The organism is Microbacterium sp. C5A9 (assembly GCF_022627955.1).
Classification (GTDB): domain Bacteria; phylum Actinomycetota; class Actinomycetes; order Actinomycetales; family Microbacteriaceae; genus Microbacterium.
The window spans coordinates 336297-392867 of sequence record NZ_JABXGD010000002.1 but is presented as its reverse complement, the minus strand read 5'-3'; the positions used below and the strand labels follow the sequence as shown (position 1 = coordinate 392867).

Sequence of the window (56571 nt, the reverse complement as noted above, 5' to 3'; positions counted from 1 at the left end):
GTCTTGCCGACCGTGATGAAGTCGAGGCCATCGGAGACGACCTCCCACAGCGTCTTGTCGGGGTCGATGTTCGAGCGCGACTGGTCGACGTAGCTGATCTTGACCGTCTCACCGATCTTGAGATCGCCGCCGTCGAGCGGCTCGAGACCCACGATGGTCTTGAACAGCGTCGTCTTACCCACACCGTTCGGACCGATCACGCCGACGATGCCGTTGGGCGGCAGGCTGAAGCTGAGTCCGTCGATGAGCGAACGCCCGTCGAAGCCCTTCTGCAGCTTCTTCGCCTCGATCACGACGCTGCCGAGTCGGGGGCCTGCCGGGATCTGGATCTCCTCGAAGTCGAGCTTCCTCGTCCGCTCGGCCTCCGTCGCCATCTCCTCGTAGCGAGCGAGACGCGCCTTCGACTTGGTCTGACGTCCCTTCGCGCTCGAGCGCACCCACTCCAGCTCCTCCTTGAGGCGCTTGGCGAGCTTGGCGTCCTTCTTGCCCTGGATCTCGAGGCGTTCGCCCTTCTTCTCCAGGTAGGTCGAGTAGTTGCCCTCGTAGCCGATCAGACGGCCGCGATCGACCTCGGCGATCCACTCGGCGACATGGTCGAGGAAGTACCGGTCGTGGGTGATCGCGATGACGGCACCCTTGTACGCCTGCAGATGCTGCTCGAGCCAGAGCACGCTCTCGGCATCGAGGTGGTTGGTGGGCTCGTCGAGAAGCAGCAGGTCGGGCTTCTGGAGCAACAGCTTGGCGAGAGCCACACGGCGCTTCTCACCACCGGACAGCGGAGCGATCGCTGCATCCCCCGGCGGGGTCCGCAGTGCGTCCATCGCCTGCTCGAGCTGCGAGTCGAGGTCCCATCCGTCGGCGGCGTCGATCTCCTCCTGCAGGGTGCCCATCTCGGCGAGCAGCGAGTCGAAGTCCGCGTCGGGATCGGCCATCAACATGGAGATCTCGTTGAACCGGTCGACCTTCGCCTTGATCGCGATGCCGTCCTGCACGTTCTCGAGCACCGTCTTCGTCTCGTCGAGCTCCGGCTCCTGCATCAGGATGCCGACGGTGAAGCCGGGCGTGAGCTTCGCCTCGCCGTTGGAGGGGGTGTCGAGTCCTGCCATGATCTTCAGGATCGTCGACTTACCGGCGCCGTTCGGACCGACCATGCCGATCTTCGCACCAGGGAGGAACGACATCGTCACGTCATCGAGGATGAGCTTCTCACCCACCGCCTTACGCGCACGGACCATCGAGTAGATGTACTCAGCCACCGAAAAAGCTCCTTCTGTTGGCGTCGAGGATCGACACTCCAGCCTACCGGCCTCTCACGCGGGCGCCGCTGTGCACCCATGCAGGCTCGACCTCGGCGGCGGCGCGTCTCACCAGTCGATCGCGCGCGTCGCTCCGACGAGGCATCGCCCTTCCGCGAGCTGCGGAAGCACCGTCGTCACGGGCTCTCCGGTCGACGGACCCACCTGACCGACGAGACACTCGGTCTCGCCCCATCGCACGGAGAACTGCAGGCTCTCGGCGGGGTTGCCCACCGTCGTCGTGTCTTGGGTGACCTGCATCGCGGCGCGGTCGAAGCCCGCGCTGGTGAGCGCGTCGATGTACGCGCGCCCCGAGCTTCGAGACTCCGACGACCACACCTGCGCCGTCACGGTGCTGAAGAGTGGCAGGTTGTCGGCCGCACTGCCGTCGGCGACGTACGCGGGCCCCGTCTGCGAGGGTGCCGACGGAGTGGCAGACGGATCCGCTGCCGTCGGTGCCGGTTCGGTCGGCTCCGTCGGAGAGCATGCCGAGAGCCCCACGGCGATCGTCGCCGCGGCGACGGCCGCGATCATCAGGCGAGAGACGGAGGAGTCCGATCGTCGAAACACGGCTCGAGTCTACGGGCCGGGCTCCCCCACCCGAGCTCTCGCGCGGGACAGGCGCGTCCTGTGATGCCTCTCAGCGCGACGCGGTCGCCGCGGCGAACTGGTCGTCGAAATCCGGCGCCCCGCGGTCGGTGGCGGCCCACGCGGTGTCGACCTCACCGTCGGGCCCGGTGCGGGTGCCGTCGTCGACCGCACCCATCGCGCGCCCTTCCGGCCCTTCGCGCCCCGACACGGTCTGATCGCGCACCTGATCGCCGCTCGCGCTGCGCGGGTTCCGTCGATAGGCGGCAGTGCCCCACCGAAGATCGTGACCGATCGCATCGGCGTCGATGTCGACGCTGGTTCCCTGCTTGCCGTTGTTCTCCCAGGAGCGGATCTTCATCCTCCCCGTCACGATGACACTGTCACCGGACCGCAACGATGCCTTCGCGTTCTCTGCGAGCTGCCGGAACGCCGCGACCGAGTACCAGTTCGTGGAGACATCGACCCAGGTCTGGGTCGCATCGTCGAACCGTCGGTGCGTGCTCGCGAGCCGGAAGTTCGTGACGGGTGTGCCGTTCGCCGTGCGCCCCTGCGTCGGGTCTGTGGCGACGTTGCCGACGATCGTGATCGTGTCCTGCATGGTTCTCTCCTCTGTGGGCCGGCGCCATCGTCCGGGTTCATCCACAGTGGTCCGTTCCGGGCCGGCGCGGGCGTCGTCGCACCGCCGATTGTGAGCGAATGCAGAGAGCGGCGAACGGTGCAGGCCGAGTCATGGAACGCCTGATGCGAGCGGCGAGTCGAATGTCGGTGGTCGGCCGTACGTTCGAGTCAGAGAGGAGATACCGATGTCCGACACCCTGATCAGATCCCACCCTGAGGTCCCCTACGCCACGCCGACGCTCAGCTCGTCACGAGAGCACCTGGTTCGTGCCGCCGCTCACCTCTGGCGGGTCCAGGATGCTTCCGGACGAGTGCTGGGGCACCTGCGCATCCTCAGCGATCCGCTCGGGATCCGCTATCGCGCCGAGCGCCTGCATCTCGGCACGGGCGGTTTCCGGCTCGTCGGCGACTTCTGGCGAGCGGACGACGCCGTCGCGGCTCTGCGGAACGGCTGAGCCGCTCGGTACGGAATCACGGTGCCCCCGGCAGGATTCGAACCTGCGACCAAGAGATTAGAAGGCTCCTGCTCTATCCCCTGAGCTACGGAGGCGGCCCTACTACCGTACCGCTCCGGCGACCGATGTCAGTGCCGTCGATAGTATGGCCGCATGGTATCTGCGTCAGAGAACGATCGCCTCGTCTGGATCGATTGCGAGATGACGGGACTCGATCTCTCTGTGGACGAGCTCGTCGAGATCGCCGTCGTCATCACCGATTTCGAGTTGCGCCCGATCGACCCCGGGTTCCAGATCGTGATCCGCCCGAGCGACGCCGCCCTTGAGAACATGAACGACTTCGTGACCGCGATGCACGAGACGTCGGGACTCATCACCGAGATCCCCGACGGCGTCTCGCTCGACGATGCCCAGGCGCAGACTCTCGCATACATCAAGCGCTTCGTGCCACTCGAGCGCAAAGCACCGCTTGCCGGCAACACCATCGGCACGGACCGGATGTTCCTCGCGAAGTACATGCCCGATGTCGATCACTGGCTGCACTACCGCAATGTCGACGTCTCGAGCATCAAGGAGCTCTCTCGCCGCTGGTACCCGCGCGTGTTCTTCCAGGCTCCTGCGAAAGACGGCGGCCACCGCGCTCTGGCAGACATCCTCGAATCGATCAGAGAGCTTCGTTACTACCGTCAGGCGGTCTTCGTCGATGAGCCCGGCCCGTCGAGCGACGACGCTCGCGACATCGCGTCGCGCACCGTGTCAGAGTTCACTCCAAACATGTAATAGACTCATCTGGTCGCCAACTCCGGTTGGCACATGGTGGGTATAGCTCAGCTGGTAGAGCGCTGGCTTGTGGTGCCGGATGTCGCGGGTTCGAGTCCCGTTACTCACCCCATCACGAAGAGGCCCGAGTCCTAGGACTCGGGCCTCTTCTGCATTTCCGGACCCCTGGTTGGAATACCCCCCTGGGGTATTCGGTTGTCCTCGGTAACTGACCGAAGGGACCGATCATGACTCACCCACACGGCTCGACATCGACCGACCACGCATCGCACAGCCACACGGCCGCCGACGTTGCTCACGCAGAGCATGCCGCTCATGCCGCTCATGCCGAGCACGCGAGCCATAGCGGACATACTGCGCGGTTCCGTCGGCTGTTCTGGATCATGCTCGCGGTGGCTCTCCCGGTGGTCGCGGCATCGCCGATGTTCGGGATGATCTTCGGCTATGACGTACCGGGGTGGGCCCGCTGGATCGCACCGGTCCTCGGCACAGCGATGTATGTGTGGGGTGGCGCCCCGTTCCTCTCCGGCGCGGTGAGCGAGCTTCGTGGGCGCAGACCCGGGATGATGCTCCTGATCGGGCTCGCCATCACGGTCGCCTTCGTCGCCTCGTGGGGCGCGAGTCTCGGCATCCTGCACCACGAGCTCGAGTTCTGGTGGGAGCTGGCGCTGCTGATCGTGATCATGCTCCTGGGCCATTGGCTCGAGATGCGCTCGCTCGCCCAGACGAACTCGGCGCTCGACTCTCTCGCCGCGCTGCTGCCGGATGAGGCCGAACGCGTGGAGGAGGGTGAGACGGTGCGGGTCGCGCCGGCAGACCTCCGGGTCGGTGATGTCGTCGTCATCCGGCCGGGGGGACGCCTTCCCGCCGACGGGCGGATCATTCAGGGCGGTGCGAACGTCGACGAGTCGATGATCACCGGCGAATCCCGGGCAGTGACCAGATCCGTCGGCGACCCCGTGGTCGCAGGAACCGTGGCCACCGACTCCGGTCTCCGCGTCGAGATCACAGCGGTCGGCACAGAGACGGCGCTCGCCGGCATCCAGAGGCTCGTCGCCGATGCCCAGGCGTCGTCGTCTCGCGCGCAGCGGCTCGCGGATCGCGCGGCCGGGTGGCTCTTCTGGTTCGCGCTCGGGGCCGCAGCAGTGACCGCCGTCGCGTGGACGGTGGTGGGGCTCCCGGACGAAGCCGTCATCCGCACGATCACCGTCCTCGTCATCGCCTGCCCGCACGCGCTCGGACTGGCGATCCCTCTGGTGGTCTCGATCACGACCGAGCGCGCGGCCCGCGCCGGCATCCTCGTGAAGGACCGGCTCGCTCTCGAGACCATGCGCTCGATCGACACGGTCCTCTTCGACAAGACGGGGACGCTCACGAAGGGCGCCCCGGCGATCACGGCTGCCGAGACGGTCGATCCTCTCACTCCCGACGAGCTCATCGCCCTTGCCGCAGCAGCCGAGCAGGACTCCGAACACCCGCTCGCGACAGCGATCGTGGGCGCCGCTCGCGAACGAGGACTCGAGATGCGGAACTCCGGCGACTTCCGGTCGTCTCCGGCCGTCGGGGTGAGCGCCCGGGTCGACGGCCGCCTGGTACAGGTCGGCGGACCCCACCTGCTCGCCGAGGCAGAGGCCGACGAGCTTCCTATCGCTGCGACCTGGCGTGCGGAGGGCGCGATCATCCTCCATGTGCTCGTCGACGGCCGTGTCGTCGGCGCCCTGCGGCTCGCCGACGACATTCGCCAGGAATCGATCTCGGCCGTCGCGACGCTGCAGGCGCGCGGGATCGACGTCGTGATGATCACGGGCGACGCGCAGGCCGTCGCGCAGAACGTCGCCGCGCAGATCGGCATCGATCGGGTGTTCGCGGGCGTCCGCCCCGAGGACAAGGCTGCGCGGGTGAGAACCCTGCAGGCGGAGGGACGGAGAGTCGCGATGGTGGGCGACGGAGTCAACGACGCACCGGCCCTCGCGCAGGCCGATGTCGGCCTCGCGATCGGGGCCGGGACAGACGTCGCGATCGCCTCGGCGGGTGTCATCCTCGCCGGGGACGATCCGCGGGCGGTCCTCTCGGTCATCGATCTGTCGGCCGCCGGGTACCGCAAGATGACTCAGAACCTCTGGTGGGCTGCCGGGTACAACCTCCTGTCCGTGCCGCTGGCCGCCGGCGTCCTCGCGCCGATCGGGTTCGTGCTCCCCATGTCCGTCGGCGCCATCCTGATGTCGCTGTCGACGATCGTCGTGGCTCTGAACGCGCAGCTGCTGCGACGGCTGGACCTGCGCCTGCCGGACGTCCCCGCGCCCAGGTGAACGCCAGGTCGGAGCGAGAGCCCTAGGATTGCGTGGTGTCACTCGCCGTCTGGTTCTCGCTCCTGACCGCCTGCGTGGTTATCAGCTTCACCCCGGGCGCCGGCGCCATCAACACGATGTCGAACGCACTCAGCCAGGGCTGGCGCCGCTCGATCTGGGGCATCATCGGTCAGCAGCTCGCGCTGATCGTCCACGTGGCGATCGTGGCGGCAGGGCTCGGTCTGATCGTGTCGCGGTCGGAGGTGCTGTTCAACGGCATCAGGTACGCCGGGGCGGCGTACCTCGTGTTCCTCGGCATCAGGCTGATTCTTGCGAAGCCCAGCCCCGGTGTCGAGGAGGCTGATCTCGTGGACACCCATGAGGGCCACTGGTCGATGATCCGACGCGGGTTCTGGGTGAACCTGCTGAATCCGAAGGCGATCGTCTTCTTCCTCGCCTTCCTCCCGCAATTCATCCGTCTGGACCAGCCCCCGCTCCCCCAGTACCTCACTCTCATCGTCACGGTCATGGTGGTCGACGTGGTCGTCATGTGGGGATTCTTCGCAGCAGCAGCACGGCCGTTCCGCCGTTTCACCCGATCTGCCCGGGGCCAGCGCATCCTGAACACCGTCTTCGGCGCACTGTTCATCGCTGTGGCGGGGCTGCTCGTGTTCTTGCACTGACGCCGCGCTCCTTCGCACCGCAATAGGCTGGAGACGATGGAGATGGATTCTGCCCCCTTCGAGGAACTCGTCATCGACGAGCTCGATCGCCTGCCCGACGAGATGGTCGACGGTCTCGAGAACGTCGTCTTCGTGGTCGAAGACCGCCCGGAGGACGGGAGCCTCGATCTCCTCGGCCTGTACGACGGGTTGGCGCTGACCGAACGCATGCAGTACGGATCGGGCGAGCTGCCGGACAGGATCGTCGTCTACCGAGAGCCGCACCTCGCGGCATGCGACAGCGAGAGCGAGCTCCGCGACGAGGTCCACACGACGCTGGTTCACGAGATCGCGCATTTCTACGGCATCGACGATGAGCAGCTGCACGAGCTGGGGTGGGCATGACGCCGCTCGCCAGTCCCGACATCGAGGAGATCGTCGACCTCGCCGCGGCTCCGATGGTCCCCTGGGAGGTCGTCGTGTGGAACGACCCCGTGAATCTGATGAGCTACGTGGTGCGCGTGTTCCGCACCTACTTCGGCTACTCCATCGAGCGCGCGACGCAGCTCATGCGTGCCGTGCACCACGAAGGGCAGGCGGTCGTCGCGACCGGGCCACGCGAGACCATGGAAGTGCACGCACAGGCCATGCATGACTACGGACTCTGGGCGACGGTGCGAAAGGCCGAGCAATGAGCGACGCGGTCGTCCGAGTGCGCATGGCCAGAGTCGAGGGCGCCCAGCTCGCTCAGCTGGTCGACGACTTCCGCGAACTCGTCGGCACAGACCGCGACGTGAGCGACCCCGCCATCGCCCGCCTGTCGCCCGATCCCTATCCTGATGACGAGGACGCATCGCGCTCGTTCCAGAGCGCCACCCGCGATGATCTGCTCGATCGCCGTGCTCTCGACGCGGAGATCGTCCGTACGGCTCTCGCGGACCTCCGCGGAGACATGGACACGATGTCGCAGACCGAGGCCTTCACCGAACACGACCTCACGATCTCCCCGGCGGACGTGGACGCCTGGCTGCGCACGCTCACGGCGCTCCGCCTGGTGATCGCGGAGCGACTCGGCATCGAGAGCGATGACGACCACGACCCGGATGACGCGAGGTTCGGCGTCTACGACTGGCTCGGCTACCGCCTCGAACTGACGATCGAGGCCGCGGACGAGCTCCTCTGAGCCGTCACGGGATGTCGATGATCCTGGTCGCGAGCGACCGCGGATCATCACGGGCGATGTGCGCGCGCTCCTGTTCCGCCCAACGATCCCAGTGCGGCCTGTAGGTCTCGCCGTCCCGTGTCAACGCGCGCGCCTTTCTCCCGCTTTCGCCGGATTCCAGCCAGATGCGGATGTCAGCGATCGCTGCCGTCGCCGGAGTCAGTATCCCACTGCCCTCGAGAAGAACTCCGAGCGCTGGATCGACCGCATGACTCTCGGCTTCACTGCCACGATCCCAATCCCAACGGCGCCACTCCCCCAGGTACCCGCGCCCGTGCGGGCGGAGGATCCCGGTGAGCGCACGGTCGACCCCGTCGTCGAGTCCGTCCCAGCCCGGGTAGATCGAGTCGAGAGCGACGAGCTGCACCCGACCGACGATCGGCCATCGTTCGATGAGCATGCGCGCGAGAGTCGTCTTGCCTGCTCCGCTTCGTCCATCGATGAGGACGACGGGGTTCGCCGCCGCCAGCGCCTGGATGTCGGCGACGATCAGCGTCGCGGCACGCTCGAGCGCTGCCGCGACGGGATCGTCACTTCTTGAGGGCACGGATGATGCGGGAGAATGCTCGCCCGGTGACCCAGACGAACGGCACAGCGACGACCAGCAGCGTGATGATGTTCGGTTCGAATCGGAGCCCCTCCTCGCGCCGCACGTAGACGCCGACGGGAATCGAGACGCCGCCTCCGCCGCCGCCTTCCGCGCCGTCGCCGCTTCCGCCGCCGAAGCCCGAGTAGGTCAACGCGACAGGAGTGATGCTCACGCCATCGACATCCTGCGGCTCGCCGTACGCGCTCTTCACGCCGAAGGTGGATGCCTGCTTACCGAGTTCCAGTGCAATGTTGGGCATGGCTCCCACGCTAGCCCAGGAAACGGGATCGGGAGGGGCTAATCCAGGCCGTGCGCCTTCGGATGCTGAGCTGCTCCTCGCCCATCGCCGCGGCCGATGTGCCTGGCGCGACTGATCGTGGCCGATCCGAAACGGGCGAGGGCATCGTCCACGGCACCCTCGACTCGTCGCCAGTCCTCGTCGTCGTCCCACAGGCCGATGCCTCCGCCTCCTGCCGGGCGCAGCTTCTCGGCGCGCACACCGACGAGTCGAACGGGGTCGCGACGATCGATCTGCTCGAACAGCGCCTGAGCGGCTTCGCCGATCCGCTGGCCCACGGCGGTGGGCTCGGCGAGCGTCTGCGATCGACTCAGGGTCCGGAAATCGTCGAACCTGATCTTGATCGCGACGGTCGACGTCTCCCACTGGGCTCTGCGCAGGCGCGCGGCGACGCGATCGGCGAGCCTGAGCAGTTCGGCCCGCAGGTACGTGCGGTCGGTGACATCGGTGTCGAAGGTCTCCTCATGGCCGATGCTCTTCTCGACACGCTCCGTCTCGACCGCACGCGCGTCTTCTCCGCGTGACAGCTGCACGAGCCGGGCGCTCAGCGCAGGGCCGACGGCGCGGTCGAGCATGTCTGTCGACGACATCCGGATGTCACGGATGGTGCGGATCCCCCGGCCCTCCAGCGCCTCGGCAGCCTTCGGACCCACGCCCCACATCGCGCGAACCGGACGGGAGTCGAGGAACGCCTGCGTCTCGGATGCGGCGATGACGAGCATGCCGTCGGGCTTGGATATCGTCGACGCCATCTTGGCGACGTGCTTGGTCGCCGCCACTCCGACGCTGCAGGTGATGCCGACCTCGTCGCTGACGCGTTCGCGCACGAGCTGGGCGATGCGGGCGGGACTCCCCCACAGCCGCCGGACGCCGCGGACGTCGAGGAACGCCTCATCGACCGAGAGCGGCTCGACCAGCGGAGTGATGGACTCGAAGATCGCCATCACCTGCCGCGACACCGCCTGATAACGATGGAAATGCGGCGGCACGATGGTTGCCGAAGGGCACAGACGGATCGCCTGCGACACGGGCATCGCGGCGCGGACCCCGTACCGACGCGCCTCGTAGGACGCGCTGGAGACCACGGAACGACCGTCGGGCGCACCGATGATCAGCGGGAGACCACGCAGGCTCGGATCGTCCAGCACCTCGACGGCCGCGTAGAACGCATCCATATCGACGTGGAGGATGCTCGTGCCGGCGTCATCGGAATCGGCGGACGACACGATGCGCCCTCTGCCGTCACCGTGTCCCATGCGACCATTCTCCCCCGGACCTCCGACATGAGGCCCGGGGGACGCGGTTACTGCGCAGCGCGCTCGAGGACGAGTTCGCGGACCCTGGCGGCATCCGCCTGGCCCTTCATCGCCTTCATCACGGCGCCGATGACGGCTCCGGCCGCCTGGACCTTGCCGTCCTTGATCTTCGCGAGCACGTCCGGCTGCGCGGCGAGAGCCTCATCGATCGCGGCGATCAGCGCGCCGTCGTCCGACACGACGGCGAGCCCGCGGCTGTCGACGACCTCCTGCGGCGTCCCCTCACCGGCGATGACACCCTCGAGCACCTGGCGTGCCAGCTTGTCGGTGAGCGTCCCCGCGTCGACGAGCTTCTGCAGTGCGGCGACGTTCTCGGGCGACACGAGCTCGGTGGCGTCCTTCTCCTGCGCGTTGGCGAGGCGGGTGATCTCGCCCGTCCACCACTTACGCGCGGTCGCCGGGGTCGCGCCCGCTTCGATGGTCGCCACGACGACGTCGAGCAGCCCGCCGTTGCGCACGTCCTGGAACTCGAGGTCGGTGAAGCCCCACTCGGCCATGAGCCGACGTCGACGGGCGACAGGCTGCTCGGGGAGTTCGGCCCGCAGCGCCTCGATCAGGTCAGCGGCCGGCTCCACCGGCAGCAGATCGGGCTCGGGGAAATACCGGTAGTCGTCGGCATCCGACTTCGGACGGCCGGGCGACGTGGTGCCGGTGTCCTCGTGCCAGTGCCGCGTCTCCTGCGTGATCGTCCCACCGTCGGCGAGGATCTGCGCCTGACGCTGGATCTCGTAGCGCACGGCGCGCTCGACCGACCGCATCGAGTTGACGTTCTTCGTCTCGGTGCGCGTGCCGAGCTTCTCCTGACCGCGGGGGCGCAGTGAGACGTTGGCGTCGCAGCGCAGGTTCCCGCGCTCGAGTCGAGCCTCGGAGATACCGAGACTGCGCACGATGTCACGGATCGTCGCGACGTAGGCCTTGGCGACCTCGGGGGCACGGTGTTCGGTGCCGAAGATCGTCTTGGTGACGATCTCGACGAGGGGGACTCCCGCGCGGTTGTAGTCCACGAGCGAGTACTCGGCGCCCTGGATCCGACCGGTCGCGCCCCCCATGTGGGTGAGCTTGCCCGCGTCCTCCTCCATGTGAGCCCGCTCGATCGGGATCTGCACGATCGTGCCGTCCTCGAGTTCGACCTCGACGGATCCTTCGAACGCGATCGGCTCGTCGTACTGAGAGATCTGGTAGTTCTTGCCGAGGTCCGGGTAGAAGTAGTTCTTCCGGGCGAAGCGGCTGGACTCCGCGATCGAGCAGCCGAGCGCGAGGCCGAGGCTGATGGACGAGCGGATCGCCGTCTCGTTCACGACCGGGAGCGAACCCGGTAGCCCGAGATCGACCGGCGCGATCAGCGTGTTCGGCTCGGCCGCGTGATACAGCTCGTTCGCGGGGTTCGGCGCGTCCGAGAACATCTTCGTGTTCGTGTTCAGCTCGACGTGAACCTCGAACCCGAGAACGGGCTCGAAGAGTTCGAGAGCCTTGTCGAAGTCCATGAGCTTGGCGGCGGCCATCAGCGGGTCCCTCCTGCGAGCTGGGGTGCACGCGTGAGGAGCGGTGCTCCCCACGAGTCGACGAGCAGAGTCTCGACCGCCGCGCCGACCCTGTACAGACGCGCGTCCTCTCGTGCCGGCGCGATGAACTGGATGCCGACGGGCAGGCCGTCTTCCGCGGCCAGCCCGCTCGGGATCGAGATGCCGGGAACACCGGCGAGGTTCACCGGGATCGTCGTGATGTCGTTGAGGTACATCTGCAGCGGGTCGTCGATCTTCTCGCCGATCTTGAACGCGGTCGTCGGAGCGGACGGCGTCGCGATGACATCCACGTCGGCGAAGGCGTTCGCGAAGTCCTGCTGGATGAGCGTGCGGACCTTCTGCGCGCTGCCGTAATAGGCGTCGTAGTACCCGGCGGACAGCGCGTAGGTGCCGAGGATGATGCGGCGCTTGACCTCGTCGCCGAAGCCGGCGTCGCGCGTCGCGGACATCACGTCCTCGACGGTCGGGTTGCCGTCGGGCGTGACGCGGAGGCCGAAGCGCACCGAGTCGAACTTCGCCAGGTTGCTGGAAGCCTCTGCGGGAAGGATCAGGTAGTACGCGGCGACACCGTACTCGAAGTGCGGCGCACCGATCTCGACGATCTCCGCTCCCTGCGCCTCCATCAGGGCGAGAGCGCTGCGGAAGGACTCCGCCACACCCGGCTGGAAGCCGCTGTCCGGGAGCTCGCGGATCACTCCGACCTTGAGCCCCTTCAGCACGTCTCCGCGGGCGCCCTCACGGGCGGCGTCAGCGAACGAGGGCCACTCATCCCGCAGCGACGTGGAGTCCTTGGGGTCGTGACCGCCGATGGCGTCGTGCAGCAGACCGGCGTCGAGCACCGTGCGCGTGACGGGACCGACCTGGTCGAGGCTGGAGGCGAGGGCGATCGCGCCGTAGCGGCTGACGCCGCCGTAGGTGGGCTTCACACCGACGGTGCCGGTCACGTGCGCCGGCTGGCGGATGGACCCGCCGGTGTCGGAGCCGAGCGCGAGCGGCGCCTCGAACGCGGCGACGGCTGCGGCCGATCCGCCGCCGGAGCCGCCGGGGATCCGATCGAGGTCCCAGGGGTTGCGCGTCGGACCGTAGGCCGAGTGCTCGGTCGACGACCCCATGGCGAACTCATCCATGTTGGTCTTGCCCAGCGGGATGAGCCCGGCGGCACGGGAGCGGGCGACGACCGTGGCGTCGTACGGCGAGCGGTACCCCTGGAGGATGCGCGAACCGCTCGTGGTCGGCTGATCGGTCGTGACGAGCACATCCTTGATCGCCAGCGGGACGCCGGCGATCGGTCCGAGCCGCTCCCCCGCCGCGCGCTGTGCGTCGACGGCGGCTGCGGCGTCGAGCGCCCCCTCGTTGACGTGCAGGAAGGCATGGACGTCGCCGTCGACGGCGGCGATGCGATCGAGATGCGCACGCGTCGCCTCGACGCTGGAGATCTCGCGGCTGGCGAGCTTGTCTGCAAGCTCCGCCGCGGTCATGCGGATGATGTCGCTCACTGCTCTTCTCCCAGGATCGCGGTGACGCGGAACCGGCCGTCGGCCTGGTCCGGCGCATTCTGGAGCACCTGCTCGTGAGTGAGCGTCTCGCCCACGACGTCGGGACGGTAGACGTTGCTCAACGGGATCGGGTGACTCGTCGCTGCGACGTCGGGGCTTGCCACCTCCGACACCTTCGCGATGTTGTCGACGATGGCGTCGAGCTGGCCCGTGAGCCGCGTCACCTCGTCGTCGTTCAGCTGGATGCGCGCGAGCACGCCGAGATGGCGCACAAGATCAGGGGTGATTTCAGACACACTCCGAGTCTAGTTGCCGTGTCCGCCGAGTCCCTGCAGCTCGGCCAAGCCCGCCCTATGCTGAGCGGGTGAGCTCGTACCAGCCTCCTCGCCCATGGATCGCCAGCTACGCCGACGGCGTTCCTGATGACCTCTCCCCCGTCTCCGGATCTCTGATCGACATCGTCGCGGCATCTGCGCGCGACTATCCGGACGCCCCCGCTCTCCAGTTCTTCGGGCGCGAGACGACCTACGCGCAGCTGCAGGACGCCATCGATCGGGCAGCGGCCGGCCTCCGGGATCTCGGGGTTCGGGCCGGCGATCCCGTCGCGATCGTGCTGCCGAACTGCCCACAGCACATCGTGGCGTTCTACGCCGTGCTGCGACTCGGAGCCGTCGTCGTCGAACACAACCCGCTCTACACGCCGCGCGAGCTCCGCAAGCAGTTCGAGGATCACGGCGCGAAGCACGCCATCGTCTGGAACAAGGTCGTCTCCACGGTGCAGGAGTTCCCCGCGGACCTCGCGATCACCACGCTGATCTCCGTCGACGTGACGCGGGCGATGCCCCTGCTCACGCGGGTCGCACTCCGCCTGCCGGTGGCGAAGGCCCGCGAGTCGCGCGCGGCGCTGACCGACAGGGTGCGAGGCACCGTCACATGGGATTCCCTCGTGCAGTCCGCTCCGATTCCCGCCTCACACCCGAAGCCCACCACGGACGACCTCGCGATCATCCAGTACACCTCCGGAACCACGGGCACACCCAAGGGCGCGGCCCTGACGCACGGCAACCTTCTCGCGAACGCCGCGCAATCCCGGGCATGGGTGCCGTCCATCCAGCGCGGAAAGGGCTGCGTCGTCTACGCGGTGCTGCCGATGTTCCACGCATACGGTCTGACGCTCTGCCTGACGTTCGCGATGTCCATGGGCGCTCGGCTCGTGCTCTTCCCGAAGTTCGACCCCGACCTCGTGCTCGATGTGATGAAGAAGCATCCGGCGACATTCCTGCCGCTCGTGCCCCCCATCGCCGATCGCCTGCTGTCAGCGGCGAACGCGAAGGGGGTCTCCCTCGACGGCATCGAGGTCGCGATCTCCGGGGCCATGGCGCTTCCGCACGACCTGGTCGTTCCCTTCGAGGCCGCCACCCACGGCTTCCTGGTCGAGGGATACGGCCTCAGCGAATGCTCTCCCGTGCTCATGGCTAATCCCGTGGCCGACAACCGCGTTCCCGGCACCGTCGGGCTGCCGCTCCCCGGCACCGAATGCCGTGTGGTCGACCCGGAGAACCCGACCGTCGACGTCCCCGACGGCTCCGCCGGCGAGCTCCTCGTGCGCGGACCGCAGGTGTTCTCCGGCTACTACGGCAAGCCCGAGGAGACCGAGGCGGTGTTCGTCGACGGATGGTTCCGCACCGGCGACATCGTGACGGTCGACGAGTCGGGGTTCATCCGCATCGTCGACCGCATCAAGGAACTCATCATCACGGGCGGCTTCAACGTCGCGCCGACCGAGGTCGAGAACGCCCTGCGTCAGCACCCGCTGGTCTCGGACGCCGCCGTCGTCGGTCTTCCGAGCGATCACTCCGGTGAAGAGGTCGTCGCGGCGATCGTGGTCGACGGCGCCTCGGATGTCGATGTCGAGGCCATCCGCGAGTACGCGCGCAGCATCCTCACCCCCTACAAGGTGCCGCGCCGCCTCTTCGTCGTCGATGAGCTGCCCAAATCACTCATCGGCAAGGTGCTACGTCGACAGGTCAAGGAGAAGCTGCTCGCGCTGACCGGCGACTCCTGAGGGCGCCCTCACAGGCGCGGAATCCCGCGAAGCGCTACCCTTGGTCAGTGACTCATGAAGACGCTGTGCCCACCGACGCCCCCGAGACCCCTGGATTCGAGGAGCTCGGCATCACCGGCCCCGTCCTCAAGGCCATCAAGGACCTCGGCTACGAGACCCCCTCCCCCATCCAGGCTGCGACGATCCCGACCCTCCTCTCGGGTCGCGACGTCGTCGGTATGGCGCAGACCGGAACGGGAAAGACCGCGGCCTTCGCGCTCCCCGTCCTCGAGCGCCTCGACGTGTCGCAGAAGACCCCCCAGGCTCTGGTGCTCGCACCGACCCGCGAGCTCGCGCTGCAGGTCTGCGAGGCGTTCGAGTCGTACGCCTCGAAGATGAAGGGCGTCCATGTTCTCCCCGTCTACGGCGGGCAGGGCTACGGAGTGCAGCTGTCGGCTCTCCGCCGCGGGGTGCACGTGATCGTGGGAACCCCCGGTCGCATCATGGACCACCTCGCCAAGGGCACCCTCGACCTGTCGCAGCTGCAGTACCTGGTGCTCGACGAGGCCGACGAGATGCTGAAGATGGGCTTCGCGGAAGACGTCGAGCAGATCCTCGCGCAGACACCGGAAGAGAAGCAGGTCGCCCTGTTCTCGGCCACGATGCCTCCGCAGATCCGCCGACTCGCGCAGAAGTACCTGCGCGAGCCCGAAGAGATCAGCATCAAGTCGAAGACCGCGACTGGTACGAACATCACGCAGCGCTACCTCGTGGTCTCGTACGCACAGAAGGTCGACGCACTGACCCGCATCCTCGAGGTCGAGAACTTCGACGGCATGATCGTGTTCGTCCGCACCAAGAACGAGACCGAGACTCTCGCGGAGAAGCTGCGCGCCCGCGGATACTCCGCCGCCGCGATCAACGGAGACGTCCCGCAGGTGCAGCGCGAGCGGAGCGTCAATCAGCTCAAGGCGAGCAAGCTCGACATCCTCGTCGCGACCGACGTCGCCGCACGTGGCCTCGATGTCGAACGCATCAGCCACGTCGTCAACTTCGACATCCCCACCGACACCGAGTCGTACGTGCACCGCATCGGCCGCACGGGTCGCGCGGGTCGCACAGGCGACGCGATCAGCTTCATCACCCCGCGCGAGCGCTACCTGCTGAAGTCCATCGAGAAGGCCACGCGACAGCAGCCCACGCAGATGCAGCTGCCGAGCCTCGACGACGTCAACACCACGCGCCTGGCTCGTTTCGACGACGCGATCACGAGCGCACTGAGCGACGCGACGCGCATCGAGAAGTTCCGCGACATCATCGACCACTACGTGCGCAACCACGACGTGCCGGAGGCCGACGTCGCCGCTGCGCTCGCGGTCGTCGCTCAGGGCGACACCCCTCTTCTGCTCGACCCTGCCGATGACCCCCTGTCCAAGGCCGTCGAGTACGACAACCGTCCGCCGCGGGAGAACAGCAACCGCGACAGGCGCGAGACCCGCGAGCCCCGCGAACGGCGCGGGCGCGGCGACTACAAGCCGTATCGCATCGAGGTCGGTCGCCGTCATCGGGTCGAGCCCCGTCAGATCGTCGGCGCACTCGCGAACGAGGGCGGCCTCGGCCGAGACGACTTCGGCGCGATCAACATCCGCCCGGACTTCACGGTGGTCGAGCTGCCGGCGAACCTCGACTCGTCCGTGCTCGACAAGCTGAAGGACACTCGCATCTCGGGACGTCTGATCGAGATCAAGCCCGACCGCGGTCCCGGAGCCCGTCGCAACGACGGCCCACGGGACGGCGGCGGTCGTGGCGACCGGTTCGAGCGTCGTGACCGCGACGACCGTCCGCGTTACGACCGCGACGACCGTCCGGCTCGCAGCGACGAGCGCGGCGAGAAGCCGTTCCGCAAGCCGCGCCACAAGGACTGATCCGTCGTGAGGATCGAGCGCGCCGGCCTCCAGGACATCAGGGGGCTGGCGCGCGTCAAGTGGATCGACCGTTCCGGTGATCGACCGGACACAGAGGCGTTCGAATCGTTCGTCGATGAGTTCGCCGCGTGGTGGGAGTCCCATCAGTCCACGCACTCGGCCTTCGTGGCCCGCACCGATGACGGCACCATCGTCGGCGCGGCCTGGGCGGCGCTGCTCCCCCGGGTTCCGAGCCCCGGGGACTCCTCTCGCCTGTCGGCGGATATCCAGAGCGTCTTCGTGATGCCGGAGCACCGCGGCGAGGGCCTCGGAACGGCCCTCGTCGATGCGGCGAGCAGGCACGCCGAGAACGCCGGTGCACCGAGGATCACCGTGCACTCCAGCCCGCGGGCGATCCCGCTGTACCGGGGGCTGGGGTATGCCGCATCACCGAAGCTGCTTCAGCGCGTCAGTGAGTAATGAACGCTCGTCTGCTCCACAGATCGGTGTGATCGCCGCCGTGGCGGCGTCGAGCAGCGACCCCTGAGGCGGACTCCGGCGAGCTCTTCCCGAGTGTTCCGCCCCGGCGGACGCAGACGGCGCCGAGTCCGCAGAAGCCTCAGTTCAACGCATCCGGCCCTTCGGTGACGAGGATGTGGAACTGTGCGGCGTCGAGAACCCGGATCCCGAGTTCCTCGGCCTTGCCGAGCTTCGATCCTGCGCCCGGCCCCGCGGCGACGAAGTCGGTCTTCTTGGAGACGCTCGAGGCCGCCTTGCCGCCGGCCTTGATGATGGCCTCCTGCGCACCGTCACGGGTGTACCCGTCGAGAGATCCGGTCGCGACGATCGTGAGTCCGTCGAGCACACCCCCCTCGACGACGGCGGCGCCCGGTCCGGGGTGCCCCGGTGTCGCCCACTGCACTCCGGCGTCTGCCCACTGCCGCACGATCTCCTGGTGCCAGTCGACATCGAACCACGCGAGCAGGGAGTCCGCGATGATGCCGCCGACTCCTTCGACGGCCGCGAGTTCTTCGCGCGACGCCGCGCGGATCGCATCGAGCGACCCGAACCACTGCGCGAGCGCTCGGGCCGCGACCGGCCCGACGTGACGGATGTTCAGCGACACGAGAAGCCGCCAGAGATCCTTGGTCTTCGCCTTCTCGAGTTCCGCGAGAAGGGTGAGCGCCTGAGAGGAGGGCTGCGGCCCGTCGAGGCCGGACTTCTTCTCTGCGGCGGTGGGGTTGCGGCGGAACGGAGCGCGGGTCTTGACGAGACCGTCTTCGTCTTCCTTGGGCAGACCCGTCTCGGCGTCGCGCACGAAGAGCTCGATGGGCACGATCTGCTCGAGGGTCAGAGCGAACAGTCCTGCCTCGGTCTCGAGGGGCGGGACAACCGGAGACGTCGGCTGCGTCAGTGCCGCCGCCGTGACCTCGCCCAGCGCCTCGACGTCGAGCGCGCCGCGCGAACCGATGTGCTCGACGCGCCCACGCACCTGTGCGGGACACGACCTCGCGTTCGGGCAGCGGAGGTCGATGTCGCCCTCCTTCATCGGACGGAGGGCTGTGCCGCACTCGGGACATTCGGCCGGCATCACGAACTCGCGTTCGGAGCCGTCGCGCTTCTCGACCACCGGGCCGAGAACCTCGGGGATCACGTCGCCCGCCTTGCGCAGGACGACGGTGTCACCGATCAGCACGCCCTTCGCCTTCACGACGTCCTTGTTGTGCAGGGTCGCCTGCCTGACGACAGATCCGGCGACCTGCGCAGGGGCCATCACCGCGAACGGCGTCGCCCTGCCCGTGCGTCCGACGGAGACCACGATGTCGAGCAGCTTCGTCTGCACTTCTTCGGGCGGATACTTGTAGGCGATCGCCCAGCGCGGCGCACGACTCGTGGCGCCGAGCTCATCGTGCAGAGACAGCTCGTCGACCTTGACGACGATTCCGTCGAGCTCGTGCTCGATGTCGTGTCGATGCTCGCCGAAGTACTCGACGAACGCCACGACCTCGTCGACACTGGCGCAGACCTTCGTGTGCGGACTCGTGGGCAGACCCCACTCCGCCAGCAGGTCGTAGACCTGGCTCTGCGCCGCGACCGGCGGGTTCTCCCAGGCGCCGACGCCGTGTACGTAGAGGGCGAGCGACTCGATGCGGAGCATTCCCGCTTCGAGCTCGAGCCCGTCCTTCTTGTCGATCTGCTGACGCAGGCCCCCGCTCGCCGCATTGCGCGGATTGGCGAAGGAGGGGAACCGCCGTGCTGCGGCCGTCCGCGCCTTCTCCTCGTCGAAGGGCTTCTTCGCGCCGCCGCGAGCCTCCCAGCGTGCCAGCGCGTCGGCGTACGCGCGGTCTCGGAACGAGGCCTGCGCGGCATTGAGCCGCTCGAAGGCGGCCACCGGGATGAACACCTCGCCGCGCACCTCGACGATCGGCGGATGCCCCTCGCCGCTGAGTTCCAGGGGTATCTCGGGAAGACGCAGCGCGTTCTCCGTCACGATCTCGCCGACGCGCCCGTCGCCTCGCGTCGCCGCTGACGTCAGACGGCCGTTCTCGTAGCGGAGGTTGATCGCCAGGCCGTCGATCTTGAGCTCGGTGAGCCAGTCGACCTCTCTGCCCGCCGATGCGCGCGTCTTGGCCGCCCACTCACGAAGCTCGTCGATCGAGAAGACGTTGTCGAGGCTCAGCATCCGTTCGGCGTGCTCGATGGTGGCCAGCCCTGTCGCCTCTGCCGCTCCCACCATCTGCGTGGGCGAATCCTGACCCTGCAGCTCAGGGTGCAGACGCTCGAGCTCTTCGAGCCGGTGCATCCACCCGTCGTAGGTGGAGTCGTCGACGACGGACGTGTCGCGCCCGTAGTATGCGTCCTTCGCCTCGAGGATGCGAGTGGTCAGCTCGTCGGCTTCGATACGGGCGTCTTCCAGCGAGATGTTCTCCGGCACCCCGTCAGTCTACGAGCGGGCACCGACATCGCGACGCAGGCGCTACGCGTCGACGGGAACGGCCGAGACCGTGCGATCGATCGTGAACTGACCGAGCACGCGGGTACCCACATAGAGCACGGCGGTCTGCCCGGGGGCGACGCCGTTCAGAGGCTGTTCCGGCACGACTCGCACACCGTCAGACGAGACGAACGCCCGGGCGGCCTCAGGCTCGGCATGCGCGCGGATCTGCACCTCGCAGTCGAACTCGGACTCCACGGGGGCGGCCCCGGCCCAGCTGAACCGCTCGCCGGAGATCTCGCGGATCGCGAGCGCCTCCTTCGGACCGACGATGACCGTGTTGGAGACCGGGCGCACCTCCAGCACGAAGCGGGGCTTGCCGTCCGCCGCAGGGACGCCCAGCTTGAGTCCGCGACGCTGACCCACCGTGAACGCGTGCGCACCCTCGTGCGAGCCGACGACCTCCCCCGTGCGATCGAGGATCTCGCCGGTGGCCGTGCCGACCTTCTCCGCCAGCCAGCCGCGGGTGTCGCCGTCGGGGATGAAGCAGATGTCGTGGCTGTCGGGCTTCTGGGCGACGGTCAGCCCTCGCTCTGCCGCCTCGGCCCTGACGACCGCCTTCGACGGGGTCGTGCCGAGCGGGAAGTACGTGTGCGCCAGCTGCTCGGCCGTCAGCACGCCGAGGACGTAGGACTGATCCTTCGCGTTGTCAGCGGCCCGGTGCAGCTCGAGTCCCGCATCCGTGGGGATCAGCGTCGCGTAGTGCCCTGTGCACACGGCGTCGAAGCCGAGTTCGATGGCACGCTCGAGCAGCGCCGCGAACTTGATCTTCTCGTTGCACCGCATGCAGGGGTTCGGGGTGCGCCCCGCCTGGTACTCCGAGACGAAGTCGGCGATCACGTCTTCACGGAAGCGCTCGGAGAAGTCCCAGACGTAGAACGGGATGCCCAGCAGGTCGGCGGCCCGACGCGCGTCGAGGGCGTCCTCGATCGTGCAGCACCCGCGGCTCCCGGTGCGCAGGGTCCCGCCCGCCCGGGAGAGCGCGAGATGCACTCCGACGACGTCGTGTCCGGCATCGACCGCCCGCGCCGCCGCCACGGCGGAGTCCACTCCACCGCTCATGGCCGCAAGAATCCTCATGCATCCAGTCTACGAGCGACCGGCTGGACCGGAGCCGGATGCGCGTGCGCAGGCGTCCGCGATGGTGGCGAGCACGGCGTCCACGTCTCCCTCGGTGGATGTGCGTCCGAGCGAGAACCGCAGCACGCTGCGCGCATCCTGCTCGCTGCGTCCCATCGCCATGACCACATGCGACGGCTCCGCGACCCCCGCCTGGCACGCGGATCCGGTCGACGCGGCGATTCCCGCCATGTCGAGCAGGAAGAGCAGACTCTCCCCCACCGCACCGGGGAACAGGATGTGCGCGTTGCCGGGGAGCCTCTCGATGCGGTCGCCCAGGACCTCGGCGGTCGGAACACGGGCCAGGATGCCGTCGATGAGCCGATCGCGCATCGCACTCAGTCGGGTGCCCTCCGCCTCCCGTTCCGCGTCGGCGAGTTCCAGCGCCGTCGCGAACGCGGCCGCACCGGAGACGTCCTGGGTTCCCGCCCTCAGGCCCCGCTGCTGCGCGCCTCCGCGAAGAATCGCAGCAAGGCGAGCGGTGCGAGCGGTGACCAGAGCGCCGACACCGACGGGGGCGCCGACCTTGTGCCCCGCGACGCTCATCGCGACCAGCCCGACCGCGTCCGGGGCATCGGCTCTCAGCGTGCGGAACGACAGCGGCAGGTGACCGAGCGCGGACACCGCGTCGAGGTGCAGCGGGACGGCCGCCGATGCCGAGGCGGCCGCCAGCGCCGCCGCATCGTTGACCGTGCCCGCCTCGTTGTTGGCGACCAGCGCGGTGGCCAGCGCCGCACCGGGAAGTTGTGCGGCGAACTGTCGCTCGTCGATCGCCGCCGTGCGAAATACCGGAACAGCACGCAGCACCGCTCCGGCCGCGACGAGCGCCTCGACCGTGTCCATCGTCGCGTGGTGCTCGGCGTCCGGCATCACGATCGCATCCGTCCCCGCAGGCCGCGCCTGCCAGAGGCCCTGCAGCGCGAGGTTGATGGATTCGGTCCCGCCGGAGGTGAAGACGACCTCGATGGGATCGCACCCGAGCACAGCGGCAGAGCGCTCACGAGACTCCTCGAGCAGTCGCCGGGCGTCCTGTCCTGCGCCGTGCGTCGACGACGCGTTTCCGACGATCGCACTCGCCTCCAGCCACGCCTCGCGGGCCTCAGGACGCATCGGCGTCGTGGCGGCGTGATCGAGATAGTGCTGCATCCTTCCACTCTCCCCCATTTCCCGGCTCCGAGGTGCGCGTGGAACTGAGTGCGACGTGGTCTGGGACCAGAGCGCAGACCCCTATGGTGTATTCATGCCCGCGATCCGAGACATCACCGTGCCCGGCGGTACTGCACTCGACAACCTCGGCGTTCGCCTTCACGACGGCGTCGGAACCCTCCGCGTCTGGTCGCAGAACGCGTCGTCCATCGAGCTCGTCGTCTTCGACTCCACGGACCTGGACTGGGTGACCGATCAGGTCGACCTCGAACGCCTCCCCGGGGGCGTCTGGGAGGTCACCACCGACTTGCTGCAACCGGGTACGAGGTACGCCATCCGGGTGGGTGGCCCGCACGGACCCGGCAACACGTTCAACCCCGAGACGCTCCTGCTCGATCCCTACGCACGGGGTCTCGCCCAGGGCGACGGCTACGAGGAGTGGCGGTCCGTCGTCATCGTCGACGGCTTCGATTGGGGCGATTCGGTCAAACCACGCATCCCCCTCGATCGGACGGTCATCTACGAAGGGCATCTGAAGGGACTGACCAAGCGGCAGCCCGATGTCCCGCCCGCTCTGCACGGCACCTACGCCGGACTCGCCCATCCGGCGATGATCGAGTACTTCCACGAGCTGGGCATCACCTCGATCGAGCTTCTCCCCGTGCATGCCTTCGTTCCGGAACCCCGTCTTCTCGAGCGCGGCCTCACCAACTACTGGGGGTACAACACCCTCAACTTCTTCACACCCCACAACGCCTACGCGACCGAGGACGCGCGCAAGGGCGGCCCCGAAGCGGTGCTCGCCGAGTTCAAGGGCATGGTGCGGCTTTTGCACGAGGCAGGACTCGAGGTGATCCTCGACGTCGTGTACAACCACACCTCGGAGGAAGGACTCGGGGGGCCGCGATCGAGCCTTCGCGGCATCGACAACGCGAGCTACTACCGGCAGGACCCCTCTGGCGCCTACATCGACACGACCGGATGCGGCAACACGCTCGACACCTCCACGGATGCCGGGGCGCGTCTCGTGCTCGATTCGCTGCGCTACTGGGCCGAGGATATGCAGATCGACGGGTTCCGGTTCGATCTCGCGACCGCGATCGCGCGCGATGCCTCCCACACGTACACCCCCGAGCACCCCCTGCTCACGGCGATCGCGAACGATCCCGTCCTCCGGGATACGAAGCTCATCGCCGAGCCCTGGGATGTGGGTCTGGGCGGGTGGCAGACGGGCAACTTCCCGAAGGGGTGGTTGGAGTGGAACGACCGATACCGTGATCGCGTCCGCAACTTCTGGCTGAGCGACATCGACTACGCACGCCGAGCCTCCGCACCGGTCGGCATCGGCGGCTTCGCCACACGACTCGCGGGCTCGTCGAACACGTTCGCTGACGAGCGCGGCCCTCTCGCGAGCATCAACTTCGTGACGGCCCACGACGGCTTCACCCTGCACGACCTCGTGTCGTACGACGTCAAGCACAACGAGGCGAACGGCGAGCAGAACCGCGACGGGGCCGACATGAATCGCGCCTTCAACCACGGGATCGAGGGACCCACGGACGACCCCGCGATCCTCGCCGCTCGACGAAAGGCGATGCGCAACCTGCTGGGCACCCTCCTGCTGTCCGCAGGGATCCCGATGCTCACCGCGGGCGACGAGGTCGGGCGCACGCAGCGCGGGAACAACAACGCCTACGCGCAGGACTCGGCGATGACCTGGCTCGGCTGGGATCCGGAACCCTGGCAGGAGGATCTGCGTGCGCACGTGACGCGGCTGATCCACCTGCGCGCGGAGAACCCGGCGCTGCGCCCGAGCCGCTATGCGCGACTCGGCGAGCACATCCCCAACGCCTCCGTCATGGACTGGTTCGATCAGAACGGCGAGACGATGGAGAGCGAGCAGTGGACGGATCCCGGGAACCGCACGCTGCAGTACGTCGCCGCATCTACGCCCGACCGTGAGGCGGCCAACCGCATCCTCCTCATCGTGCACGGCACGGAATCGCCGATCGACGTGCGCCTGCCCGACGAACTCGAGGACGCGACCCGCTTCGTGTCGCTGTGGTCCAGCGCCGATGAGAGGCCGACGACCGAGGGCGAGACCTACGCCCCCGGCGACATCCTCCCCATCCCGGGCACATCCATGCGACTGTTCCGCGTGGAATGATGCGCGGCGCGCCGCAGCCGCCCGCCGCGCTACCCGGTGAGGTGCGGTCGCGGTACATTCGGGGGGTGGTCGCACGCACGAGCAACACCAGCCCGAAGGCTCTCCGGAGTCCCGCTCAGATCCCCCTGCGCCCCCTCGGCGCAGTGTCCGAGGGAAGACCCCTGCGGGCCACACGGATACCGCTGCTCCACGCGACGCCCGCGGTCCCGGGGGGATTCGCGCCGAAGGCCTTCGTGGGTGAGGTCGTCCCCTTCAGCGTGGTCGCCTTCCGGGAAGGGCATGACCTGATCGGCGTGCAGCTTCGGTTGACCTCTCCCGAGGGTGAGGAGTCTCTGCACCGCCTCGCACCGCGGCTCGACGGCACAGACAGATGGAGCGCCGAGATCGCCATCGATCTCCAGGGCGAGTGGACTTTCCGATTCGAGGCGTTCTCCGACGACTTCGCGACCTGGGCGCACGCCGCCGAGGTGAAGGTGGCCGCCGGGGTCGACGTCCCGGTGATGGCCGCGCTCGGGGCTGAGATCCTCACTCGTGCCGCGACCGAGAAGGACCGGCCGCTGTCGCAGCGCAAGCGTCTCAGCGCCGATGCCGCCTCGCTGTCGACCGGCGATGCCGCCATCACGACAGCTGTCTCCACCGATCCCGAGCTCGCCCGCTTCTTCGCCGACCGACCGCTGACGACCCTGCGTTCCGCGTCGGACGCGCACACGCTGCACGTCGAGCGGACTGCGGCCGGTGTCGGCGCCTGGTACGAGTTCTTCCCCCGGTCCGAAGGGGCGAAGCGCCTCAAGGACGGCACGATCAAGAGCGGCACGTTCCGCACCGCCGCCAGACGGCTGCCCGCCGTCGCCGCGATGGGCTTCGACGTCATCTACCTGGTTCCGATCCATCCCATCGGCTCGACGAACCGCAAGGGGCGCAACAACACCCTGGTCACCGAGCCCGGTGATCCCGGTTCGCCGTATGCGATCGGAGTGGCCGAGGGCGGTCACGATGCGATCCACCCCGAACTCGGCAAGCCGGCCGACTTCCGGGCCTTCGTACGCGCGGCACGTGCCGAGGGCCTCGAGGTGGCGCTCGACCTCGCCCTCCAGGCGTCGCCCGATCACCCCTGGGTCGCCGAGCACCCGGAGTGGTTCACGACGCTTCCCGACGGCACCATCGCATACGCCGAGAACCCGCCGAAGAAGTACCAGGACATCTACCCGCTGAACTTCGACAACGATCCGGAGGGGATCTACCAGGAGATGCTGCGCGTGGTGCAGCACTGGGTACGCGAAGGCGTCAAGATCTTCCGCGTCGACAATCCTCACACCAAGCCCCTGCAGTTCTGGGAGTGGCTGATCGCCACTGTGAACGCGGCCGATCCCGACGTGATCTTCCTCGCGGAGGCCTTCACCCGCCCCGCCGTCATGCGCGCGCTCGCCGCGGTCGGATTCCAGCAGAGCTACAGCTACTTCACGTGGCGCAACACGAAGGCCGAGCTCGAGGAGTTCCTCACCAGCGTGTCGCACGAGACGAGCGACTACATGCGCCCGAACCTGTTCGTGAACACCCACGACATCCTCACCGAGTACCTGCAGTTCGGCGGGCGCGCGGCGTACCGGATCCGTGCGTGCATCGGCGCCACGGCTGCACCGGTGTACGGCGTGTACGCGGGGTACGAGCTCTATGAGAACGTGGCCCGTCCCGGCTCCGAAGAGAACATCGACAACGAGAAGTACGAGTTCAAGTTCCGCGATTGGGAGGGCGCCGAAGCGGCGGGCGACTCGTTGGCCCCCCTCCTGCGCCGCCTGAACGAGATCCGACGAGCGCATCCTGCCCTCCGGCAGCTCCGCAACCTGTCGGTGCACTGGAGCGATGACGACGCGGTGCTGGTCTACAGCAAGCATCTCGATGCCGCCTTCACGGGCACCGGCACGTCCGACACCATCATCGTCGTGGCCAACGTCGATCCGCATTCGGTGCGCGAGACGACGGTCCATCTCGACACCACCCTGTGGGGTGTGGCACCCGGCGAGACGTTCGAGGTCGAGGACCTTCTCACCGGAGACGTCTGGACCTGGGCCGACCACAACTATGTGCGACTCGACGCGTTCGCCGAGCCGGTGCACATCCTGAAGGTGAGGGAACGAGCATGAGCTACGTCGAAGATGTGACCGCGTCGTCGGACTGGGCGGCGGTCGCCGCAGGAGAGCACCACGATCCGCATTCGGTGCTCGGCGCCCATCCGCACACCGATGCGACCGACCGCACGGTCACCGTCATCCGCGCTCGACGGCCGCTCGCCACCACGGTGGCCGCGGTCTTCCGCGACGGCACACGACTCGAGCTCCACCACACGGCGCACGGCATCTGGGAGGCGCAGCACGAGGGCGGGCCCGTCCCGTATCGCCTCGCGACCGCGTACGGAGAAGACGAGGAGACGATCAGCGAAGACCCGTACCGCCACGTCCCGACCCTCGGCGACATCGACCTGCATCTGATCGCCGAGGGGCGCCATGAGCGTCTCTGGGAGGTTCTCGGAGCACACCCGCGTGTCCACGACGGTGAGAACGGCGTGGCGTTCGCGGTCTGGGCACCGAACGCCACCGCGGTACGCGTCGTAGGCGACCACAACGGCTGGAACGGCGACGCGCACGCCATGCGGTCGATGGGTGTGAGCGGGATCTGGGAGCTGTTCATCCCCGGTGTCACGGTGGGAACCACATACAAGTTCGAGATCAGGACCCGCGACGGCGCGTGGATCTTCAAGGCCGACCCCATGGCGCAGGCGGCGCAGGTGCCGCCGGAGACCGCATCGGTGGTCGCGCAGTCCACCTACGCCTGGTCGGACGGCGCCTGGATGACCCGGCGCGCAGCCACGCATGCGGTGGCGCAGCCGCTGTCCGTCTATGAGGTGCACCTCGGATCCTGGCGCGCCGGTCTCGGCTATCGCGACGCGGCCGATCAGCTCATCGCCCATGTCACGGACGCCGGGTTCACGCACGTGGAGTTCATGCCTCTCGCCGAGCATCCGTTCGGGGGGTCCTGGGGCTATCAGGTCAGCGGCTACTACGCCCCGACCAGTCGCTTCGGAAGTCCTGACGACCTGAGGTACCTGATCGACCGCCTGCATCAGGCCGGCATCGGTGTGCTTTTGGACTGGGTACCGGGGCATTTCCCGAAGGATGCGTTCGCCCTCGCGAGGTTCGACGGGCAGCCGCTCTACGAGCACCCCGACCCTCGACGCGGCGAGCACCAGGACTGGGGCACGCTGATCTTCGATTACGGCCGCCCCGAAGTGCGCGGCTTCCTCGTCGCGAACGCGCTGTACTGGCTGCAGGAGTTCCATATCGACGGACTCCGCGTCGATGCGGTCGCATCGATGCTGTATCTCGACTACTCCCGCAACGACGGCGAGTGGGAACCGAACATCCATGGCGGGCGCGAGAATCTCGAAGCCATCCGCTTCCTCCAGGAGGTCAACGCCACCGCCTACCGTCTGCACCCCGGCGTTCTCATGATCGCCGAGGAGTCCACGAGCTTCCCCGGCGTCACCGCGCCGACGGACCACGCCGGACTCGGTTTCGGGTTCAAGTGGAACATGGGCTGGATGAACGACTCGCTGCAGTACATCGAACGGGATCCGGTGTACCGCGCCCATCACGAAGGCGAGATGACGTTCTCGTTCGTGTACGCGTTCGGAGAGAACTACCTGCTCCCCATCAGTCACGACGAGGTCGTGCACGGCAAGGGCAGCCTGCTGGCGAAGATGCCGGGAGATCATTGGCACAAGCTCGCGAACGTCCGAGCGTATCTCGCCTACATGTGGGGTCACCCCGGCAAGAAGCTCCTCTTCATGGGGCAGGAGTTCGGTCAGCTCGCGGAGTGGTCAGAGTCTCGCGAGCTCGACTGGTGGCTCCTCGAGCAGCCCTCGCACGCGCAACTGCAGGACTTCGTCGGACAGCTCAACCACACCTATCGCGCGCAGTCGCCCCTGTGGGAACGCGACAACGACGGCTCGTGCTTCTCACGTCTCGGTGCTCCCACCTGGGACCCGAACATCATCGCGTTCGAGCGTCGTGACGCCCACGGAGGCCGGGTCGTCGTCATCAGCAACTTCGCCGGGGTCGAGCGCACCGGCTACCGGCTGAGCCTTCCCCGTGAAGGGGTCTGGCACGAGATCCTCAACACGGACGCCGCAGAGTACGGGGGCCGCGGGTCAGGCAACCTCGGCATGGTCGTCGCGCGCAGTGGCGACGACGGCTCGGCGGTGTCGACCATCACACTGCCCGCTCTCTCGACGATCTGGCTGCGTCACGAGAGCGACCCGCACGTGCCGACGGTCAGCCACGGCTGACCGTCGGCACGCTGCTCAGAACAGGAGCGACGAGAGTCGATTGCGTGCGGACACCACACGCGGGTCGGCGGCTCCGATCACGCCGAACAGCTCGATGAGCCTCTCGCGCACCGGCGTGCGCTGCTCAGAGGGAAGCTGTGCGAACAGGTCGAGAAGACGGCCGAACGCATCGTCGACGTGACCGCCGGCGAGATCGAGGTCCGCGACGGCGAACTGGGCTTCGGGGTCGAGCGGAGCGGCCGCGGCAGCCGCCCGCGCCTCGTGCAGGTCGAGCTTCTGAACCCGATCGAGCAGACGCACCTGCCCCAGGCCAGCGATCGCATCCTCGTCGCGGGGATTCTCTGCCAACGCCTTCTCGTACGCGGCGATCGCGGCCGTGTAGTCACCGACCTCGATGGCAGCGAAGGCCTCGGCATGCAGCGGCGGCATGGGAGGCTCGGTCGGCGCATCCTCGCCTGCGGAGCCGTCGTCGCCAGCGACGGGAATCGTGCCGGTGACACCGTTCTGCGCGGCCAGCTGCAGGAGCTGTGCGAACACTTCGCGCACCTGCTGCTCGGGAACGGCACCGGTGAACATGGGAACCGGCTGCCCGGCGATCAGCGCGACCACCATCGGGATCGACTGGGCACGGAAGCCCTGCGCGAGCTGCGGATTCGCGTCCACGTCGACCTTCGCGAGCAGGACCTTGCCGCCGAGCTCACGCGTCACCTTCTCGATGATCGGGCTGAGCTGCTTGCACGGGCCACACCACTCCGCCCACAGATCGACGACCACGGGCACCGAACGAGAGATCTCGAGGATCTGCCCGAAGGTCTCGTCCGTGGCGTCGACCACGAGGTCGGGAACGGCGCCGCCTGCCGCGGGCGCGCCGGCGGCAGGCGGCGTCGGCCGGTTGCGCAGGGTGGAGAGGTCGACGGCGCCACGAAGGGCCGCAGGAGAGATATCGGTCACTTGAGCACCTCAGCGGAGAGAAGGTCCTGACGGACGGCCAGGAGTCGGATCTGTTCGGTCGATCCCTGAGCGGGGACCGAGAAGAACAGCTGGAACTCGTAACGGGTCGTGACGCCCTTGGCGGACTCCGTGACACCGGTCAGGGCCTTGACCTGGGCATTCTCACCGAAGCGGATGACCGCATCGGCCGAGGTGGGAGTCACGGTCTCGTTGTCGATGAGCGACACCGCCACGATGGCACCGCTGCCGAGTGTGGTCAGAGACACCGGAGCAGAGTCGGCCGGCGCGATGTCGAAGGCCGTCTGCGACGTCTCGGCGGCGCCGTTGTCCGCGAGGTTCTGCACCACGGCCTGTCGGCTGTCGCGGATCGACTTCGCGAGGTTCAGCGCCAGGTCGTCGAAGAGACCGTAGGCGGCGCTCTGCTCGCCGGCATCGACCACGTCGGCGAACGTCGCCGCGAGCTCTCCCGGCGGAACGCTGAGGAAGGCCGAGTCATCGGGCACGAGCGACGTGCCGAGCCACGCGGCTGCCACATCGGGGAACACGGCATCAGCGGACATCTCGGCCATGTTCGTGATCTTGTACGCCGACCACGGATCCTGCTGCGTCATCGTCAGGATGACAGGGGGAACGGTGTCGTCGCCCTCGCTCTTCGACAGCATGAGCACCGTGCGCGGCCAGCGATCCGTCGCTTCGGGAAGCACGACCTCGACGTCGTCCGTCGGGATGGCAGCCGGCGGAGTCGTCTCGGGCAGGGCTGTGCGAAGCGCATACTCCGTGGTCCGCGCGGTCAACGCCGGACCGTCGAGTCGAGTCCCTGCGAGGTCGATGTCCATCGCAGCATCGGCTTCACTGATCGTGGCCGTCGCATCCTGCAGGATCCGCTTCGCCTGAGCTTCGGTCACCGCCGGCGGCTTCTGGTTGTCCGGAGCGATCACCGTGGCGGTGGGCGTCGGAGTCGGAGTGCCCTCCCCGAACTGCGGCCAGGAGTCGGCGGAGCATCCGGTCGCGAGCAACGCCGTGAGTGCGATCGCCGGGACCGCGAACAGACGACGTCGCCGCGCAGGCGCGTGAGTGCGCATCTCGTTCGACCCTCCGTCGGACCGAGGGCGTGCCTCTTCCGTGTTCTCCGATTCCGACTGCGGCTCGTCTGCCTCGCCGGCATCGGGCGACGCCGACGAATCAGGGCCTTCGATCGCCGCGCGCTCCGCAGGCGGAAGCTGAGCGAGGTCGATCGGCTCGGTCACGGGAAGGGGTCCGGGACCCTTGCGTCGCGGTCCGCGACCACGACGCTGGTGACGGATGCCGAGCACGTAGAGGACGAGTCCGACGAGCAGCACCACTGCGCCTGCCGCCATGAGGGGGCCCGCGAGAGGAGTGGAGTTGTCGAGGGGCCACGACACCACGATGTCGTCGGGCGCAGCCTGGGTGCCGTCATAGGCGATCAGCACGCTGACACCCTCGGGGAGCTGAAGGTCGGTGATCAGAGAGTCCGTGTCGGAGAAGGAGTCGAGCCACAGGTCAGACCCTGCGGGGTTGCGACCTGCGGGCTCCGCGGCCTCGCCACCCTCCGGCGGGGTCTCGGCGGCAGCGCCGTCGGTCGGGGTCTCCTCAGGCGCCGGTGCAGCGGCGTCGGCCGTCGGCTCCACGAACTCCACGTCCAGCTCGCCGTCGGATCCGGCCGTGACGTGGTTGTAGTCCGTGTCCGAGAGCCAGGCCTCCATGTCGGCCGTTCGACCGTATGCCGCGAAGATGTCGCCGTCCCCGCGGATCAGAAGGGTCTGGGCTCCGGGGTTCTCCCGCAGCACGTCGCCGTCCATCAGCACGAAAGGCGCGGGTTCAGCGACGTCCACCGCGACCTTCTGGGTCGCCGGCCCTTGGAAAATGGTTCGCTGGGCGATGCCTGCACCGATCAGTCCCGCGGCCAGCACGAAGGCCACCACGGCCCATACGAAACGCACGAATAGTCTCCTCACGCGCCCTGGACGCTCGCCCGAGGCGCAACACTCGACATTTCAGACTATCGAAAATCACCTGTGTGTTGCCCACGAGGTGGTTCCGGAGCGCATGCGCGGCACGTCGTGGCGGCCCACGAAGGAGCCTGTCGATAGCCTTGCAGCATCCGCTTTTCCGAGGAGCCGTGATGAAGATCCACAACCCGTTCCGCACCGCGCTGGTGGCGACCCTCGGCGTGGGCCTCGGGATCCTGCTGATCGGGAGCGTCGAGAGCCTGTCCACCGTGCTGCTGTACGTCGGCACGGCACTGTTCCTCAGTCTCGGGCTGGATCCGCTCGTCACGTTTCTCGAACGCAGGAAGCTCCCGCGCTGGCTCGCCGTCCTGATCACGATCGTGGCCGTGCTGGGTGTGTTCGCCGGGGTCGTGCTCATCGTGCTTCCGGTGCTCGTCGACCAGATCTCCCAGCTGATCGTGCAGATCACCGCCATCGTCCAGCGCGGGACGATCCTCCCCGACCTGCGCGAGTGGATGATCGACACCTTCCCGAATCTCAAGGTCGACGAGGTCTTCGCCTACGTCGCCAACTGGCTCGAGACCAATGTCGCTCAGATCGGCGGATCGATCGGGCAGGGCGTGCTCGCCGTCAGCGGCGCGGTGGTCAGCGGGCTCTTCGGTGCCTTCATCGTCCTGATCCTGACGATCTACCTCACCGCCTCGACGCCGTCGCTCAAGCGCGCTGTCTATCAGCTGGCACCGGCATCCAAGCGCGACCGCTTCATCGACCTGGCCGAGCAGATCACCGATTCCGTCGGCTACTACGTCATGGGCCAGGTGTCACAGGGTGTGATCAACGGTGTGCTGAGCATGATCTTCCTCACGATCATCGACGCCCCGTTCCCGGCGGTCCTCGCCGTGATCGCATTCTTCTTCTCGCTGATCCCCCTGGTCGGCACGCTCACCGGTTCGACGATCATCGTGCTCGTCTGCCTGATCCCCGGGCTCGGATCGCCGGCGATCGCCATCACCGCGGGCATCTACTACTTGATCTACATGCAGATCGAGGCGTACATCATCTCGCCGAGGATCATGAGCCGCGCGGTCTCGGTGCCCGGCGCAGTCGTCGTCGTGGCAGCTCTCGCGGGCGGGAGCCTGCTCGGTCTCCTCGGCGCGCTCATCGCGATCCCCGTGGCCGCCAGCATCCTGATCATCTACCGTCAGGTGCTGATCCCGCGGATGAACGAGCTCTAGTCCGCCGGCCAGGTGGTGGGAAGCGGAAGAGCGGCAGGATTGACCGCTGCGACGATCTCCGTCAGGACGCGACGCGTCTGCGTCTCCCCCACCCACAGGTGCTTGCCGCCATCGACCCCGATGAGTGTCGCGTGCGGAATCGACGCGAACCGGGTGCGGGCTTCGTCCGGGCGCAGGTAGTCGTCGAGTTCCGGCACGAGGATGACGACCTTCGTTCCGGCGTCGGCCCATGCGGCGACGTCGGCGTCTGTCGCGCGGTGCAGAGGGGGCGAGAGGAGGATGATGCCCTCGATCTCGTGCTCGCGACCGTACTTGAGCGCGAGCTCCGTTCCGAACGACCATCCGACGAGCCACGGGCGCGGCAGACCACGCTCGCGCACGAAGTCCATCGCCGCGGCGACGTCGAACTGCTCGGCCGCTCCCCCGTCGAATTCGCCCTCGCTCGTGCCCCGCGGCGAACTCGTCCCTCGGGTGTTGAACCGGAGCACCGCGAGATCCGCGGTGGCAGGGAGCCGAGCAGCGGCCTTGCGGAGGATGTGCGAGTCCATGAACCCCCCGGCCGTGGGCAGCGGGTGGAGCGTGACCAGCGTCGCGACCGGAGCCGTCGACTCGGGCACGGCGAGCTCTCCGACGAGAGTGAGCTCGTCGGCGGTCATCAGTTCGATGTTCTCGCGCCTCGCCGGCAGCTCGAGGGGTCCTCGGATCTCGATGCTCACGCCATCCTCCAACAGTGTGTGTGCCAATGCCTGCGCGCCGCCAGATCCGCCGCGTCTCCGAGCACCCCGTCCGCGCGCCACGCGACGAGGTGAGCGGTTCCGGGATCGATCATGTGGCTGCAGCCGGGGCAGCTGTACTCCTTCTGAGCCTGCGCGGCGGAAACCGGCTGCACGGTCCACTCGACACCGCGGCGCACCTCGGTGCGCTTCCAGGAGGCGAGCAGGCGTTCGAGGGAGTCCTCGGAGTCAGGGCGCGTCTGACGGCGGCGATGTGAGCGGGGCATGACCGCCGCTCACCACCAGTGGTTCTTCGTCCAGAACGCGTGCGCGCCGGCCCAGCTGCCATAGCGTCCGGTGGCGTAGCCCGTCGCCCAGCGGAGGTTGTCGACCGGGTCGTACCCGTTGCCGGGCACCTTGCTGCAGGGCAGCGCCTGGACGAGTCCGCACGCCCCCGAGGACTTGTTCGTCGCGTTCGGGTTCCAGCCGCTCTCGCGAGAGACGATGTAGTCGACGTAGCCCCAGTCGCCCTCGGCGATGCCCGCCGCGGACATCCATTCCGCCGGCGCACCTCCGCCGGTGTAGAACAGCGGTCCGCCCCCTCCGCCGCTCCCCGGCGACGAGGACGAGGGCGACTTCTCGGTCGGAGTCGGCGTCGGCGTGGGTGTCGGCGTCACATAGACGGTGAATGTCCCGCGCTGGACCGGTGCGATCGCCGCGCCGTCCGACGTGACGGTGAGGTTCTGCGTGTCGGCGAGAGCCAGCGAGTAGGCGGACTCCGGTGCCGCCTCCTCGGGCTGCTGCGCCAGAGCGACACCCGTGGGAGCCACCATGGCGGCGGCGAATCCGATGACGGCCAGAGAGCTCACGACACCGGCGGCCGCTCGCTTCCGCGATCCCTTGCGCGCGGAAACAGCCGCCGCGGTGCGGACCGGCGTCACGTCTTGTCGCTTCAGGGTCATGTCGTCTCGGGGGTTCACGATAGAGAAAGTCTACCGGGTGAGCGTCAGCTCGACCACGGGAACGTTCAGCGAACAGCCAGGATCACGTCGACGGTGGCGTCGAGAAGCGCGTCGACCTGCTCTTCGCGGTATCCACCGCGCTGCATGCGGAACGCCGCGGAACGGAGCTGTTCCGCGGAGAGCGGCTCGCCGTCGCGAAGGTACCTCACGATGCGTCCCGCGACATGATCGACCTCGTCGACACGGTAGCCGAAGGTGAGCACGTTCGTACGGGCGAAGCGGTGACGCTGCGGGCGGGCGAGGTGATCGAGGATGACCTGCGCATCACCACGTGCCTGATCGACCCATACCCCGGCGCCCCGAGTGCGCACGGCCTGGTCACGCTCGCGGGCGGCCAGCGCGTCTTCGACCCTGCCGAGCGCTGCATCCACCTCGGCGACGACGTACCCGTCCTTCACGAGCGGGAACGAGGCGATTCTGACGTCTGCCGCGGTCAGCTCGCCGTCCGAGTTCTCGAACGCGGCGCGCGCCGCTGCGAGGAAGGTGTCGACGGCCGCGCGGTGATACCCCCGGTCACGTCCGGTCGTGAGCGAGAAGGCAGGAGCCGTGCGCACGGCTCCGTCCTCCGCTGCTCCGTCTGCGGTCGCTACGTCATCGGGAGTCATCACAGCACCGTCCAGGAGGAGAAGAGGAAGTAGAGACACAGCGCCGGAACGGTCGACGGCAGGATGCTGTCGAGCCGATCGAGAAGACCGCCGTGACCGGGAAGCCAGGAACTCATGTCCTTGATTCCGAGATCGCGCTTGAGCATGGACTCGCCGAGGTCGCCCAGAGTCGCGGACAGGAGGATAGCGATTCCGAAGATGACGCCGATCCACCAGGGCAGACCGAGCAGGAAGATCGCCAGCAGCACACCGGCGGTGATCGACCCCACCACCGCACCCCCGAAACCCTCCCAGGTCTTCTTGGGGCTGATCCGTGGGGCCATCGGATGGCGTCCGAATGCGAGTCCCGCAGCGTATGCCCCCGTGTCGGCGACCACGGCGATCGCGATGAAGCTGAGCACCCACCACTGTCCGCCCTCCTGCTTGAGCAGGATGAGCGCGACGGCGGCGAGGAAAGGCACGTAGATCTGGACGAAGCCCGCGACCACCGCATCGGTGAGCACGTCACCGTAGGTGCGACCGTCTTTCGTGATCATCTGCGCGACGAGTCGCCAGACGATCACGAACGCCACGGCGATGAACAGCACCACCCAGACGAGCCACACGTCGACGAAGAACGCCGTGAGGACCAGCAGAGCCGCTGCTCCGAGCTGCGGCCACACGTCCACACGACGGCCTGACGTGCGCAGTGCGAGAGCGAGCTCGTACACCCCGAGAAGCGCGGCCGCGAGAGCGAACGGCACGAAGAGGACCTTGATGAACAGCAGCGATGCGAGCAGAGCGCCGCCGAAGGCGAGGCCGATCAGGATCGCGAGCACGAGATCGCGCCCGGTCCGCTCCTTGATGCGCTCGTTCGCCTGATCGAACTGGTCGCGCGCGTTCGACACATGGCTGCCCAGCTCGTCGCGCGCCAGGCGCCACTGGTCGCGGATCGCGTTGTGGTCGGCGATGTCGAGAGACGACAGCCCCGCCCGGACATCGCGCGACGGCAGCGGCGGACGCGGCGGCACGTTCGCAGTGTCGAACGCCGGAACCGCGCCGTCTGCAAGCGGAACACCGCCGGTTGACGCCGACGAATCGCGCACGTCACGGCGCGTGGGGGGCTGGTCGACGCCAGCACCGGTGGAATCGTCGGACATCCCGCCTACACCTCGAGCAGTTCAGCCTCTTTGCGCTTGAGTGCGTCGTCGATGAGGTCGACGTGCTGGCGCGTGAGTGCGTCGAGTTCCTTCTCGCCACGTGCGATCTCGTCTTCGCCGACATCGCTCTTGAGCGCATCGAGCTCGTCCTTCGCCTTACGACGGATGCCGCGGACGTGGACCTTCGCGTCCTCACCCTTCGCCTTGACGAGCTTGACGTACTCCTTGCGACGATCAGCCGTGAGCTCGGGCATCGTCACCCGGACGATGTTGCCGTCGTTCGTCGGGTTGGCACCGAGGTTCGGCATGTCGCGCACGGCCTGCTCGATAGCCTTGAGCGCCGACTTGTCGTACGGCGTGATGAGCAGCGATCGGGCCTCGGGGTTCGCGAGCGATGCGAGCTGAGCGAGCGGCGTCGGCGTTCCGTAGTAGTCCACGAGGAGCTTCTGGAAGAGCTGCGGGTTCGCCCGCCCCGTGCGCACCGTGGAGAAGTCCTCCTTGGCGGCGTCGACCGCTCGGGCCATACGTGAAGTGGTTTCTGCGAGGACATCCGCGATCACGGTGACTCCTATCGTCGGGGTGTGAGGAAATTCTATCGGGCCGGACCCGTGAGCCCGGTGAGGCTCTCAGGCGGTGACGAGAGTTCCGATGGGCTCGCCGAGGAGGGCGCGGGTCACATTGCCCACGGGCTCCATGCCGAAGACGCGCATGTCCATGTTGTTGTCCATGCACAGGCTGAACGCCGTCGAATCCACGACCTTGAGACCCTGCTGAAGGGCGTCGCGATACGTGACTCGTTCGATCCGCTCGGCATCCGCGTGCTTGTTCGGGTCGGCGGTGTAGATCGCGTCGACACCGTTCTTGGCGACGAGCACCTCCTGCGCGCCGATCTCGAGAGCACGCTGGGCGGCGACGGTGTCGGTGGAGAAGTACGGCAGGCCCGCGCCGGCGCCGAAGATGACGACACGGCCCTTCTCCATGTGGCGCTCCGCGCGCAGCGGGATGTAGGGCTCCGCGACCTGGGTCATGGAGATCGCCGACTGCACGCGGGTGGGCGCACCGGCCTGCTCGAGGAAGTCCTGCAGGGCGAGGGCGTTCATCACGGTCCCGAGCATCCCCATGTAGTCGGCCCGACCACGATCCATGCCTCGCTGGCTGAGCTCCGCGCCGCGGAAGAAGTTGCCTCCGCCGACGACGATCGCGATCTCCACGCGATCCACCGCCGCTGCGATGTCACGGGCGATCTGGCTGACCACGTCGGGGTTGACGCCGAGCTGGCCGGCGCCGAACGCCTCGCCGGAGAGCTTCAGAAGGACGCGGCGGCGTCCGGTGCGTTCGGTCATGGATATTGTCCTCTCGTCCCATTCAAGATAGTGCCTTCTGGGCATGAAGAAGGGGTTCGGATCCTGCGGATCCGAACCCCTTCGACGATGTTACGCGCCGACCTTGAAGCGCGCGAAGTCGGTCACGGTGAGACCGGCGTTCTGCGCCACCTGGGCGACGGACAGCTTGTTGTCCTTCGCGTAGTCCTGCTCGAGCAGTGCGACCTGCTTGATGAACGCGGAGACACGACCCTCGACGATCTTGGGCAGAGCAGCCTCCGGCTTGCCCTCGTTGCGGGAGATCTCGGTGACGATCTCGCGTTCCTTCTCCACGGCGTCGGCCGGGACGTCCTCGCGGGACAGGTACGACGGGTTCGCGAACGAGATGTGCTGCGCGATGCTGCGAGCGGTCTCGGCGTCGTCACCCGAGTAGGCGACGACGACACCGATCTGCGGCGGCAGGTCCTTGCTCGTGCGGTGCAGGTAGACCTCGACCTTGTCGCCGGAGATCGTACGCACGCGGCGCAGTTCGACCTTCTCGCCGATGATCGCTGCCTCTTCCGAGATGACCTGCTCGACGCTCTTGTCGCCTGCCTGAGCGGCGAGACCGGCCTCGACCGAGTCGGCCTTCACGGCGGCGACGGCGTCGGCGACCTTGTCGGCCAGCGCGATGAAGCGCTCGTTCTTGGCGACGAAGTCCGTCTCGCAGGCGAGCTCGATGAGCGTCACAGCGCCATCCTGCTCGCGAGCGACGATGAGTCCTTCGCTGGTGGAACGGTCGGCGCGCTTCGCGTTGCCCTTGGCACCCTTGAGACGCAGGATCTCGGTGGCCTTCTCGACGTCTCCGTCAGCCTCCTCGAGCGCCTTCTTGGTGTCGACCATTCCCGTGCCGAGCTGCTCACGCAGCGCCTTGAGGTCGGCGATGGTGAAGTTGGCCATGTGTGGTGGCTCCTTGCTTCGTGATGTGTGGTGGTCGCGGAATTACTTGGCGTCTGCCTCAGCGGGGGCCTCGGCGGCCTCTGCTGCGGGGGCCTCAGCGGCCTCGGCGTCTGCGGCAGGTGCCTCAGCGGCAGCGTCCTCGGCCGGAGCCTCAGCAGCAGCGTCCTCAGCAGGTGCCTCAGCGGCAGCGTCCTCAGCCGGAGCCTCGAGAAGCTCGCGCTCCCAGTCGGCCAGCGGCTCTGCGTCGCCCGTCTCAGGGTTGTGCTTCTGCTGGAGGCCCTCGGCCGCAGCGTCGGCGATGATGCGCGTCAGCAGCGAGACGGAGCGGATCGCGTCGTCGTTGCCGGGGATCGGGTACTGGAAGTCGTCCGGGTCGGCGTTCGTGTCGAGGATTCCGATCACGGGGATGCCGAGCTTCTTGGCCTCGTCGATCGCGAGGTGCTCACGCTTGGCGTCGACGACCCAGAGGGCGGACGGCGTCTTGGTGAGGTTGCGGATACCGCCGAGCGACTTGTGCAGCTTGTCGAGCTCGCGCTTCTTGAGGAGCAGCTCCTTCTTGGTGAAGCCCGACGCAGCGGGGTTCTCGTAGTCGAGCTCCTCGAGCTCCTTCATGCGAGCGAGACGCTTCGCGATGGTGGAGAAGTTGGTGAGGAGTCCACCGAGCCAGCGCTGGTTGACGTAGGGCTGACCGACGCGGGTCGCCTGCTCGACGAGGATCTCCTGCGCCTGCTTCTTGGTGCCCACGAAGAGGATCGTGCCGCCGTGCGCGACGGTCTCCTTGACGAAGTCGTAGGCCTTGTCGATGTAGCCGAGCGACTGCTGGAGGTCGATGATGTGGATGCCGCTGCGCTCCGTGAGGATGAAGCGCTTGACCTTCGGGTTCCACCGACGGGTCTGGTGTCCGAAGTGCACGCCGCTGTCGAGCAGCTGGCGGATGGTGACCACAGCCATGGTCGTCTCCTTGTTCTGACGCGATTCTGCGTCGTTGAGGTTGTCGAGTCGATCGGACGATCGGACTCCCTGGTGCCCGGCGCACACCCACCTGTTCGGGAACAGGACCTATGGGAGTGGATGCCACGACTGAAGTCGCTCTGGGCACGCGTAGTCACCCCGATATCGAGGTGCTCGTCCAGCATACAGGATCCGGGAACCGGACTCGCTCTGCACCGGGCCTCGGTCGATCGACCTCTCCCCCGCCATGGACCCGACCGAGCGACGTGCCGGTATCGGGTCGCGGGGATGACGCAGGATCGTTCGATGCACAGCACCCTCGGCATGCGCGCTCTCCGCCTCCTGGCGGTCGCCGCCCTCAGCCTGTCGATCAGCCCGTCTTCGGTCGCATACGCCGTGACCCCGCCCGGCGCTGACCCGTCCTCTCCGACCTGGGAGTGGCCCGTCGGAGGCCCCCGAGACATCGTGGCGCCCTATCGAGCCCCCGCACACGACTACGCGGCCGGCCATCGCGGTGTCGATCTCGCGGCAGGGACAGCCGCAGTTGTCCGCGCACCGGCTCCCGGGGTCGTGGCCTTCCGCGGCACCGTAGTCGACCGCCCGCTCCTCACCATCGAGCATCCGGGAGGGTATGTCTCGACCTTCGAACCGCTCCTGTCGGATCTCTCCCCCGGCGACTCCGTCTCGGCGGGAGATCCGATCGGCACGGTCGATCGCGGTGGACACGCTGCCGCGGGAACACTGCATCTCGGCGTCCGTCTCGACGGCGCCTATCTCAATCCGCTTCTGCTGTTCGGCGCTGTGCCCCGTGCCGTACTGCTGCCCTGCTGCGAGACGCTGTGACGGCGAACGAGCCCTCCCGGCGTGCCGCGATTCAGCCGACAGGGGTGGCGATGCGATTCAGGCGCGTGGATGCGCGAGCCGATATGTGGCCGTCAGCCGCTCCGCGGACACATGGGTGTAGATCTGGGTCGTACCGAGACTCGCATGCCCGAGGATCTCCTGCACCGCACGGAGATCCGCGCCGCCGTCGAGGAGGTGTGTCGCCGCGGTGTGGCGGAGCGCGTGCGGACCCACAGTGTCGGCGCCGACGAACGGGGACAGCGCCTCCGCGACCACCGTGTACACCGCGCGGGATCCGATACGCGCGCCGCGCGTGCTCAGGAACAGCGCGCTGGTGGTCGTGGACGAACGCACGAGCAGAGCCGGGCGTGATCGCGTCAGGTACGCCCCGATGGCCGCACGCGCGGGTGCCCCGAACGGCACGACCCGCTCCTTCGCTCCCTTGCCGAGCACCCGAGCGGTCCCACGATCGAGATCGACGTCATCGACGTCGAGCCCGCACAGCTCTGAGACGCGGATGCCCGCACCGTAGAGGAGCTCGAGGACACCGTGGTCTCGAAGGGCGATCGGGTCCCCCGACTCGGCCGCGTCGCGCTGCGCGTCGAGAAGTCGCTTCATCGCCTCCTGCGAGGCGACGGTGGGCAGAGTGCGACCTCGCTTCGGCGCGACGAGTCGAAGGCTGGGATCGAGCTCGATCAGTCCCTGCTCCTGTGCCCAGCTGAAGAAGGACCGCGCCGCAGCCGCTCGACGGGCGAGCGTCGAACGTGCATCCCCCCGCTGCGTCGAACGCCACAGCCACTCTCGGAGCGTCTCGAGATCGACATCGTCGAGTGCGGCTGTTCCGACGACTGCGCCGAGGTCCCGCAGATCCGAGCGATAGGCGCGCACGGTCGCGCTCGACAGCCGACGCACCTTCTCGAGATGATCGGCGAACGCCTCCGCGGCCACCGGGAACTCCATGCTGACAGCTTGCCCGAGCCGGCCGAGAGCGGGGATCAGCCTCGCCGTCCACGAGTCGGCTTCTTCTTCCACCCCGCAGCCGTCTGCTCGACGATCCCCTCGAGCTCGAGCACCCCGAGGAGTGCCCTCACACGGTCGGGAGCCAAGCCCGCCCGCCTCGCGATCTCGACGAGAGGCACCCCGGATCGCGTTCCGATCGCGTCCAGCAGCCGCACCTGCTCGGCATCGATCACGTTCTCCGCAGTCTCGCCGTCCGGTGACAGGCTCTCCCAGAGCTCCCGGACCTCCGCCGTGTTCGTCACGCATCGGGCGTCGTACTCGCGGAGCAGCCGGTGACACCCCGCCGACGCGGCGGAGGTCACCGGTCCCGGCACAGCTCCGAGCGGCCTGCCGAGGGACGCCGCGTGCCCCGCGGTGTTGAGGGATCCGCTTCGCCAGCCCGCTTCGACCACGACCGTGGCCTGCCCGAGGGCCGCGATCAGACGGTTGCGCGAGAGGAATCGCCACTTCGTCGGCGCGACGCCGCAGGGCACCTCGCTGACGACCGCACCGGTGTCGGCGATCCGGCGCAGCAGCTGCTGATGGCCTTGCGGATACGCCCTGTCCACGCCGCCGGCGAGGAAGGCGACGGTCGCGCCGTCGACCGCGAGCGCCGCGCGATGAGCAGCGCCGTCGATTCCGTAGGCGCCCCCGGAGACGATGACCGCTCCCGACGCCGCGAGGTCACCCGCGAGTTCTGCGGCGACCATCTCGCCGTAGGCACTCGCAGCCCGCGCCCCGACGATGGCGACGCGGGGCCCGCGTCGGAGCAACGACGGGCGCCCACGCACCCACAGAAGGACCGGGGTGTGGGCTCCGAGATCATCGAGGGCCATCGGCCACTCGGGGTCGCCCGGAACGATCAGCCGGGCGGACACGTCTCTGGCGTCTGTGACAGCGCGTCGCACACTGCGGGGGTCGGCGCGGGCCGACCAGCGGGAGATCCCCTCCGCGAGCGTCCTGCTCTCGCGCCCCGGCGGTACGAGCGTGCGCGGCTCGCCGAAGACGAACCGCAGGGCTTCCGCCGCGCCCAACTCGCCGATCAACGTGCCCGCCACGCCATCCCCCGGTTCGGCGAGCACCGACCAGGCGATGCGCGCGATCGTCTCGGGATCATCTCCGCTCGGATGCACGTCGTCGACGGCGGCGCGAAGCTCTGCGTCCGAGAGCAGCGCATCGATCATGAGCTGAACCCCCGCTTGAGGAAGAGGGCTCCACCGATCTCATCGCGACCGGGCCTCTCCACTCCGGCGAGGTCGGCCATCGTCCAGGCGACCCGAAGGACGCGGTCATAGCCGCGCAGGGTGAGTGCGCCGCGCTCCAGAGCTCTCTCGAGCGGAGCGCGGGCCTGCGGATCGATCCGCACGTCGAGTTGGCGCAGCCGTGCACCGGGGATCTCGCCGTTGCACCGCCACGGCGTCCCCCGCCACCGCACAGCTGCGCGGTCCCTCGCCGCGCGGACACGTTCACGGGCCGCCGCGGTGGTGACCGTCGAACGGTCGCCGCTCACCGCCCTGGCCACCGACACCCGCGCCACCTGCAGTTCGATGTCGAGACGGTCGCGGAGTGGACCGGACAGCCGCGTCGCGTAGCGGCGGATGGCAAGCGACGGGCAGACGCACTCCGCTCCCCGAACCCCGTGATTCCCACACGGACACGGGTTCATCGCCAGCACGAGCTGGAATCGCGCGGGGTAGCTCGCGGTGAAGCCGGCTCGACTCACCTCGATCGTTCCGGCCTCGAGCGGCTGGCGGAGCGAGTCGAGCGCGACGCGCGAGAACTCGGCGGCTTCATCGAGGAAGAGGACGCCCCGGTGCGCGCGGACGATCGCACCGGGACGCGCCGCCCGCGAACCTCCGCCGACCAGCGCCGCGACCGATGCGCTGTGGTGCGGCGCCTCGAGAGGCGGAACGAGATCGAGACTGCGCACCGACTCCCCCGTGAGAGAACGGATCGACGCGACCTCGAGCGCCTCGTCGTCGCTGAGCGGCGGCAGGATGCCCGGGAGGCGTCGCGCCAGCATGGTCTTGCCCGCACCGGGCGGTCCGCTGAGGAGCATGTGATGACCGCCCGCCGCAGCGACGACCAGCGCCTCGACCGCAGTGTCCTGCCCCACCACGTCGGCGAGATCGACCGATTCCGCCGGCTCGTCGATGCCCCCGGGCGAGCCGACAGGCTCGACGTCACCCACCTCGACGTCCGCTCCATGCCACAGCGCCACCTGAGCGAGCGTCGTCGCCGCGCGCACGTCGATCCCCGGGACGAGCATCGCCTCCGCCTCGTTCGCATGGGGGACGATCACCGTCTCGAAGCCCGCGCGCATGGCTGCGAAGACGGCAGGGAGCACTCCGGTGACCGGCCGCAGACGGCCGTCGAGTCCCAGCTCGCCCAGATGGACGGTCTGAGCGATCGACCTCCCCCGCACCGTCCCTCCCGCGGCCAGCGCGGCCACGGCGATGCCCAGATCGAAGGCCGACCCCTGCTTCGGCAGGCTCGCCGGCGAGAGGTTCACCGTCAGCCGACGTCGGGGAAGCGGCAGCCCTACGTTCTTGCAGGCGTTGTGCACCCGTTGAACGGCTTCCCCGAGAGACTTGTCCGGCAGGCCGATGATCTTGAACTCCGGGGTCTGATTCGAGAGATCCGCCTCGACTTCGACCATGTGCCCGACCACGCCCGTGAGAGCCACCGCCCAGGTCCGCGCCGTCGTCATGGCAGGTCCGTGAGGTGCTCGAGCTCGCCGGTGGAGGGATCGTCTCCGACGATCCCGATCGCTTCGATCGCGATGTCGAGTCCCCTGGCTTGTTCGGGATGCGCCGCGGCCCACGCATGCGCGAGCTGCCAGAGACGTCGGAGCTTGCGGTTGTCGAGCGCCTCGAAGGGATGACCGAAGGCTGTCGTTCGCCGCGTCTTCACCTCGACGACGGCGAGGCGACGGTCGATCCGGGCGACGATGTCCAATTCGCCCTGGGCGGAGCGCCAGTTCCTGTCGAGGATGCGATAGCCGATCGCATTCAGATGAAGGACCGCACGCTGTTCACCGGCTCTGCCGAGTTCGTCTTTCGCTGCCATGGAGACAGCCTGCCGATGATCATCACCTCGGGTCGGGACAGGCTCGTGAGATCACCGGCTTACCGGGGAAACCTCGAGAACCTGCGCGCTGTGCAGAGCAGGTCACTCCCCGTCGAGCGAGAGCTCCTGAGGAATCTCGAACTCACGACGCTGCAGCTCTTCGACGTTCACATCTTTGAACGTGAGCACGCGAACCGCCTTGACGAAGCGGTCGGCGCGATAGATGTCCCAGACCCAGACATCGCTCATCGAGATCTCGAAGTAGAAGTCGTGCTCCGTGTCGCGCCGGACGACATTGACCTCGTTGGCGAGGTAGAACCGTCGCTCGGTCTCGACGACGTACTGGAACTGCGCGACGACGTCGCGGTACTCGCGGAACAGTGCGAGTTCGAGCTCGCGGTCGTAGTCGTCGAAGGCTTCCTCATCCATGATGACTCCATCCTAGAGTCGACGGCGCGGCTGAGCCGCACGGGGCATCAGAACAACGTCGGCGCATCGGCGATCGCCCAGGATGAGCGGTGGTGCGGAGACAGGCCCAGCGCGCGGATGGCCTGACGGTGCTCGGCACTCGCGTACCCCTTGTTCCTGTCCCATTGATAGGTCGGGTGCCCCTCGTGGATCTCCGCCATGTAGGTGTCGCGGGCGACCTTCGCGATCACCGATGCCGCCGAGACCGACGCGCAGTCCCGATCGGCCTTGATCACCGGCCGCACCTGGAGAGCGGCCGGGTGAACGGACGAGAGATAGTCGTAGTTGCCGTCGAGCAGCACCAGAGCATTCGTGAGCACGGCCCCCTGGTCGGCGATGCTCTGCACAGCGCGTGACGCGGCGAGTCCCAGGGCGCGCATGATCCCCACCTCGTCGATCTCCGTCGAGGTCGCCCAGCCGACGCCCGAGGCCTGAACCCACGCCGATGCGCGAACCGCGACGTCAGGTCTGCGCTTCTCTGTGACCAGCTTGGAGTCTCGAAGCCCTTCCGGCACGCGTCGCCGAGCACCGCTGGCGTCCATCATCGCGGCGCCGACCGCGACAGGTCCGGCCAAGGCTCCTCGGCCGACCTCATCGAGCGCGATGACGAGGTCGAACTCGTTGAGAAGCCTCCGCTCCAGAGCGAGCGTCGGAACCGCCACTGTCATTCCGGGTCCGGAACGCCGTTGAAGCTGTCATGGTGGCCGTCGATCGTGCCGAGTCGGTCGAGCGGCCAGGTGGTGAGGAACGCCCTGCCGACCACGTTCGCGAGGGGCACGAATCCGCCGCTGGGCAGATCCTGATGCGCGCGCGAATCTCGCGATCGATCCCGGTTGTCGCCGAGCAGCCACAGAGAATCGGCGGGAACGGTGACGTCGAATGCCTCGTTCGATGCGGCTGTGTCACCATCCGGGAGGTTGAGGTAGTCGAGCTCGTCGATCGGAGCACCGTTGATGGTGATCTGACCGAGGGCGTTGCAGCACACCACGTGGTCGCCAGGCAGGCCGATGACCCGCTTGACGAGGTGGTCCTGCGAATCCGTCGCCGAGATGCCGACCACGTTGAGCACCCAGTCGACCGCCTCGATCAGAGGCGGCTGCGCGGGCGTCTGCGGCACGCCGTCGAGCCACCCGCCCGGATCCTTGAAGACGACGACGTCTCCTCGATCGTAGGAGGTCCAGCGGGGCGTGAGTTCGTCCACGAGGATCCGGTCCTTCACCATCAGCGTCCGCTCCATCGACGCAGACGGGATGTAGAACGAGCGGACGACGAAGGTCTTCACCACGAACGATACGAGAGCGGCGATCACGATGATCACGAGCACGTCGCGAAGGAAGATCAGAAGACCGCGCCGACGCCTGGTCGGGGACGGGGACGCAGCCGCTGAGTCAGTCGTCATCTGGAATCCTTCACAGTCTCGAACCGCTCGGAGACGGCACATCCAAGGTTCGCACACCTCGCTGAAAACACAGCGCCCCGGGACATCGTGTCCCGGGGTGCTGTGGAGAACGCGAGCGTCAGTTGTCGCGCTTCTCCTTGATCTTCGCCTTCTTGCCGCGCAGCTGGCGGAGGTAGTACAGCTTCGCGCGACGCACGTCACCGCGGGTGACGACCTCGATGTGGTCGATCACCGGGGAGTGCACCGGGAAGGTACGCTCGACGCCGACCTGGAAGCTGATCTTGCGCACGGTGAAGGTCTCGCGCACACCATCGCCCTGGCGGCCGATGACGACGCCCTTGAAGACCTGGATACGCGAGCGGGTTCCCTCGGTGATGTTCACGTGCACGTTGACCGTGTCACCGGGGTGGAAGACGGGAATGTCGGAGCGCAGGGATGCTGCGTCGACGGCGTCGAGGATCTGCATGATCGTCTCTCTCTGCACTCGCCTCAGGTCGGATGCATGATGTAGGAAGGAATAAGAACGGGTTCGTGCTGAACGGCGCCGAAGCGTCCGCGGGCTCCCCTGAGGCAGAGCCGGTCACGGCACAAAGAACCATTCTGCCACGTAAGCACTTCGCAGCCAAAATGCGGTGCTGAGGTCAGTCGCGCGAGTCGGTCTCCCTGACGACGATGACCTCGTGCGGACGTGCGGAGCGCGGAGACGAACTCGCTTCGTCGACACCCTCGGTCATGGACCACGACACGGTCTGACGGAAGCCGGCGCCGTTCGCCTTGGCCTCGGTCCACAGCTGCCAGAACTGCAGCCAGAACATGCCGATCCCCACGACGACAGCCGCGGCGAGGAGCCAGCCGAACGCACCGTCGATGAAGCAGCCGACCGCGATGGTCAGGCCGTGCCACAGGGTGAAGCCACCGACATCCCACCAGGACACCGCCCGCTCGGCCCGCACCGAGGGGCGCGAGCGCGTGAGGAGCGTGAGCACGAGCTGACCGACGAAGACGGACGGAACCGCGATGAAGAGCACCCAGAGGATCGACCACCCGCCCTGGAAGACGCCCCAGCCGATCAACAGCCACAGAGGCAGCAGGAAGGCCGCCGGAATCAGCCAGCGGAAGAACGCCTGACGCAACCACATGTCTGAATCGTACGACGATGCACCGACGTCTGTCCCGGTGTTCGCTGTGAGCGCGTGGACGCCCATCATCGGTATATCGGGGAGAATGGAACGGACGAGAGGACACCCGATGATCGAACTGCGCACCCCTGCCGAGATCGACGAGATGCGCGCCGCAGGACGATTCGTGGCCGAGACCCTGGCCACTCTGCGGGATGAGACGAAGGTCGGAACGAACCTGCTGTCCATCGACCGCCGAGCACACGACATGATCCGCAAGGCGGGTGCCGAGTCCTGCTACATCGACTACCACCCGTCGTTCGGCGCGAGCCCGTTCGGCAAGGTCATCTGCACCTCCATCAACGACGCGGTCCTGCACGGACTCCCCCACGACTACGCGCTGCGCGACGGGGACCTCGTCTCCCTCGACTTCGCGGTCTCCGTCGACGGCTGGGTCGCCGACTCGGCCGTCTCGTTCGTCGTGGGAACGCCACGCGACGAAGACCTCCGGATCATCGAGACGACCGAGCGAGCTCTGGATGCCGCCATCGCCGCGGCTGTCGTCGGAAACCGGATCGGCGACATCTCAGCCGCCATCGCGGGCGTGTCCCACGGCGAGGGGTACTCGATCAACACCGACTTCGGCGGGCACGGCGTCGGACGCATCATGCACGGCGATCCGCACGTGCCCAACGACGGACGGGCAGGACGCGGGTTCCCTCTGCGTGAGGGCCTCGTGTTCGCGCTCGAGCCCTGGCTGCTCGAGACCACCGATGAGCTCGTGACAGACCCCGACGGGTGGACGCTCCGCAGCGTCGACGGGTCGAGAGGAGCTCATTCCGAGCACACCGTCGCCGTGACGGCTGAAGGGCCGATCATCCTGACCGACAGGTCTTTCCTCGGCGTCGACTGAGTCCGGAACGCTGCGGCGCCCCCGATCACGCGCGCCGATAGACGAAGACGTCGGTGACGATCGGCAGGTCGTAGTGCGCCTGCCCGCGGGTCTCGGGGTCCGTGTCGAGGATCTCCTCGATCGCTGCGAACATCGCCGCGCGGGTCGCATCATCCGCGACGATGAAGGTGCTGACCGTGGACCAGCGCTTCAGGTACGCCGTCCGCTCGATCCGTTCCGTCCACTGGATCTGCTCGTGCGCGACGAAGCGGAATCCGGGCAGTTCCTCTGCCGCGCTGCTCGTGGTGCCGTCGTCGGCGGCGACCGCGGGGTGAGCGATTCGGTGAGCCTCGCGATCCCAGGCGCTCGCAGGATCGGAACGATTCCAGATCAATTCGAGAGTTCCGCCCGGCGCCAGAACGCGAGCGATCTCCGCGCAGGCTCGGATCCGGTCGAACCAGTGGAAGGCCTGAGCCACCGTGACCACGTCCACCGACTCATCGTCGAGGGGGATCTGCTCGGCGCTCGCACGGTGCGCATCGACATCCGGCAGCTTCGCCCGCAGGACGGCCAGCATCGGCTCGGACGGCTCGACCGCGATCACGCGCGCCGCTCGCCCGGCGAGGAGCTCCGTGAACTTGCCCGTGCCCGCACCGAGATCCAGTACGGCTCCCACGGGTTCGGGGATCAGGAGGTCGACTGCCGCAGCTGGAAACCCGGGACGATAGCGGTCGTAGTCCGCCCCGATACCCTCGAACGATCTCGCCAGTGCCTCGTCGACCATGATTCGACGCTAGCAGCAGGCCGAGACATCACCCGGCCGTCGAAGCGAGCGCGGACGATCGCGGCGTCGAGACGTTAGTCCTCCGACTCGTCCGCGAGGAGATCCGGGCGACGCGCGCGCGTCCGCTCGATCTGCTGATCGCGACGCCACGCGGCGATCGCCTTGTGGTTGCCGCTCAGCAGGACGTCGGGAACGGGACGGTCTCTCCATGACGACGGCTTCGTGTACGACGGATACTCGAGGAGCCCGTCCTCATGCGATTCCTCGACGAGGCTCTCGGGATTCCCCACGACTCCGGGGATCAACCGGCCGATGGCCTCGATCATCGCCATGGTGGCGACCTCACCCCCGTTGAGGACGTAATCGCCGAGGCTGATGAGCCGCACCTCGCCGAGCGATGATGCGTACTCGAACACACGCTCGTCGATTCCCTCGTAGCGCCCGCAGCCGAAGATCAGGTGCTCTCGTGTGCTCAAGTCACGCGCGGTGGCCTGAGTGAACACCTCACCCGCCGGGGAGGGGAAGATGATCGTCGGCCCCTGCTCCGAGGGAGACGGAGCGGCAGACGCGAGATCGTCGAGCGCCAGCGCCCACGGCTCGGGCTTCATCACCATGCCCGCGCCACCGCCGTAGGGAGTGTCGTCGACGGTGCGATGACGATCGGAGGTCCAGTCGCGGAGATCCCGGACCGTCAGGTCGAGGATGCCCGAACTCTGCGCCTTGCCGAGGAGGGACAGCGCCAGACCGTCGAAGTACGTCGGGAAGATGGAGAGGACGTCGATGCGCACGGCAGTAGCGTTCCTGCGATCACTCGGAGGCGTCGGCGTCCGAGGATTCCCCCGAGTCCGGCGTCTCGGAGGCGTCGGGGAGCTCTTCGAAGAGACCGGCGGGCGGGGTGACGATCACACGTCCGGCGGTGACGTCGACAGTGGGCACGATCGCCTGCACGAACGGCACCATGACCTCCTGGTCGCCCGTCTTGACGATGAGAAGATCCTGCGCGGGGAAGTGCTCCACCCGCGCGACCTTGCCGACCACGACATCGTCGCGAACGACGTCGAGACCGACGAGCTGGTGGTCGAACCAGGCGTCTTCCTCGGCCTCATCGGCGTCCTGGTCGATCCAGAGGATGGCCCGGACGAGGCTCTCCGCGCCTTCGCGATCGTCGACGTCGTTGAGGAACACGACCGGATTGCCGTTCATCACGCGGTACTCGCGGACGACGACCGTCTTGCCGTGCCACGGAGATGCCTCGGGCACCTGCAACGTGAATTCGGCTCCCGGGGTGAAACGACGCTCGGGATTGTCGGTGTACAGCTCCAGCTTCAGCGCGCCCTTCAGGCCATGAGCCTTGACGAGACGCCCCACACGGAGCTGGTTCTTGCCCTGGTTGCGTTCTTTCGACACCACGTCAGTCGTCCGCGACGTCGACGCGGACGCGTCGCCCATCCGCCAGAGCAGAGATGAGCGTACGCAGTGCCTTCGCGGTGCGGCCGCCGCGCCCGATCACGCGTCCACGATCATCGGGGTGAACGCGCACCTCGAGGAGATCGCCTCGCGGCGAGGTGGACGAGTTGATACGCACATCCTCCGGGTGATCGACGATCCCCTTGACGATGTGTTCGAGCGCGGCGGCGAGCACGACGAATTACTCGGCGTCGGCGGCGGGGGCCTCAGCGGCCTCCGCGTCGGCAGCGGCGGGAGCCTCCTCAGCGGGAGCCTCCACCTTCTTCTCCGCCTTCGGCTTGACGACCGACTTCTTCGCGGCGTCGACCTCGAACGGAGCCTTGGGCTCTGCCACCTTGAGGGTGGACTTCGCGTCCTTGTCGCCCTTGAACTTGCCCCAGTCGCCCGTGATCTTGAGAAGGGCGGTGACCTGCTCGGTCGGCTGCGCGCCGACGGAGAGCCAGTACTGAGCACGCTCGGAGTCGACCTCGATGAACGAGGGCTCCTCGGTGGGGTGGTACTTGCCGATCTCCTCGATCACACGACCATCGCGCTTGGTGCGCGAGTCGGCGACGACGATGCGGTAGTACGGCGCGCGGATCTTGCCCAGGCGCTTGAGACGAATCTTGACAGCCACGATTCTCCTGAATTGTGTGGAAGGAAACGAACCGGTCGCCTGGAGAGTGGGGTGCACACCCGGCGGAAGCTCAAATAGGGAGGACGAGTGCTGGATAGAGGGTCGAGCACGTCGTCCGACCTTCTATTCTGCCAGATGCGCGCGCCAGGAGCGAAACGCTGCGACACGACGGTTGCCGTGTCGCCGCAGACGCGTGTCAGACTGTGCTCGTGAAGCTCGATTTCGCGCCATCCGCGCGGTCCACCGTCGGCCTGGAATGGGAGATCATGCTCGCCGATCCGGCGAGTGGCGATCTCGTCGGTCGCGCGCCCGAGCTGCTGGCAGCACTCGAAGCGGAGAGCGCCGACGAACGCCACACGGTGACCGGAGAGCTGCTCACCAACACCATCGAGGTCACCAGCGGCATCGGCGATTCGGTGGCCCACGCCGTCGACGACATCGCCAACGCCATCACGGCAGTTCGCTCGGCGACCGACCCGGCCGGCATCGAGCTTCTCTCGGCGGGGAGCCATCCGTTCGCGCAGTGGTACGACCAGGAAGTGACCGACAAGACCCGGTACCACACCCTCATCGAGCGCACGCAGTGGTGGGGACGCAACATGATGATCTGGGGAATCCACGTCCACATCGGCGTCGAGGATCAGCGCAAGGTGATCCCCATCATCAACGCGCTGGCCGCGTATCTCCCCCATCTGCAGTCGCTGGCCGCATCGAGCCCTTTCTGGGCGGGCGAGCGCACCGGATATGCCTCGAACCGCGCTCTCGTCTTCCAGCAGCTGCCGACAGCGGGCCTGCCCTGGCCGCTGCGGGACTGGTCTCAGTACGAGTCGTATCTCGACGACATGGTGCGGACCGGGGTCATGGCGGATGCCACGGAGGTCCGCTGGGACATCCGCCCCGCACCCCGGTGGGGGACGATCGAGGTACGCGCCTGCGACGGCCTCTCGACGCTGCCCGAACTCGCGGCCATGGCGGCCCTCGTGCAGGTGCTCGTGGAGCATCTGTCGCGTCAGCTCGACGAGGGGCGGGACCTCGCGGAGATGCCCGCCTGGTTCCATCGGGAGAACAAATGGCGCGCGGCGCGCTACGGCCTCGACGCGCGCGTGATCGTCGACGCGGCGGGAGCCCAGCGTCCCGTACGCGAACACCTGGCGGAGATCGTCGAGGAACTCGCGCCTGTCGCAGTGGAGCTCGGCTGCGTGCGGGAGTTCGGGAGCATCGGGTCGATCCTGAAGGACGGCGCCAGCTACGAGCGGCAGCTGACCATCGCGAACGCCACCGGAGGGGATCTCGGTGCTGTCGTGCAGCATCTGATCCGCGAATTCCGGTCCGGCCCCGAAGCGTCGACCGACGGCCCCTGAGATCAGTCCTCGACCAGCATCCGCGCCAGCCCCTCGTCGAGCACGACGTCGGTGATGAGCTCGGCGGCGATCGCGGCCCGCAGGCTCACGAGCTTGGGCACCCCCGAGACGACGCACACGCGCCGCGGCACTCGGCGCAGCCTGTCGAGACCGGGACCGGTCGCCCGTGCATTCACCCGGATGTCCCGCCACGAGCCGTCCGCGCGGAAGAACACGGTCGCGACGTCGCCGATCGCGTGGTCTTCGCGCAGGCTCCGGTAGTCGTCCCTGCTGAGGTAGCCGCCGACGTAGACCCGGCTCGGAACCTCGGCCGCGGGCGAACCGAGACTGAACACCGCGATGTCCATCTTCGACTGGAGATCGAGCACGCGACGTGTGCTGCGCTCCCGCCACATCGCCTCGCGAGTCGACGGGTCGTCGAAGAACGCGGGGACCGGGAACTGCTGCACCTGGGCGCCGAACGCACTTCCGAAACGCTGCAGGATGTCACTCGAGTACTCGACGCCGCTCGTCTGGGTGTTGCCGGCGCCATTGAGCTGCACGAACGTCGTGTTGTGCGTCTCCTTCTGCGTGAGGCCGCGACTCACGGCGCTGATCGTGGACCCCCAGGCGACTCCGACGATCATGTTCGAGTCGACGAACTGCGACAGCAGCCGCCCTGCCGTCAGAGCCACCCGCTCGAGGCGCTCGACCTCGCTGACGATCTCAGGGATGGGGACGACGTGAGCGACGACGTGATGCCGGTCCCGGATGCGCTGTTCGAGCATCCCCAGTCGTTCGAGCGGCGAGTTGATGCGGATGTCCACGAGCCCGCTCTCGCGTGCGTAGCTCAGGAGCCGGGAGACCGACGACCGTGACGTGCCCAGCTCCTGGGCGATGACCTCCATGGTCTTGTCCTGCATGTAGTACAGCTGCGCCGCGGTGAGCGCGGCGATCAGTTTCGCATCCCGGGATTCTGCGCCTGCCTGGCTCATATCGTCCTCCTGGACATCGATCCTTGCACATATGTGCAGCTGGCTTGCGCACAGTGGCCGTGCGGGTCGAAGCTGGGAGCAAGCAGAGAGAAGGGTCGAAGATGATCGAGTCGACACACTCATCACCGGAACGCGCGGACGTCCGCGCCGTCCGTGAGTCCGGACGCACCAGCGTCGTCATCATCGGAGCGGGCATCAACGGGATCTCCACGTTCCGCGACCTCGCGCTTCAGGGCGTCGACGTCCTGCTCGTCGAACGCGGAGACTTCGCGTCCGGCGCGTCTGCGGCGTCGAGCCACATGATCCACGGTGGCATCCGCTATCTCGAGAACGGCGAGTTCCGCCTCGTCCGCGAGTCGGTCGAGGAGCGTAACGGTCTGCTCAAGATCGCGCCCCACTACGTCAAGCCGCTGCAGACGACGATCCCGATCTACTCGACCTTCTCGGGAATCCTCTCCGCTCCCCTGCGCTTCCTCACGCACAAGAGCGGCAAGCCGCAGGAGCGCGGAGCCTTCCTGATCAAGGTCGGCCTCACGATCTACGACACCTTCTCGCGCGACGGTGGCACGGTTCCCCGCCACCGCTTCCTGGGACGCAAGCGCTCGCTCGCCGAGCTGCCTTCGCTCGACCCGAACATCAAGTACACGGCGACCTACTACGACGCATCCATGCACGACCCGGAGCGCCTCGCGCTCGACGTCCTCCAGGACGGTCGCACCGCGCACCCCGGTGCGGTGGCACTGAACTACGTCGAGGCGATCGGTCGCGACGGTGCGAAGGTCCTGCTGCGCGATCGCGAGAGCGGCACCGAGTTCTCGGTGACCGCCGACGTCGTGGTCAATGCCTCCGGGCCGTGGACCGACCTCACGAACGACTCCCTCGGCACGGACACCCACTTCATGGGCGGCACCAAGGGCTCGCACATCGTGCTCGATCACCCCGAGCTCCTCGAAGCCACCCGGGGTCGTGAGATCTTCTTCGAGCACTCCGACGGGCGCATCGTGCTCATCTACCCGCTCAAGGGACGCGTGCTCGTCGGAACCACCGACATCGATGCCGACCCGCGCGAGGTCCCGGTGTGCACCGACGAGGAGATCGACTACTTCTTCGATCTGATCCACCACGTGTTCCCGCAGATCGACGTGACCCGCGAGCAGATCGTGTACAACTTCTCCGGCATCCGTCCCCTCCCGCGTCACGAGGACACGGCACCCGGCTTCGTCTCGCGGGACTACCGCATCGAGGTCGACGAAAAGGGCGCCGCCCCGCTCGTGAGCCTGGTCGGCGGAAAGTGGACGACCTTCCGCGCTCTCGGCGAGTCGCTGTCCGACGTGGTCCTCGGCATCATCGGACGCACGCGCACCGTGTCGACCGTGGGTCGGGCGATCGGCGGGGGTCGCGACTTCCCCCGCACCGAGAAGGCCCGTCGCATCTGGATCCAGGAGAACCTGCCTGGTGCCGGCGACCGCGCGGAGCGCCTGCTCGCGCGTTACGGCACGCGCGCCGCTCAGGTCTGGGCGTTCATCGAGCAGGGCGACGACGCGCCGCTCGCGGGCGGCGACCTCTCGACACGGGAGCTCGCATGGATGGTCGAGAACGAGATGGTCGCTCGCCTGCAGGATGTCGTCCTGCGGCGCACGAGCATCGCGTTCGTCGGACACGCCGATGCGGATGTCCTCGAAGAGCTTGCCGATGCACTGGCTCCTCTGCTCGACTGGGACCGTGCACGGCACGACGCCGAGCTCGAGCAGACCCGTCTGCTGCTGAACGAACGACATGGACTCCAGATCTCGTCCCGCGCACGCGGCTGACGAGTGATCCGAACGCCGCCCTCCACGCGGTGTAATTCCAACAAGTGCCAGGGCTATGGGGCCCTGGCACTCAAGAAAGGTCAAAGAAGACATGACTGACGTGAATCTCGGTCTCTACTTCCTGTCGGAGTTCGTCGGCACAGCGATGCTGATCCTCCTGGGTTGTGGTGTCGTCGCCAACGTCGCCCTCGCCAAGAACAAGGGCTTCGGCGGCGGCTTCCTGATGGTCAACTGGGGGTGGGGTCTCGCGGTCTTCGTGGGTGTCCTCGCGTCCGCCTACTCCGGCGCTATCCTGAACCCCGCTGTCGGCATCGGCCTCCTGGTCGCCGGCAAGATCGACTTCTCGCAGTTCGCAGTCGCGACCGGCGCGGAGCTTCTCGGTGCGATCGTCGGTGCGATCCTCACCTGGCTCGCCTACAAGCAGCATTTCGATGAGGAGCCGGAGGCCGCCAACAAGCTCGGCGTGTTCTCGACCGGCCCCGCGATCCGCTCCTACGGCTGGAACCTCGTCACCGAGGTCATCGGCACCTTCGTCCTCGTGTTCGCGGTCTTCGCGTTCGCGGACTACGGCGTCGCCGACATCGGAACCCCGGGAGGCCTCGGACCGCTCAGCGCGCTCCCGGTCGCACTCGTGGTTGTCGCCATCGGCGCCTCGCTCGGTGGTCCGACCGGCTACGCGATCAACCCTGCACGTGACCTCGGACCTCGTATCGCTCACGCGATCCTGCCGATCAAGGGCAAGGGCTCGAGCGACTGGTCGTACTCGTGGGTCCCGGTCGTCGGCCCCCTCATCGGTGGCGTCCTCGCCGCCCTCGCCGCACCCGTCCTGCTCAGCCTCGCCTGAACCCGAACCCGAACCTGACTTCAAAGGAGAACACCATGGCCGACTACATCATCGCCATCGATCAGGGCACCACCTCCAGCCGCGCGATCATCTTCGACAAGAAGGGCAGCATCGTCGCGACCGGCCAGAAGGAGCACGAGCAGATCCTCCCGAAGGCGGGCTGGGTCGAGCACGACCCCGCCGAGATCTGGCGCAACGTCCAGGAGGTCATCGGACTTGCCCTGAGCCG

General features: G+C 67.7%; 58 protein-coding genes and 2 tRNA genes (2 of these 60 running past the window's edge). 21 read left to right on the top strand and 39 right to left on the bottom strand.

All coding sequences use genetic code 11. From position 1 onward, the window contains the following. The 3 genes from ettA to ssb form a co-directional block, all read right to left on the bottom strand. A protein-coding gene (gene ettA / locus HWD99_RS05115) for an energy-dependent translational throttle protein EttA (protein WP_201469684.1) crosses the window boundary here: on the bottom strand, positions 1 to 1256 show its 5' portion. 424 nt of this gene lie to the left of the window's left edge; the window shows 1256 of its 1680 coding nt (coding positions 1–1256); its start codon is at positions 1254 to 1256; the stop codon falls past the left edge of the window. A gap of 108 nt (positions 1257 to 1364) precedes the next feature. Next, positions 1365 to 1865 carry a hypothetical protein gene (locus HWD99_RS05110; RefSeq protein ID WP_241795156.1) on the bottom strand — a complete coding sequence of 167 codons (501 nt, stop codon included), beginning with the start codon at positions 1863 to 1865 and terminating at the stop codon, positions 1365 to 1367. A gap of 70 nt (positions 1866 to 1935) precedes the next feature. After that, positions 1936 to 2484, bottom strand: coding sequence for a single-stranded DNA-binding protein (gene ssb, locus HWD99_RS05105; RefSeq protein WP_241795155.1), 549 nt, complete (start codon positions 2482 to 2484; stop codon positions 1936 to 1938). A 205-nt stretch (positions 2485 to 2689) separates the two neighbouring features. On the opposite strand from ssb, the gene HWD99_RS05100 reads away from it, so the two are divergent. Further along, positions 2690 to 2959 carry a hypothetical protein gene (locus HWD99_RS05100; protein WP_241795154.1) on the top strand — a complete coding sequence of 90 codons (270 nt, stop codon included), beginning with the start codon at positions 2690 to 2692 and terminating at the stop codon, positions 2957 to 2959. A gap of 22 nt (positions 2960 to 2981) precedes the next feature. Here HWD99_RS05100 and HWD99_RS05095 read toward each other — a convergent pair. Then, positions 2982 to 3054, bottom strand: a tRNA-Arg gene (locus tag HWD99_RS05095). 58 nt (positions 3055 to 3112) lie between these two features. Between HWD99_RS05095 and orn the strand changes: the two genes are divergently transcribed. From orn to HWD99_RS05060, 7 genes are all read left to right on the top strand, one after another. Beyond that, a complete protein-coding gene (orn, locus tag HWD99_RS05090; RefSeq protein WP_241795153.1) occupies positions 3113 to 3739 on the top strand; it encodes an oligoribonuclease in 627 nt (208 codons plus the stop codon). Positions 3740 to 3775: 36 nt separating this feature from the next. Next, positions 3776 to 3851 (top strand) — tRNA-His (locus HWD99_RS05085). A 115-nt stretch (positions 3852 to 3966) separates the two neighbouring features. Then, entirely contained in the window at positions 3967 to 6048 is a 2082-nt protein-coding gene (locus HWD99_RS05080; protein ID WP_241795152.1) for a heavy metal translocating P-type ATPase, read from the top strand. Between the two features lie 35 nt (positions 6049 to 6083). Further along, entirely contained in the window at positions 6084 to 6710 is a 627-nt protein-coding gene (locus HWD99_RS05075) for a LysE family transporter (protein ID WP_241795151.1), read from the top strand. Between the two features lie 36 nt (positions 6711 to 6746). Then, positions 6747 to 7094 (top strand): metallopeptidase family protein, encoded by a 348-nt coding sequence (locus HWD99_RS05070; RefSeq protein ID WP_241795150.1) that lies wholly within the window; start codon positions 6747 to 6749, stop codon positions 7092 to 7094. Next, positions 7091 to 7384, top strand: a complete 294-nt coding sequence (clpS, locus tag HWD99_RS05065) for an ATP-dependent Clp protease adapter ClpS (protein WP_241795149.1) — start codon at positions 7091 to 7093, stop codon at positions 7382 to 7384. Before HWD99_RS05070 ends, clpS begins: the two co-directional genes overlap by 4 nt. Then, the gene (locus HWD99_RS05060; RefSeq protein ID WP_241795148.1) at positions 7381 to 7872 is read left to right on the top strand and encodes a DUF2017 family protein; all 492 of its coding nucleotides are present in this window, start codon (positions 7381 to 7383) and stop codon (positions 7870 to 7872) included. Before clpS ends, HWD99_RS05060 begins: the two co-directional genes overlap by 4 nt. Before the next feature lie 4 nt (positions 7873 to 7876). Here HWD99_RS05060 and HWD99_RS05055 read toward each other — a convergent pair whose 3' ends face one another. From HWD99_RS05055 to gatC, 6 genes are read right to left on the bottom strand one after another with little or no spacing between them, the layout of a single operon-like run. Beyond that, a complete protein-coding gene (locus tag HWD99_RS05055) occupies positions 7877 to 8458 on the bottom strand; it encodes a hypothetical protein (RefSeq protein ID WP_241795147.1) in 582 nt (193 codons plus the stop codon). Then, positions 8442 to 8759, bottom strand: coding sequence for a hypothetical protein (locus HWD99_RS05050; RefSeq protein WP_241795146.1), 318 nt, complete (start codon positions 8757 to 8759; stop codon positions 8442 to 8444). Before HWD99_RS05050 ends, HWD99_RS05055 begins: the two co-directional genes overlap by 17 nt. Positions 8760 to 8797: 38 nt before the next feature. Continuing rightward, positions 8798 to 10054: a DNA polymerase IV gene (gene dinB, locus HWD99_RS05045; protein ID WP_241795145.1), complete on the bottom strand. Its 1257-nt coding sequence runs from the start codon at positions 10052 to 10054 to the stop codon at positions 8798 to 8800. 47 nt (positions 10055 to 10101) lie between these two features. Continuing rightward, positions 10102 to 11616, bottom strand: coding sequence for an Asp-tRNA(Asn)/Glu-tRNA(Gln) amidotransferase subunit GatB (gene gatB / locus HWD99_RS05040; protein WP_241795144.1), 1515 nt, complete (start codon positions 11614 to 11616; stop codon positions 10102 to 10104). Further along, positions 11616 to 13133 carry an Asp-tRNA(Asn)/Glu-tRNA(Gln) amidotransferase subunit GatA gene (gatA, locus tag HWD99_RS05035; protein WP_241795143.1) on the bottom strand — a complete coding sequence of 506 codons (1518 nt, stop codon included), beginning with the start codon at positions 13131 to 13133 and terminating at the stop codon, positions 11616 to 11618. The genes gatB and gatA overlap by 1 nt, the downstream gene beginning before the upstream one ends. Next, entirely contained in the window at positions 13130 to 13429 is a 300-nt protein-coding gene (gene gatC, locus HWD99_RS05030) for an Asp-tRNA(Asn)/Glu-tRNA(Gln) amidotransferase subunit GatC (protein ID WP_042536743.1), read from the bottom strand. The genes gatA and gatC overlap by 4 nt, the downstream gene beginning before the upstream one ends. A 68-nt stretch (positions 13430 to 13497) precedes the next feature. On the opposite strand from gatC, the gene HWD99_RS05025 reads away from it, so the two are divergent. From HWD99_RS05025 to HWD99_RS05015, 3 genes are read left to right on the top strand one after another with little or no spacing between them, the layout of a single operon-like run. Further along, positions 13498 to 15198 (top strand): long-chain-fatty-acid--CoA ligase, encoded by a 1701-nt coding sequence (locus HWD99_RS05025; RefSeq protein WP_241795142.1) that lies wholly within the window; start codon positions 13498 to 13500, stop codon positions 15196 to 15198. A gap of 47 nt (positions 15199 to 15245) precedes the next feature. After that, on the top strand, positions 15246 to 17102 hold the full coding sequence (locus tag HWD99_RS05020) for a DEAD/DEAH box helicase (RefSeq protein ID WP_241795141.1): 1857 nt from the start codon (positions 15246 to 15248) through the stop codon (positions 17100 to 17102). Positions 17103 to 17108: 6 nt separating this feature from the next. Further along, positions 17109 to 17561, top strand: a complete 453-nt coding sequence (locus HWD99_RS05015) for a GNAT family N-acetyltransferase (RefSeq protein ID WP_241795140.1) — start codon at positions 17109 to 17111, stop codon at positions 17559 to 17561. Positions 17562 to 17700: 139 nt separating this feature from the next. Here the strand turns inward: HWD99_RS05015 and ligA are convergent, their stop codons facing one another. Genes ligA through HWD99_RS05000 form a run of 3 tightly spaced genes read right to left on the bottom strand, consistent with a single transcriptional unit; the run spans position 17701 to position 22341 of the window. Continuing rightward, positions 17701 to 20016: an NAD-dependent DNA ligase LigA gene (gene ligA / locus HWD99_RS05010; RefSeq protein WP_241795139.1), complete on the bottom strand. Its 2316-nt coding sequence runs from the start codon at positions 20014 to 20016 to the stop codon at positions 17701 to 17703. A gap of 42 nt (positions 20017 to 20058) precedes the next feature. Continuing rightward, the gene (gene mnmA, locus HWD99_RS05005) at positions 20059 to 21156 is read right to left on the bottom strand and encodes a tRNA 2-thiouridine(34) synthase MnmA (protein WP_241795138.1); all 1098 of its coding nucleotides are present in this window, start codon (positions 21154 to 21156) and stop codon (positions 20059 to 20061) included. 9 nt (positions 21157 to 21165) lie between these two features. Beyond that, positions 21166 to 22341 carry a cysteine desulfurase family protein gene (locus HWD99_RS05000; RefSeq protein WP_241795137.1) on the bottom strand — a complete coding sequence of 392 codons (1176 nt, stop codon included), beginning with the start codon at positions 22339 to 22341 and terminating at the stop codon, positions 21166 to 21168. A gap of 94 nt (positions 22342 to 22435) precedes the next feature. Here HWD99_RS05000 and glgX point away from each other — a divergent pair, with 94 nt between their 5' ends. The 3 genes from glgX to glgB are packed head-to-tail and all read left to right on the top strand — an operon-like array spanning position 22436 to position 28850. Beyond that, positions 22436 to 24508 (top strand): glycogen debranching protein GlgX, encoded by a 2073-nt coding sequence (glgX, locus tag HWD99_RS04995; protein ID WP_241795136.1) that lies wholly within the window; start codon positions 22436 to 22438, stop codon positions 24506 to 24508. Further along, the gene (locus HWD99_RS04990) at positions 24505 to 26649 is read left to right on the top strand and encodes an alpha-1,4-glucan--maltose-1-phosphate maltosyltransferase (RefSeq protein ID WP_374205449.1); all 2145 of its coding nucleotides are present in this window, start codon (positions 24505 to 24507) and stop codon (positions 26647 to 26649) included. The genes glgX and HWD99_RS04990 overlap by 4 nt, the downstream gene beginning before the upstream one ends. Continuing rightward, on the top strand, positions 26646 to 28850 hold the full coding sequence (gene glgB, locus HWD99_RS04985; RefSeq protein ID WP_241795135.1) for a 1,4-alpha-glucan branching protein GlgB: 2205 nt from the start codon (positions 26646 to 26648) through the stop codon (positions 28848 to 28850). Before HWD99_RS04990 ends, glgB begins: the two co-directional genes overlap by 4 nt. 15 nt (positions 28851 to 28865) lie before the next feature. On the opposite strand, the gene HWD99_RS04980 is transcribed toward glgB, so the two are convergent. After that, a complete protein-coding gene (locus HWD99_RS04980) occupies positions 28866 to 29801 on the bottom strand; it encodes a tetratricopeptide repeat protein (protein ID WP_241795134.1) in 936 nt (311 codons plus the stop codon). Continuing rightward, positions 29798 to 31762 carry a glycosyl transferase gene (locus tag HWD99_RS04975; protein WP_241795133.1) on the bottom strand — a complete coding sequence of 655 codons (1965 nt, stop codon included), beginning with the start codon at positions 31760 to 31762 and terminating at the stop codon, positions 29798 to 29800. Before HWD99_RS04975 ends, HWD99_RS04980 begins: the two co-directional genes overlap by 4 nt. A 182-nt stretch (positions 31763 to 31944) precedes the next feature. Between HWD99_RS04975 and HWD99_RS04970 the strand changes: the two genes are divergently transcribed. Further along, positions 31945 to 33006, top strand: a complete 1062-nt coding sequence (locus HWD99_RS04970) for an AI-2E family transporter (protein WP_194763798.1) — start codon at positions 31945 to 31947, stop codon at positions 33004 to 33006. On the opposite strand, the gene HWD99_RS04965 is transcribed toward HWD99_RS04970, so the two are convergent. The 9 genes from HWD99_RS04965 to rpsB all read right to left on the bottom strand — a co-directional run bounded on the left by HWD99_RS04965 (position 33003) and on the right by rpsB (position 39697). Next, complete coding sequence (locus HWD99_RS04965) at positions 33003 to 33716, bottom strand: alpha/beta hydrolase (RefSeq protein WP_241795435.1); 714 nt, start codon at positions 33714 to 33716, stop codon at positions 33003 to 33005. The genes HWD99_RS04970 and HWD99_RS04965 overlap by 4 nt on opposite strands. Positions 33717 to 33718: 2 nt before the next feature. Next, a complete protein-coding gene (locus HWD99_RS04960; RefSeq protein WP_241795132.1) occupies positions 33719 to 34006 on the bottom strand; it encodes a hypothetical protein in 288 nt (95 codons plus the stop codon). Between the two features lie 9 nt (positions 34007 to 34015). Further along, on the bottom strand, positions 34016 to 34699 hold the full coding sequence (locus HWD99_RS04955; protein ID WP_241795131.1) for a transglycosylase SLT domain-containing protein: 684 nt from the start codon (positions 34697 to 34699) through the stop codon (positions 34016 to 34018). 47 nt (positions 34700 to 34746) lie between these two features. Further along, positions 34747 to 35346, bottom strand: coding sequence for a DivIVA domain-containing protein (locus tag HWD99_RS04950; protein WP_241795130.1), 600 nt, complete (start codon positions 35344 to 35346; stop codon positions 34747 to 34749). After that, on the bottom strand, positions 35346 to 36485 hold the full coding sequence (locus tag HWD99_RS04945; RefSeq protein WP_241795129.1) for a phosphatidate cytidylyltransferase: 1140 nt from the start codon (positions 36483 to 36485) through the stop codon (positions 35346 to 35348). The genes HWD99_RS04950 and HWD99_RS04945 overlap by 1 nt, the downstream gene beginning before the upstream one ends. Positions 36486 to 36490: 5 nt before the next feature. Continuing rightward, a complete protein-coding gene (gene frr / locus HWD99_RS04940) occupies positions 36491 to 37045 on the bottom strand; it encodes a ribosome recycling factor (RefSeq protein ID WP_241795128.1) in 555 nt (184 codons plus the stop codon). A gap of 66 nt (positions 37046 to 37111) precedes the next feature. Continuing rightward, a complete protein-coding gene (gene pyrH, locus HWD99_RS04935) occupies positions 37112 to 37828 on the bottom strand; it encodes a UMP kinase (protein WP_241795127.1) in 717 nt (238 codons plus the stop codon). A 90-nt stretch (positions 37829 to 37918) separates the two neighbouring features. Next, positions 37919 to 38746, bottom strand: coding sequence for a translation elongation factor Ts (gene tsf / locus HWD99_RS04930; protein WP_241795126.1), 828 nt, complete (start codon positions 38744 to 38746; stop codon positions 37919 to 37921). Positions 38747 to 38788: 42 nt separating this feature from the next. Further along, positions 38789 to 39697 (bottom strand): 30S ribosomal protein S2, encoded by a 909-nt coding sequence (gene rpsB, locus HWD99_RS04925; RefSeq protein ID WP_241795125.1) that lies wholly within the window; start codon positions 39695 to 39697, stop codon positions 38789 to 38791. 306 nt (positions 39698 to 40003) lie between these two features. Between rpsB and HWD99_RS04920 the strand changes: the two genes are divergently transcribed. Then, positions 40004 to 40540 (top strand): murein hydrolase activator EnvC, encoded by a 537-nt coding sequence (locus HWD99_RS04920; RefSeq protein ID WP_241795124.1) that lies wholly within the window; start codon positions 40004 to 40006, stop codon positions 40538 to 40540. Positions 40541 to 40597: 57 nt separating this feature from the next. Here the strand turns inward: HWD99_RS04920 and HWD99_RS04915 are convergent, their stop codons facing one another. The 9 genes from HWD99_RS04915 to HWD99_RS04875 form a co-directional block, all read right to left on the bottom strand. Beyond that, a complete protein-coding gene (locus HWD99_RS04915; protein WP_241795123.1) occupies positions 40598 to 41500 on the bottom strand; it encodes a tyrosine recombinase XerC in 903 nt (300 codons plus the stop codon). Positions 41501 to 41535: 35 nt separating this feature from the next. Then, positions 41536 to 42723, bottom strand: a complete 1188-nt coding sequence (gene dprA / locus HWD99_RS04910) for a DNA-processing protein DprA (protein WP_241795122.1) — start codon at positions 42721 to 42723, stop codon at positions 41536 to 41538. After that, positions 42720 to 44249: a YifB family Mg chelatase-like AAA ATPase gene (locus HWD99_RS04905; protein WP_241795121.1), complete on the bottom strand. Its 1530-nt coding sequence runs from the start codon at positions 44247 to 44249 to the stop codon at positions 42720 to 42722. The genes dprA and HWD99_RS04905 overlap by 4 nt, the downstream gene beginning before the upstream one ends. Beyond that, a complete protein-coding gene (locus tag HWD99_RS04900; RefSeq protein ID WP_241795120.1) occupies positions 44246 to 44608 on the bottom strand; it encodes a YraN family protein in 363 nt (120 codons plus the stop codon). Before HWD99_RS04900 ends, HWD99_RS04905 begins: the two co-directional genes overlap by 4 nt. A 102-nt stretch (positions 44609 to 44710) precedes the next feature. After that, complete coding sequence (locus HWD99_RS04895; protein ID WP_056419488.1) at positions 44711 to 45037, bottom strand: DUF2469 family protein; 327 nt, start codon at positions 45035 to 45037, stop codon at positions 44711 to 44713. A gap of 47 nt (positions 45038 to 45084) precedes the next feature. Next, a complete protein-coding gene (locus HWD99_RS04890) occupies positions 45085 to 45744 on the bottom strand; it encodes a ribonuclease HII (protein WP_241795119.1) in 660 nt (219 codons plus the stop codon). Further along, the gene (gene lepB / locus HWD99_RS04885; protein ID WP_241795118.1) at positions 45741 to 46475 is read right to left on the bottom strand and encodes a signal peptidase I; all 735 of its coding nucleotides are present in this window, start codon (positions 46473 to 46475) and stop codon (positions 45741 to 45743) included. The genes HWD99_RS04890 and lepB overlap by 4 nt, the downstream gene beginning before the upstream one ends. 118 nt (positions 46476 to 46593) lie before the next feature. Next, entirely contained in the window at positions 46594 to 46941 is a 348-nt protein-coding gene (rplS, locus tag HWD99_RS04880) for a 50S ribosomal protein L19 (RefSeq protein ID WP_194764096.1), read from the bottom strand. Between the two features lie 175 nt (positions 46942 to 47116). After that, on the bottom strand, positions 47117 to 47614 hold the full coding sequence (locus HWD99_RS04875; RefSeq protein WP_241795117.1) for an MFS transporter permease: 498 nt from the start codon (positions 47612 to 47614) through the stop codon (positions 47117 to 47119). A gap of 109 nt (positions 47615 to 47723) precedes the next feature. Here HWD99_RS04875 and map point away from each other — a divergent pair, with 109 nt between their 5' ends. Continuing rightward, positions 47724 to 48506, top strand: coding sequence for a type I methionyl aminopeptidase (gene map, locus HWD99_RS04870; protein WP_241795116.1), 783 nt, complete (start codon positions 47724 to 47726; stop codon positions 48504 to 48506). Between the two features lie 25 nt (positions 48507 to 48531). Here the strand turns inward: map and HWD99_RS04865 are convergent, their stop codons facing one another. From HWD99_RS04865 to rpsP, 5 genes are all read right to left on the bottom strand, one after another. Further along, positions 48532 to 49269 carry a class I SAM-dependent methyltransferase gene (locus HWD99_RS04865; protein ID WP_241795115.1) on the bottom strand — a complete coding sequence of 246 codons (738 nt, stop codon included), beginning with the start codon at positions 49267 to 49269 and terminating at the stop codon, positions 48532 to 48534. A 74-nt stretch (positions 49270 to 49343) separates the two neighbouring features. After that, positions 49344 to 50057 (bottom strand): tRNA (guanosine(37)-N1)-methyltransferase TrmD, encoded by a 714-nt coding sequence (gene trmD / locus HWD99_RS04860; RefSeq protein WP_241795114.1) that lies wholly within the window; start codon positions 50055 to 50057, stop codon positions 49344 to 49346. Between the two features lie 19 nt (positions 50058 to 50076). Beyond that, on the bottom strand, positions 50077 to 50679 hold the full coding sequence (gene rimM, locus HWD99_RS04855) for a ribosome maturation factor RimM (protein ID WP_241795113.1): 603 nt from the start codon (positions 50677 to 50679) through the stop codon (positions 50077 to 50079). Position 50680: 1 nt separating this feature from the next. Beyond that, positions 50681 to 50911, bottom strand: a complete 231-nt coding sequence (locus HWD99_RS04850; protein ID WP_056307930.1) for an RNA-binding protein — start codon at positions 50909 to 50911, stop codon at positions 50681 to 50683. Between the two features lie 6 nt (positions 50912 to 50917). After that, complete coding sequence (gene rpsP, locus HWD99_RS04845) at positions 50918 to 51352, bottom strand: 30S ribosomal protein S16 (RefSeq protein ID WP_241795112.1); 435 nt, start codon at positions 51350 to 51352, stop codon at positions 50918 to 50920. Positions 51353 to 51561: 209 nt separating this feature from the next. On the opposite strand from rpsP, the gene HWD99_RS04840 reads away from it, so the two are divergent. Continuing rightward, positions 51562 to 52713, top strand: coding sequence for a glutamate--cysteine ligase (locus tag HWD99_RS04840; RefSeq protein WP_241795111.1), 1152 nt, complete (start codon positions 51562 to 51564; stop codon positions 52711 to 52713). A 2-nt stretch (positions 52714 to 52715) separates the two neighbouring features. On the opposite strand, the gene HWD99_RS04835 is transcribed toward HWD99_RS04840, so the two are convergent. Continuing rightward, positions 52716 to 53687, bottom strand: coding sequence for a sugar-binding transcriptional regulator (locus HWD99_RS04835; protein WP_241795110.1), 972 nt, complete (start codon positions 53685 to 53687; stop codon positions 52716 to 52718). A 101-nt stretch (positions 53688 to 53788) separates the two neighbouring features. Between HWD99_RS04835 and HWD99_RS04830 the strand changes: the two genes are divergently transcribed. The 3 genes from HWD99_RS04830 to glpK all read left to right on the top strand — a co-directional run. Then, positions 53789 to 55498: a glycerol-3-phosphate dehydrogenase/oxidase gene (locus HWD99_RS04830; RefSeq protein ID WP_241795109.1), complete on the top strand. Its 1710-nt coding sequence runs from the start codon at positions 53789 to 53791 to the stop codon at positions 55496 to 55498. 91 nt (positions 55499 to 55589) lie between these two features. Beyond that, on the top strand, positions 55590 to 56342 hold the full coding sequence (locus HWD99_RS04825; protein WP_241795108.1) for an MIP/aquaporin family protein: 753 nt from the start codon (positions 55590 to 55592) through the stop codon (positions 56340 to 56342). A 35-nt stretch (positions 56343 to 56377) separates the two neighbouring features. Further along, positions 56378 to 56571 carry the beginning of a glycerol kinase GlpK gene (glpK, locus tag HWD99_RS04820; RefSeq protein WP_241795107.1) on the top strand. The gene runs 1321 nt beyond the window's last position, so 194 of the gene's 1515 nt are visible here — the first part of the coding sequence; its start codon is at positions 56378 to 56380; its stop codon lies off the right edge, out of view.

Coding starts and splice junctions, on each gene's coding strand:
- ssb (WP_241795155.1), bottom strand. CDS start 2,484: ATGCAGGACACGATCACGATCGTCGGCAACGTCGCCACAGACCCGACG.
- HWD99_RS05100 (WP_241795154.1), top strand. CDS start 2,690: ATGTCCGACACCCTGATCAGATCCCACCCTGAGGTCCCCTACGCCACG.
- orn (WP_241795153.1), top strand. CDS start 3,113: ATGGTATCTGCGTCAGAGAACGATCGCCTCGTCTGGATCGATTGCGAG.
- HWD99_RS05080 (WP_241795152.1), top strand. CDS start 3,967: ATGACTCACCCACACGGCTCGACATCGACCGACCACGCATCGCACAGC.
- HWD99_RS05070 (WP_241795150.1), top strand. CDS start 6,747: ATGGAGATGGATTCTGCCCCCTTCGAGGAACTCGTCATCGACGAGCTC.
- clpS (WP_241795149.1), top strand. CDS start 7,091: ATGACGCCGCTCGCCAGTCCCGACATCGAGGAGATCGTCGACCTCGCC.
- HWD99_RS05060 (WP_241795148.1), top strand. CDS start 7,381: ATGAGCGACGCGGTCGTCCGAGTGCGCATGGCCAGAGTCGAGGGCGCC.
- HWD99_RS05050 (WP_241795146.1), bottom strand. CDS start 8,759: ATGCCCAACATTGCACTGGAACTCGGTAAGCAGGCATCCACCTTCGGC.
- dinB (WP_241795145.1), bottom strand. CDS start 10,054: ATGGGACACGGTGACGGCAGAGGGCGCATCGTGTCGTCCGCCGATTCC.
- gatB (WP_241795144.1), bottom strand. CDS start 11,616: ATGGCCGCCGCCAAGCTCATGGACTTCGACAAGGCTCTCGAACTCTTC.
- mnmA (WP_241795138.1), bottom strand. CDS start 21,156: ATGAGGATTCTTGCGGCCATGAGCGGTGGAGTGGACTCCGCCGTGGCG.
- HWD99_RS05000 (WP_241795137.1), bottom strand. CDS start 22,341: ATGCAGCACTATCTCGATCACGCCGCCACGACGCCGATGCGTCCTGAG.
- glgX (WP_241795136.1), top strand. CDS start 22,436: ATGCCCGCGATCCGAGACATCACCGTGCCCGGCGGTACTGCACTCGAC.
- HWD99_RS04990 (WP_374205449.1), top strand. CDS start 24,505: ATGATGCGCGGCGCGCCGCAGCCGCCCGCCGCGCTACCCGGTGAGGTG.
- glgB (WP_241795135.1), top strand. CDS start 26,646: ATGAGCTACGTCGAAGATGTGACCGCGTCGTCGGACTGGGCGGCGGTC.
- HWD99_RS04970 (WP_194763798.1), top strand. CDS start 31,945: ATGAAGATCCACAACCCGTTCCGCACCGCGCTGGTGGCGACCCTCGGC.
- HWD99_RS04960 (WP_241795132.1), bottom strand. CDS start 34,006: ATGCCCCGCTCACATCGCCGCCGTCAGACGCGCCCTGACTCCGAGGAC.
- HWD99_RS04950 (WP_241795130.1), bottom strand. CDS start 35,346: ATGACTCCCGATGACGTAGCGACCGCAGACGGAGCAGCGGAGGACGGA.
- HWD99_RS04945 (WP_241795129.1), bottom strand. CDS start 36,485: ATGTCCGACGATTCCACCGGTGCTGGCGTCGACCAGCCCCCCACGCGC.
- pyrH (WP_241795127.1), bottom strand. CDS start 37,828: ATGACCGAACGCACCGGACGCCGCCGCGTCCTTCTGAAGCTCTCCGGC.
- tsf (WP_241795126.1), bottom strand. CDS start 38,746: ATGGCCAACTTCACCATCGCCGACCTCAAGGCGCTGCGTGAGCAGCTC.
- rpsB (WP_241795125.1), bottom strand. CDS start 39,697: ATGGCTGTGGTCACCATCCGCCAGCTGCTCGACAGCGGCGTGCACTTC.
- HWD99_RS04920 (WP_241795124.1), top strand. CDS start 40,004: ATGCACAGCACCCTCGGCATGCGCGCTCTCCGCCTCCTGGCGGTCGCC.
- HWD99_RS04915 (WP_241795123.1), bottom strand. CDS start 41,500: ATGGAGTTCCCGGTGGCCGCGGAGGCGTTCGCCGATCATCTCGAGAAG.
- dprA (WP_241795122.1), bottom strand. CDS start 42,723: ATGATCGATGCGCTGCTCTCGGACGCAGAGCTTCGCGCCGCCGTCGAC.
- HWD99_RS04905 (WP_241795121.1), bottom strand. CDS start 44,249: ATGACGACGGCGCGGACCTGGGCGGTGGCTCTCACGGGCGTGGTCGGG.
- HWD99_RS04900 (WP_241795120.1), bottom strand. CDS start 44,608: ATGGCAGCGAAAGACGAACTCGGCAGAGCCGGTGAACAGCGTGCGGTC.
- HWD99_RS04895 (WP_056419488.1), bottom strand. CDS start 45,037: ATGGATGAGGAAGCCTTCGACGACTACGACCGCGAGCTCGAACTCGCA.
- HWD99_RS04890 (WP_241795119.1), bottom strand. CDS start 45,744: ATGACAGTGGCGGTTCCGACGCTCGCTCTGGAGCGGAGGCTTCTCAAC.
- lepB (WP_241795118.1), bottom strand. CDS start 46,475: ATGACGACTGACTCAGCGGCTGCGTCCCCGTCCCCGACCAGGCGTCGG.
- rplS (WP_194764096.1), bottom strand. CDS start 46,941: ATGCAGATCCTCGACGCCGTCGACGCAGCATCCCTGCGCTCCGACATT.
- HWD99_RS04875 (WP_241795117.1), bottom strand. CDS start 47,614: ATGTGGTTGCGTCAGGCGTTCTTCCGCTGGCTGATTCCGGCGGCCTTC.
- map (WP_241795116.1), top strand. CDS start 47,724: ATGATCGAACTGCGCACCCCTGCCGAGATCGACGAGATGCGCGCCGCA.
- HWD99_RS04865 (WP_241795115.1), bottom strand. CDS start 49,269: ATGGTCGACGAGGCACTGGCGAGATCGTTCGAGGGTATCGGGGCGGAC.
- HWD99_RS04835 (WP_241795110.1), bottom strand. CDS start 53,687: ATGAGCCAGGCAGGCGCAGAATCCCGGGATGCGAAACTGATCGCCGCG.
- HWD99_RS04830 (WP_241795109.1), top strand. CDS start 53,789: ATGATCGAGTCGACACACTCATCACCGGAACGCGCGGACGTCCGCGCC.
- HWD99_RS04825 (WP_241795108.1), top strand. CDS start 55,590: ATGACTGACGTGAATCTCGGTCTCTACTTCCTGTCGGAGTTCGTCGGC.